This is a genomic window from Fusibacter paucivorans (genome assembly GCF_018390735.1).
Classification (GTDB): domain Bacteria; phylum Bacillota; class Clostridia; order Peptostreptococcales; family Acidaminobacteraceae; genus Fusibacter; species Fusibacter paucivorans.
On sequence record NZ_JAHBCL010000004.1, the window covers coordinates 1 to 57,671 of the forward strand.

General features: G+C 41.1%; 49 protein-coding genes, 1 rRNA gene and 5 other annotated features (1 of these 55 running past the window's edge). Of the genes, 9 read left to right on the forward strand and 41 right to left on the reverse strand.

Annotated features, from left to right (window positions below):
* From KHM83_RS02920 to KHM83_RS02945, 6 genes are all read right to left on the reverse strand, one after another.
* A 16S ribosomal RNA gene (locus KHM83_RS02920) occupies positions 1–215 on the reverse strand; the annotation flags it as partial.
* An 828-nt stretch (positions 216–1,043) separates the two neighbouring features.
* Positions 1,044–1,625 carry an indolepyruvate oxidoreductase subunit beta gene (locus KHM83_RS02925; protein WP_213235412.1) on the reverse strand — a complete coding sequence of 194 codons (582 nt, stop codon included), beginning with the start codon at positions 1,623–1,625 and terminating at the stop codon, positions 1,044–1,046.
* The gene (iorA, locus tag KHM83_RS02930; RefSeq protein WP_213235413.1) at positions 1,622–3,406 is read right to left on the reverse strand and encodes an indolepyruvate ferredoxin oxidoreductase subunit alpha; all 1,785 of its coding nucleotides are present in this window, start codon (positions 3,404–3,406) and stop codon (positions 1,622–1,624) included. The genes KHM83_RS02925 and iorA overlap by 4 nt, the downstream gene beginning before the upstream one ends.
* A gap of 281 nt (positions 3,407–3,687) precedes the next feature.
* Positions 3,688–4,794: a tetratricopeptide repeat protein gene (locus KHM83_RS02935; protein WP_213235414.1), complete on the reverse strand. Its 1,107-nt coding sequence runs from the start codon at positions 4,792–4,794 to the stop codon at positions 3,688–3,690.
* A 115-nt stretch (positions 4,795–4,909) separates the two neighbouring features.
* A complete protein-coding gene (locus KHM83_RS02940; RefSeq protein WP_213235415.1) occupies positions 4,910–5,731 on the reverse strand; it encodes an NAD(+)/NADH kinase in 822 nt (273 codons plus the stop codon).
* 2 nt (positions 5,732–5,733) lie between these two features.
* Positions 5,734–7,539, reverse strand: coding sequence for a B12-binding domain-containing radical SAM protein (locus KHM83_RS02945; protein ID WP_213235416.1), 1,806 nt, complete (start codon positions 7,537–7,539; stop codon positions 5,734–5,736).
* A gap of 68 nt (positions 7,540–7,607) precedes the next feature.
* Between KHM83_RS02945 and KHM83_RS02950 the strand changes: the two genes are divergently transcribed.
* The 5 genes from KHM83_RS02950 to ilvA all read left to right on the forward strand — a co-directional run bounded on the left by KHM83_RS02950 (position 7,608) and on the right by ilvA (position 12,376).
* Entirely contained in the window at positions 7,608–8,111 is a 504-nt protein-coding gene (locus tag KHM83_RS02950; protein WP_213235417.1) for a hypothetical protein, read from the forward strand.
* A 74-nt stretch (positions 8,112–8,185) separates the two neighbouring features.
* Positions 8,186–8,647, forward strand: coding sequence for a hypothetical protein (locus KHM83_RS02955; RefSeq protein WP_213235418.1), 462 nt, complete (start codon positions 8,186–8,188; stop codon positions 8,645–8,647).
* A gap of 130 nt (positions 8,648–8,777) precedes the next feature.
* Positions 8,778–9,461, forward strand: a complete 684-nt coding sequence (locus tag KHM83_RS02960) for a response regulator transcription factor (RefSeq protein ID WP_246542846.1) — start codon at positions 8,778–8,780, stop codon at positions 9,459–9,461.
* A 7-nt stretch (positions 9,462–9,468) separates the two neighbouring features.
* Positions 9,469–10,830, forward strand: a complete 1,362-nt coding sequence (locus KHM83_RS02965; RefSeq protein ID WP_213235420.1) for a HAMP domain-containing sensor histidine kinase — start codon at positions 9,469–9,471, stop codon at positions 10,828–10,830.
* Between the two features lie 57 nt (positions 10,831–10,887).
* Positions 10,888–11,110, forward strand: a binding site (T-box leader).
* 57 nt (positions 11,111–11,167) lie between these two features.
* Complete coding sequence (ilvA, locus tag KHM83_RS02970; RefSeq protein WP_246542847.1) at positions 11,168–12,376, forward strand: threonine ammonia-lyase; 1,209 nt, start codon at positions 11,168–11,170, stop codon at positions 12,374–12,376.
* Between the two features lie 190 nt (positions 12,377–12,566).
* Here ilvA and KHM83_RS02975 read toward each other — a convergent pair whose 3' ends face one another.
* The 8 genes from KHM83_RS02975 to KHM83_RS03010 all read right to left on the reverse strand — a co-directional run bounded on the left by KHM83_RS02975 (position 12,567) and on the right by KHM83_RS03010 (position 23,040).
* Positions 12,567–15,830 carry a PAS domain-containing hybrid sensor histidine kinase/response regulator gene (locus tag KHM83_RS02975; protein WP_213235421.1) on the reverse strand — a complete coding sequence of 1,088 codons (3,264 nt, stop codon included), beginning with the start codon at positions 15,828–15,830 and terminating at the stop codon, positions 12,567–12,569.
* A complete protein-coding gene (locus KHM83_RS02980) occupies positions 15,830–16,942 on the reverse strand; it encodes a response regulator (protein ID WP_213235422.1) in 1,113 nt (370 codons plus the stop codon). The genes KHM83_RS02975 and KHM83_RS02980 overlap by 1 nt, the downstream gene beginning before the upstream one ends.
* Positions 16,935–18,080 carry a response regulator gene (locus tag KHM83_RS02985; protein WP_213235423.1) on the reverse strand — a complete coding sequence of 382 codons (1,146 nt, stop codon included), beginning with the start codon at positions 18,078–18,080 and terminating at the stop codon, positions 16,935–16,937. Before KHM83_RS02985 ends, KHM83_RS02980 begins: the two co-directional genes overlap by 8 nt.
* A gap of 293 nt (positions 18,081–18,373) precedes the next feature.
* Entirely contained in the window at positions 18,374–18,706 is a 333-nt protein-coding gene (locus KHM83_RS02990) for an MGMT family protein (protein WP_213235424.1), read from the reverse strand.
* Positions 18,703–19,770, reverse strand: coding sequence for a 3-isopropylmalate dehydrogenase (leuB, locus tag KHM83_RS02995; protein ID WP_213235425.1), 1,068 nt, complete (start codon positions 19,768–19,770; stop codon positions 18,703–18,705). Before leuB ends, KHM83_RS02990 begins: the two co-directional genes overlap by 4 nt.
* Position 19,771: 1 nt before the next feature.
* On the reverse strand, positions 19,772–20,251 hold the full coding sequence (locus KHM83_RS03000) for a 3-isopropylmalate dehydratase small subunit (RefSeq protein ID WP_213235426.1): 480 nt from the start codon (positions 20,249–20,251) through the stop codon (positions 19,772–19,774).
* 9 nt (positions 20,252–20,260) lie between these two features.
* Complete coding sequence (gene leuC / locus KHM83_RS03005; protein WP_213235427.1) at positions 20,261–21,520, reverse strand: 3-isopropylmalate dehydratase large subunit; 1,260 nt, start codon at positions 21,518–21,520, stop codon at positions 20,261–20,263.
* 11 nt (positions 21,521–21,531) lie between these two features.
* Positions 21,532–23,040, reverse strand: a complete 1,509-nt coding sequence (locus tag KHM83_RS03010) for a 2-isopropylmalate synthase (protein ID WP_213235428.1) — start codon at positions 23,038–23,040, stop codon at positions 21,532–21,534.
* Between the two features lie 196 nt (positions 23,041–23,236).
* Positions 23,237–23,454: a binding site (T-box leader), on the reverse strand.
* Positions 23,455–23,669: 215 nt separating this feature from the next.
* Between KHM83_RS03010 and KHM83_RS03015 the strand changes: the two genes are divergently transcribed.
* Positions 23,670–24,041 carry a response regulator gene (locus KHM83_RS03015; protein WP_213235429.1) on the forward strand — a complete coding sequence of 124 codons (372 nt, stop codon included), beginning with the start codon at positions 23,670–23,672 and terminating at the stop codon, positions 24,039–24,041.
* A 262-nt stretch (positions 24,042–24,303) separates the two neighbouring features.
* Here the strand turns inward: KHM83_RS03015 and argS are convergent, their stop codons facing one another.
* Positions 24,304–26,001 (reverse strand): arginine--tRNA ligase, encoded by a 1,698-nt coding sequence (argS, locus tag KHM83_RS03020; protein WP_343213107.1) that lies wholly within the window; start codon positions 25,999–26,001, stop codon positions 24,304–24,306.
* 41 nt (positions 26,002–26,042) lie between these two features.
* Positions 26,043–26,250 (reverse strand) — a binding site (T-box leader).
* 184 nt (positions 26,251–26,434) lie between these two features.
* Here argS and KHM83_RS03025 point away from each other — a divergent pair.
* Positions 26,435–27,253, forward strand: a complete 819-nt coding sequence (locus KHM83_RS03025) for a rhomboid family intramembrane serine protease (protein ID WP_213235431.1) — start codon at positions 26,435–26,437, stop codon at positions 27,251–27,253.
* A gap of 59 nt (positions 27,254–27,312) precedes the next feature.
* Here KHM83_RS03025 and KHM83_RS03030 read toward each other — a convergent pair whose 3' ends face one another.
* From KHM83_RS03030 to KHM83_RS03060, 7 genes are all read right to left on the reverse strand, one after another.
* The gene (locus tag KHM83_RS03030) at positions 27,313–28,296 is read right to left on the reverse strand and encodes a GNAT family N-acetyltransferase (protein WP_213235432.1); all 984 of its coding nucleotides are present in this window, start codon (positions 28,294–28,296) and stop codon (positions 27,313–27,315) included.
* A 100-nt stretch (positions 28,297–28,396) separates the two neighbouring features.
* Positions 28,397–30,757, reverse strand: a complete 2,361-nt coding sequence (locus KHM83_RS03035) for an endonuclease MutS2 (protein ID WP_213235433.1) — start codon at positions 30,755–30,757, stop codon at positions 28,397–28,399.
* A 226-nt stretch (positions 30,758–30,983) separates the two neighbouring features.
* The gene (locus tag KHM83_RS03040; protein WP_213235434.1) at positions 30,984–31,526 is read right to left on the reverse strand and encodes a cell division protein ZapA; all 543 of its coding nucleotides are present in this window, start codon (positions 31,524–31,526) and stop codon (positions 30,984–30,986) included.
* 119 nt (positions 31,527–31,645) lie between these two features.
* On the reverse strand, positions 31,646–32,476 hold the full coding sequence (locus KHM83_RS03045) for a CvfB family protein (protein WP_213235435.1): 831 nt from the start codon (positions 32,474–32,476) through the stop codon (positions 31,646–31,648).
* A 177-nt stretch (positions 32,477–32,653) separates the two neighbouring features.
* A complete protein-coding gene (locus KHM83_RS03050; protein WP_213235436.1) occupies positions 32,654–32,857 on the reverse strand; it encodes a cold-shock protein in 204 nt (67 codons plus the stop codon).
* 216 nt (positions 32,858–33,073) lie between these two features.
* The gene (locus tag KHM83_RS03055) at positions 33,074–34,696 is read right to left on the reverse strand and encodes an ABC-F family ATP-binding cassette domain-containing protein (protein WP_213235437.1); all 1,623 of its coding nucleotides are present in this window, start codon (positions 34,694–34,696) and stop codon (positions 33,074–33,076) included.
* Between the two features lie 230 nt (positions 34,697–34,926).
* Positions 34,927–35,850, reverse strand: coding sequence for an exopolyphosphatase (locus tag KHM83_RS03060; RefSeq protein WP_213235438.1), 924 nt, complete (start codon positions 35,848–35,850; stop codon positions 34,927–34,929).
* A 193-nt stretch (positions 35,851–36,043) separates the two neighbouring features.
* Between KHM83_RS03060 and KHM83_RS03065 the strand changes: the two genes are divergently transcribed.
* The gene (locus tag KHM83_RS03065) at positions 36,044–37,429 is read left to right on the forward strand and encodes a sensor domain-containing diguanylate cyclase (protein WP_213235439.1); all 1,386 of its coding nucleotides are present in this window, start codon (positions 36,044–36,046) and stop codon (positions 37,427–37,429) included.
* 135 nt (positions 37,430–37,564) lie between these two features.
* Here KHM83_RS03065 and pheT read toward each other — a convergent pair whose 3' ends face one another.
* The 19 genes from pheT to KHM83_RS03160 form a co-directional block, all read right to left on the reverse strand.
* Complete coding sequence (gene pheT / locus KHM83_RS03070) at positions 37,565–39,958, reverse strand: phenylalanine--tRNA ligase subunit beta (protein WP_213235440.1); 2,394 nt, start codon at positions 39,956–39,958, stop codon at positions 37,565–37,567.
* Positions 39,959–39,974: 16 nt separating this feature from the next.
* Positions 39,975–40,994 (reverse strand): phenylalanine--tRNA ligase subunit alpha, encoded by a 1,020-nt coding sequence (pheS, locus tag KHM83_RS03075; RefSeq protein ID WP_213235441.1) that lies wholly within the window; start codon positions 40,992–40,994, stop codon positions 39,975–39,977.
* 138 nt (positions 40,995–41,132) lie between these two features.
* Positions 41,133–41,340, reverse strand: a binding site (T-box leader).
* 63 nt (positions 41,341–41,403) lie between these two features.
* A complete protein-coding gene (locus tag KHM83_RS19925) occupies positions 41,404–42,192 on the reverse strand; it encodes a TrmH family RNA methyltransferase (RefSeq protein ID WP_213235442.1) in 789 nt (262 codons plus the stop codon).
* 20 nt (positions 42,193–42,212) lie between these two features.
* Complete coding sequence (locus tag KHM83_RS03085; protein WP_343213108.1) at positions 42,213–42,881, reverse strand: potassium channel family protein; 669 nt, start codon at positions 42,879–42,881, stop codon at positions 42,213–42,215.
* 17 nt (positions 42,882–42,898) lie between these two features.
* Complete coding sequence (locus tag KHM83_RS03090) at positions 42,899–44,245, reverse strand: TrkH family potassium uptake protein (RefSeq protein WP_213235444.1); 1,347 nt, start codon at positions 44,243–44,245, stop codon at positions 42,899–42,901.
* Positions 44,246–44,446: 201 nt separating this feature from the next.
* A complete protein-coding gene (locus KHM83_RS03095; RefSeq protein ID WP_213235445.1) occupies positions 44,447–44,647 on the reverse strand; it encodes an ATP-binding protein in 201 nt (66 codons plus the stop codon).
* A gap of 67 nt (positions 44,648–44,714) precedes the next feature.
* Positions 44,715–45,299 (reverse strand): GNAT family N-acetyltransferase, encoded by a 585-nt coding sequence (locus tag KHM83_RS03100; protein WP_213235446.1) that lies wholly within the window; start codon positions 45,297–45,299, stop codon positions 44,715–44,717.
* A gap of 66 nt (positions 45,300–45,365) precedes the next feature.
* Positions 45,366–45,764, reverse strand: a complete 399-nt coding sequence (locus tag KHM83_RS03105; RefSeq protein WP_213235447.1) for a winged helix-turn-helix transcriptional regulator — start codon at positions 45,762–45,764, stop codon at positions 45,366–45,368.
* 311 nt (positions 45,765–46,075) lie between these two features.
* Positions 46,076–47,074: a phosphate acetyltransferase gene (gene pta, locus KHM83_RS03110; protein ID WP_213235448.1), complete on the reverse strand. Its 999-nt coding sequence runs from the start codon at positions 47,072–47,074 to the stop codon at positions 46,076–46,078.
* Between the two features lie 272 nt (positions 47,075–47,346).
* Positions 47,347–47,700, reverse strand: a complete 354-nt coding sequence (gene rplT / locus KHM83_RS03115; RefSeq protein ID WP_213235449.1) for a 50S ribosomal protein L20 — start codon at positions 47,698–47,700, stop codon at positions 47,347–47,349.
* Between the two features lie 27 nt (positions 47,701–47,727).
* Entirely contained in the window at positions 47,728–47,925 is a 198-nt protein-coding gene (gene rpmI / locus KHM83_RS03120) for a 50S ribosomal protein L35 (RefSeq protein ID WP_213235450.1), read from the reverse strand.
* A gap of 31 nt (positions 47,926–47,956) precedes the next feature.
* Positions 47,957–48,448, reverse strand: coding sequence for a translation initiation factor IF-3 (gene infC / locus KHM83_RS03125; protein ID WP_213235451.1), 492 nt, complete (start codon positions 48,446–48,448; stop codon positions 47,957–47,959).
* Between the two features lie 209 nt (positions 48,449–48,657).
* On the reverse strand, positions 48,658–50,589 hold the full coding sequence (gene thrS, locus KHM83_RS03130; protein ID WP_213235452.1) for a threonine--tRNA ligase: 1,932 nt from the start codon (positions 50,587–50,589) through the stop codon (positions 48,658–48,660).
* A gap of 197 nt (positions 50,590–50,786) precedes the next feature.
* Positions 50,787–51,027 (reverse strand) — a binding site (T-box leader).
* A 106-nt stretch (positions 51,028–51,133) separates the two neighbouring features.
* A complete protein-coding gene (locus tag KHM83_RS03135; protein ID WP_213235453.1) occupies positions 51,134–51,739 on the reverse strand; it encodes a DUF445 domain-containing protein in 606 nt (201 codons plus the stop codon).
* Positions 51,740–51,776: 37 nt separating this feature from the next.
* Positions 51,777–52,496: a DUF6873 family GME fold protein gene (locus KHM83_RS03140; protein WP_213235454.1), complete on the reverse strand. Its 720-nt coding sequence runs from the start codon at positions 52,494–52,496 to the stop codon at positions 51,777–51,779.
* The gene (gene hslO, locus KHM83_RS03145; RefSeq protein WP_213235455.1) at positions 52,496–53,374 is read right to left on the reverse strand and encodes an Hsp33 family molecular chaperone HslO; all 879 of its coding nucleotides are present in this window, start codon (positions 53,372–53,374) and stop codon (positions 52,496–52,498) included. Before hslO ends, KHM83_RS03140 begins: the two co-directional genes overlap by 1 nt.
* On the reverse strand, positions 53,371–54,123 hold the full coding sequence (locus KHM83_RS03150) for a class I SAM-dependent DNA methyltransferase (protein WP_213235456.1): 753 nt from the start codon (positions 54,121–54,123) through the stop codon (positions 53,371–53,373). Before KHM83_RS03150 ends, hslO begins: the two co-directional genes overlap by 4 nt.
* A 99-nt stretch (positions 54,124–54,222) precedes the next feature.
* Complete coding sequence (locus tag KHM83_RS03155) at positions 54,223–55,320, reverse strand: CPBP family glutamic-type intramembrane protease (RefSeq protein WP_213235457.1); 1,098 nt, start codon at positions 55,318–55,320, stop codon at positions 54,223–54,225.
* Entirely contained in the window at positions 55,320–56,471 is a 1,152-nt protein-coding gene (locus KHM83_RS03160; protein ID WP_213235458.1) for a M20 metallopeptidase family protein, read from the reverse strand. Before KHM83_RS03160 ends, KHM83_RS03155 begins: the two co-directional genes overlap by 1 nt.
* 314 nt (positions 56,472–56,785) lie before the next feature.
* Between KHM83_RS03160 and KHM83_RS03165 the strand changes: the two genes are divergently transcribed.
* Positions 56,786–57,671 carry the 5' portion of an aspartate-semialdehyde dehydrogenase gene (locus KHM83_RS03165; RefSeq protein WP_213235459.1) on the forward strand. 113 nt of this gene lie beyond the right edge of the window, so the window shows 886 of its 999 coding nt (coding positions 1–886); it begins with the start codon at positions 56,786–56,788; its stop codon lies off the right edge, out of view.

Genomic DNA, 57,671 nt, shown 5'->3' on the forward strand with positions numbered 1-57,671 from the left:
TGTATCATGCGATACTAATGGGTTATAGGGTATTAATCACCGTTTCCAGTGGCTATCCCTTTGTATGGGGCAGGTTACCCACGCGTTACTCACCCGTCCGCCGCTTTCCTTTACTTCACTCACCCGAAGGTTCATTCCATAAATTCTCGCTCGACTTGCATGTGTTAGGCACGCCGCCAGCGTTCATCCTGAGCCAGGATCAAACTCTTAATTAAAAGTTGTTCCATTTAACTCGTTCAGAGCTAACTTTTCGCTTGAATTACTTCAAACGTTTCCGTTGGTTTCTCTCGAAACCTTATCACTTTTTTCTGTTAAGTCGCTTCCTCTTTCGATTTCACAAACTCAAAGAATTGCGTGTTTTAATTCATTTGCGCTATTCAATTTTCAAGGTCCTTCGGAAGTTTTTCAATACAGTAACTTTTCACAGAAAAGTTATGAGTTTGAAAAACGGTTTTGACATTAGTCAAAATCCTTCCTTATTTCTCATTGTATTTCTTCACCGTCTCAAAGTCTTTTCACGAACGTTTTTCGGTATTCGCCGATCATCATTCCGATTGTCCTTTACACATCCTTAACACCCTTCAAACTCAGTGTTTACAATGTGCGACAGCTTCTAAATTATATCAAACCTCTCAACCCTTGTCAATAACTTTTAACTAGAATTTTATGTTTGATTATCGCTCGCTCACTTCGCATTCAGTGCCCCGCTCACAAGCGACTTGATTATAATAACATTATCGTTATGCTACGTCAACACGTTTTTCAAAAGAAATATTATTCAGATAATTCATGCATTAACTTAACCTCTCTTTAACATTGGATGTGAACGCTTCAACCATTCTATTCACCGTTGTGATCCAGCACATTTGTATATCTAATCGCCTGCTTTTATGTTTATTGCAACTTAAAAGGTGCCATTTTAACCCGGCACCTTTTCATTTCTATTATTAAAAACCACTGTCTTGATCGTTTTTACAGCAACGGTCTATTTCCAACTTTAATCATTAAATAGCATTCATTGCATTATTATTATGCGCCAATCGTTATACCGTTACCGCATCCATCCCTATTTTGAGTGCTTTTAAATTAATAGCGACCAAGTTGGGTTTCACACATGCTTCGATTGCTTCTTCCCAGTTTGTAATCATTTCTAATCCCAAAGTCTTAATCAATGCACCCACAATGATGACATTCATCGTTTTGATATTACCGACAGATGTTGCAAGTGTCTCAGCATTTATCGCAATCGTATTGACTTTTGCCTTAATATCTTCTACAACGCCAGTTGGATATGGCACTTTACCAGTCAAAATAGGTGCCGATGGTATAGCATACGTATTGATAATCGCTTTACCATTTGATGACAGATACGGAAGCCATCGTTCGGTTTCCATTGTCTCATACGAAACAAGCACATCAGCTTTCCCCAAACCAATAATTGGTGAAAAGACTTTCTCGCCAAATCGAACTTGTGTTGTTACACTGCCACCTCTTTGCGCCATACCGTGAACTTCACTCATTTTTACGTCATAGCCACCCTTAATTAATCCGTAGGAAAGTATTTTAGATGCCAGAATAATCCCTTGCCCCCCAACACCGCACATTAGTACATTATAGTTTTTCATGCTTTGCCTCCTACTTTTTCGATTGCTTCGAATGGGCACGACTGCATGCAAACGGTACAGCCGATGCACATATATTTATTAATAGATGCCTTTTTAGCCGTCTGGTCAAAACTAATGGCAGGACACCCCGTCTTGACACAAATTTGACATCCGCGGCATTTGTCTTCATTCACTTTGCACATTCGTTTTGATAAATCAAATTCTTTTAAATCTTCTTTTGAATATTGTTTTAGCGCACATGGCCATCTCGTAATAATAACGGATGGACCTTCGTAAGTAAATGCCTCTTCAAGTGCACTATCCACTTCATTTAAATGCAGTGGATTAATGGTTTGAACATGTTCAATACCAATGGCCTTCACCAGATTCGGTATATCGATCATCGGTGTATCGTCACCTTCTAGTGTATAGCCTGAACCAGGATTTTGTTGGTGCCCCGTCATGCCTGTAATGCGATTGTCTAAAATGACACTTACTGTATTACCCTTGTTGTATGCAACATTTATCAGCGAATTAATGCCCGTGTGAAAAAATGTCGAATCACCGATAACCGACACGACACGCTTCGATACCTGATTGCGTTCAAATGCTTTTGAAGCGCCATGCGCCATTGAAATAGAAGCGCCCATGCAGATACATGTATCAAGTGCATTTAACGGTTCTGCTGCACCAAGTGTATAACAGCCAATATCACCTGTAACCATAACATTCTTTTTCTTTGACAAAGCAAAATAGAAACCGCGATGAGGGCAGCCGGCACACAAAGTTGGCGGACGATCTGCTAAAAGTTCATCATTGCTTTCAAGTAATTTTTCGGTTGTTCCCAGCAGCTTATTCGCGATGATATCTGGATTAAGTTCTCCAATATTCGGGATTTTATCCTTGCCAATACAAGCAATGCCACGCGCTTTAATCTGCTCTTCAATAAACGGTTCTAACTCTTCAATAACATACAAGGTTTCAACCGAATCTGCAAACATCTTAATCTTTTCAAAAGGTAACGGATACGAAAAACCAATTTTCAAGTAAGATGCATCATTGCCAAAAACTTCTTTTGCATACTGATAAGCAATGCCGGACGTAATAATACCAATCTTTTTATTACCCCATTCAATTTTATTTAGCGGCGTTTCGTTCGCGTAGACTTCCAGAGCTTTCAAACGATCTTCAACAACAGGATGACGTTTACGTGCATTGGAAGGTGCTGCAATAAACTGTGCCGGCTTTTTCTCATACGGAACGATCGCAACTTCTTTTCGATCTTCTACAGATACCAGACTCTTCGAATGACAGACGCGTGTCGTCATGCGGAATAACACCGGTGTCTGAAAAGTTTCAGAAATATTATAGGCAACTTTGATAAAATCTTTTGCCTCCTGAGAATCACTTGGCTCAACACAGGCAATTTTTGCAAATTTTGCATAATAGCGATTGTCTTGTTCATTTTGAGAACTATGGCAGCCCGGATCATCTGCTGATACAATGACGAATCCGCCTGTAACACCTGTATAACCCAATGTGAACAATGGATCTGCTGCAACATTGACACCAACGTGTTTCATTGCAGCAAGTGTTCTTGCCCCAGCAATTGATGCACCAATCGCCACCTCCATTGCAACTTTTTCATTTGGCGCCCATTCTGCATGCAGCGCCGCCTTATATTGAACCATCGACTCTAGAATTTCTGTACTTGGTGTTCCCGGATATGCACTAGCCACTGTTACGCCAGCTTCATATGCTCCTCTGGCAACCGCCTCGTTACCCGTCATCAATGCTTTCATCGTTAACATCTCCTTACATTTACATTTTTTGTTGAACTCTTAAAATATTTTTGTAACCACCCATAGTTTACATCTTTTCGCACAATTTTTCAACATATTTTGTAAGTGTTCAACAAATTTTGTAACCGCAATTTTTATTGAATTAATGATTCCTTAAAGACGCTGTTTTCTACAAATTATTTAGATTGATCATCCCCCATAAAAAAAATCGAACGCCGACACGGTCATCCCATTATGACCGTGTGCATTCGATTTTAACAAACTGATTAGCATTGTCGCTTTTAGTCAATGTACTGTTGAATATGATGAAACCACATTTGAATTACCTCATCATCCGGTGCAAGCGCATGCGCTTCGTCTATGGCAATAAAAGCATCGTCATAGGCCTTCATATGATAATAAACCACACCTTTATTGCAAAGATATTCTGGATTTTTCGGTGAAAGCCTTAATGCTTCACGATAATGCGCAAGCGCCTGCTCATAATCGCCAATCGCAATTAGACAAATGCCCGCTTCATTCATAGCTTGAATAAAACCGCTGTTTAATACTAAAACCTTCAAAAAATATGAAAGTGCATCTTCATAGCGCTCCTGCATTTTCAGCGCTAATCCGATAAAGAAATTGAGCTGCCACCAGTCATCGTGAATAGCTTCGATACTTTTTAACAATTCAAGTCCTTCTTCAAATCTTCCGTTCAGGATGTATTCACGACCGCGTTCAAACGTTGTACGATCTTCGACTCGACCAAGCGCACTGACAATTTCTTCGCGCATATCATACGAAAGATCAGTCTTTAATGCTTCAAGCCACGCAGCTTCTGCCTGAGCATATTTTTCTTCATTATAATAGAAGAAACCCAACGCAAAATGAACCGGCCCAAAATCCGGCGCCAGTTCGACCGTGCGATCGTAACAATGTTTAATAAACGCTAAATATTGTCGATCTTGATTTTCTCGATACAAATCATCAAAGGCACGCCCCATATTGTAAAGTGCGTTGACATTATTTTCATCTGCTACCAGCACGGCGTTGAAATGTAAAATCGCTTCGAGATATGCGCCTTTAGATGCTAAAGAAAGCCCTGTTTCTACAACTTTCTGCCAAATTGACGCATCTAACGTTTCAAGCTGTCGGATGTACGCTGAAGCGTGTTTAAAAGTTGGATCTGCACCAATTACCGTGACAACCCCTCTAATAATAGCTTCTGCCGAAATAGTATCAATTTGATCTTCCCTAATTTGAGCAGCCATTTTATGAAGGTAGACAGGCATTGGCAAAGACGTTGGCCATTTTCCAATTTCATTTTTTAATTCAATAAATATGACTTCTTCTAAAAAGCGCTTCAAAAGCGCTGCGTTTTTTAAATTAACATTTCCTTGTTTCATATAACTCCTATTTCCTAAATTTTCTGTCACTCATCCAAGCAGTTATAAATTGCTTGAATATCAATTTGAATATGTTGCCTCTCAATTTTAATGCATCAACTGGTATGGTTTTGGTCTATTCAATGAAGCGCAATATATTTTTGTCAATAATCTTTCTTTTAAACAGATCAAAATAGTTAAACTCATCTGAGCGAATAACGCGTATTTCATCGCCTTTATCAATGCGTACTTCAATGGATTCGATATATTCATCTGAAAGCCGATTGCCGTCACAAGCAACAATCACTTTGCGCCTGTTCGCCTTTTCAATGGTTATTTGAAGTTTTGTATTTTCCGGTACAATCATTGTTGATTTAAGCGGTCGGTTAACACTATTGTCATTCGGCGTCATCGGTGTAATCTGATAAACGGGAATATCTGAATGCACAACAGCACCACCCGCCCATATTGCATAGCCGGTTGCCCCCATCGGCGTCGAGACAATTAAACCATCTCCGGTGAAATAATTAAAAGGTGATGAATCCAAGTATATTTTAGCTTCCATCAGTTTTGGTTCTTCATGCTTAATCAAAATCTCATTAAATGCCAAATCATTAAAATAGTCACCATGAATGGTCTTCACGCGCACTGATAATAATGGATAATGGTTCACACGATAATTTTTACTGTCAAGGACTTCGTAGATTTTTTCAAGATGATCCGGCATAATCGTCGTTAAAAAGCCTAGTGTTCCAGTATCAATGCCGACAAAGGGCTTCTTTAAATGTCTATATTTACGTATGGCGCTAAGCATGGTACCATCGCCACCAATCACGACAACAACGTCAGGATTATTATTTACAATTTCTTTATCATCATTTTTCAACAATTCGATCAGTCGATCGCGCACCTCTATTGAAAACGGTTTTACATTATGATGTATCAATATTCGCTTCATCGCTATTCACACTCCAGAATTTCGTTTACGGCATGGACTTTTGAATGCACCACGCTGCCCGTTGGAACAGCGTAGTCAAACAGTACAAGTGATAATTGCTCTAAAACTTTCGTGTAATTGGTATTGATTAGCGCTATTATATCATATTTGAAGGCGACAATATTCACCGTTTTTAGAATTTCTTTCCCTGAAAGTGCACGGTATTTCGGATTAATGCCGGCAATTGCTTCATTATGATGCAAATAAGCCAGTCGTTTCGCATTAAACCTCGGTAAATTCGGCTCATCAAAGAAAGGGCGCCGTCCCTTCATATTCGCACTGTTGTAGTCAAATTTCAAGAGATCCGCGATAAGCGCGCATGGCGCCTTATTCTCAATTGCAAAAGCATATAGCGCATCATATGATGCGGTCATCCCCAACGGTTGATCAAATAAACCTTTACGACGAAAATCATCTGCCAGTTTCAAATAGAACTGATGAGGTGAAATACCAAACCATTTCGTTAAATAGGTCATTGTTGTATTAAATCGGCCGGAATTGTGATAACGCTCTACGAGCATCTCTATCTCTTTTAACCGACACATCGTCTCAAATGACATCCACTGATTGGAAAGCACTTCGAAAGGGGCTTGTCGTCTTACTTTGTAGCCAAACATTTCCAGCTGTGTAGCAATATGTGTCCCCTTCAATACTTTTAAGAAGCCAAGTTGAAGCTGGTGGGCTCTTAGATTGTAAACGGTATCGAACGATTCATAAAAACTCGTTTCTGTTTCATAGGGCAAACCTGCGATCAAATCAACATGGATATGTGCCTTCTGAAGTGCAATGAGCGCCTTGACATTTTTAAGCAGTTTCTCTTGATTCATATTGCGTCTAATCGCCTTTAGTGTTTCTGGATTCGTCGTCTGAATCCCTACTTCAAATTGAACCAAGCCCTCTCGCATCTTTTCAATACATTCAAAATAATCTTCATCCAACAATTCTGCTGTTATTTCAAAATGGAAATTGGTAATCCCATTGTCATTCTCGCGTATATAATTTAAAATGCCAAGCGCATGTTTTTTATTGACATTGAACGTCCGATCAATAAATTTAACTTGCGGCACATTGGCTTTTAAAAAAATAGCCAAATCTTTATAGACCGATGTCAGTGATCGGAAGCGTACAGCGCCGCAAGCCGAAGACAGACAATAACTGCACTGGTATGGGCAGCCACGCGTACTTTCATAGTAGAGTATGCGATTTTCAAACGCTTTGAAGTCATCATAGGGAAATGGTATTTCATCAAGCGGATTGATGGGCGCCATCATTGCATTAATCTGAATTGCACCATCAGGCCCTCTGTATGCTAAGCCGTCAATATTTTTCAAGCATGCAATGGTCTTTGCTTTCCCAGTCGTATCCACAGCATGCGGCAGCGCTTCGTAGATACGCTGAAAAACACGTTCGCCTTCTCCCATTAATATGCCATCGACAAAAGCATATTCTCTTAAGTAGAATGATGGTGCATAACCGGGTTCTGGCCCACCTAAAAATATTGCCGTTTCAGGGTGCAATAAGTGATAATTTTCTAATAAGGTCAATGTCTGCTCAATATTCCAGATATAACAGGATACGAAAACAGCATCATAGCAACCTCTTTCAAGATGTACCAACACATCATCCAAATTATGATTAATGGTAAATTCCTTGAGAATCAACACTGCATCACTTCTGGTACCATGGTCCTTTACATAATGGTACATGCTGTGGATCGCAAGATTTGAATGGATAAATTTTGCATTTAATGTCATTAACAGTATTTTCATTTGCACTCCAATTTTATGATTTATTCAATTAAACTATGGTATACTCTAATTAGACAGGAGGGATGTTTATGGCAATGATGTCTTCAAGGTTAATTCGCCACGATATTTGTAAAGAAGAATTTCAACAGATGGGTGCCCAAGTCATCGATATACAGGGCATCATGTTTTTGGTCAAATTTAACGTCAACGGTTATAAAATATCATACGCATATCATTTAAACGAAGATAACACTTACATTTTAGAACGCATTAAACCCTATTTCCTGACTATCGGCTTTTACGAATACGAAGAAGATATTGTCGACGTAATCCGCACCGATATTGATCAGTTCAAAAACGCAATGAAATCTTCAAATTTCGATCAATTTATTGATATTGACAATCACTTAAGTAAATTGGTCCGGCTCTTTGAAGATCTGTATCTCTATTATAATATCAATAAAGAGGATTTAGCAACCTTAGATGATTCCGTCGACTGCATCCTCACCAATATTAAAGATATTATGTCAAAATCAACACGTGTCTATACGAAAAAGGATCCGGACGTTCTCAACAGTCACATTGAATTTTAAATTTATATGTTTTCTCCATATTTCCTCCATATTTCTTAGGTATGATGATATCAAATTAAAGGAGGTATTCAAACATGAAACTTAAAATCTTTTTAACCTTTTCATTACTCGTGGTTTTAACAATGGGCATTCTCTACGCGGCAACACCATATGAAATCGTAACTGATCTCACAGACCTTACGGCTGATCAATGTTATGAGCTCCGTACATCAGGCCTTACCTACGGCGAGATCGCCGAACAATATGGCGTCTATGATGAATTTTACGATGCCATGCAAACAGAACGCGAAGAACGTCTGGATGCACTTGTAGAAGCAGGCCGCATCACAGAAGAGGAAGCAGACACGATGCTCGAAAACTGTGATCCAAGTAACCCGCAATACTTAATGCAAGGCTACGGCATGGGACTTGGGCGCTCTGCAGATGCAAACGGCAATGGTTTCGGCGGTAGAGGCAACGGATTTGGCGCTGCAAACGGCGGTGCAGGTTTAGGCGGAGGCGGCTACTGCGGCGGCTTAGGCAGCTTCAACAAGTAATCACATTAATCGCCCTGTAGCTATAAAGCTATAGGGCTTTTTTTGAAAGTATGATGTTTCAAATGTAAAGTATTTTGCAGATAATTCTACTAAAAAATACGATGAGCTCAATTTATTGAAGGAGGACATTTTGAAAATTCTCGTCATTGAAGATGAACAAAATCTACTTGAAGTTATTCGCGATTACCTGCTTCGTGAATCGTATGAAGTCATAACTGCGTTAAATGGTGTTGATGCACTCAAGGCATTTGAGCAGGAAGCACCAGACTTCATCATCACTGATTTGATGCTCCCCGATATTTCAGGTGAAGAAATTACTGCTATTGTACGAAAAACGAAAACAATCCCCATTATTATGCTGACTGCCAAATCACAAACCGAAGATCGAATCAACGGTTTAACAGTCGGCGCAGATGATTACATAACCAAACCTTTTAGTCTTAGAGAGCTCATTCTCCGCGTTAAAAATCTCGAACAGCGTGTCTATGGCGCCGCTGCTGCTGCTGTATTGTCGTTCCCCGCATATCAGTTAAAAATAGATAAAGAAGCCAGAACCGTTTTCATTGGCGCAGAAGAAGTTTTACTTACAAAGTTCGAATTCGATTTACTCTTGCTGATGGCCAGCAGCCCCAATCGCACCTTTACACGTGAACAGCTCATTGAAGCAACTGCCGGTTATGATTATTTCGGCTATGACCGAACCATTGACACACACATAAAGAATCTTCGAAAAAAATTAGATCAAAACGAAGCAGGACATAAACCAATCAAAACCGTCTATGGCGTCGGCTATAAATTTAATGATCTTAAATGAGGTAACTATGAGCTTTTCTCAGTATCTAAAAAAAAATATGACACGGGTCATTATCGTTGTGCTGCTACTCGTTTTAGTGATTGTCAATATTGGCATTAAACTTTTTTTTAATCAATATCTGAATCAAAAAATTGAAGCAAACGATTCCATTGTTATTGAAACAATCCGAAGTCTTGCCGAAGCGAATGATTTGAATTATTCGAATTTTGAAGCACTGTCCATCACCAACAATGCATACATCATCGCATACAATAACGGCAATATTATTTTAGAAACCAACAATCCCAATAGCAATGCCAACAGCAGCGCTAACGGCAGAGGCATGATGGGACGATTTAAAGTCCTGTCCTCTTTAGACAAATCACAACTGACTTTTCGAGAATATCCCATAAGCGGTTCCGATCGCCTAACAACAGTTTCTATTGGAAGGTCTATGGAAATTCTTTCAGACAGTGATGAAGGCAATTTTTTATTTGCTATCAACGCTGTCGTCATTGTCGTTTTTCTATTAGCATTCCTGCTGCTCAGGATGCTGATGACACGTCTTTCAAAAGCCTTTTCCGAACCTGTTGATGCACTCGTTGACCAAGTTGACCAAATTGCAAATCATCATGCACTATCGCCATTGCCGGAAGGTCATTTTATAGAATTCAATAAATTATCGGAAACGCTGTTTGATCTCAATGAAAAATTAAGCTACCAGGAACAGCTCCGCAAACGCTTAACCTCTGATTTGGCGCATGAATTAAAAAACCCTCTCGCCATTCTCAGCTCTCATATTGAAGCATTTTTGGATGGTGTTTGGCAGCCTACGAATGAACGCCTTGAGAAATGTGGTGATGAAATCAAGCGACTGACCAATCTCATCAATGAGCTTTCTGAACTCACGGCACTTGAGGGTACGATGAACATCGAAAGGGCACCAACCAACTTATCAGAACTGCTTAAAAACGTTCTTGCCCAATATGATGCCGTCGTATTAGAAAAACAGTTAACGCTTTCTGATGAGATTCAATCATCTGTTACCGTCGCACTTGATCCCCGACGTATGGTTCAAGTCCTGATTAATTTAATGACAAATGCCGTAAAATACGCGCGTGAATCCGGAGGCGTCACTGTTAGACTCTTCACTGAAAACAACGTTGCAGTACTCGAAATCATTGATGACGGCATTGGCATCTCAGAAGCGGATTTACCGCACATCTTTGAACGCTTTTACCGAGCAGACACGCTTCGCGGCAAAACAACGGGCGGATTAGGCATCGGCCTCTCCATTGTTAAAGCAATCTGCGATGCACACGGCTTTACCATTCATGTCGACAGCGTACTAGACGTCGGTACAAAATTTACGATTGTTATGCCATTGTAGATACAAATTACTCGCTTGACTTTGTGAAGAATAAATGATAATATTCTTTTTAAATAATCAAATGCATCGATGGAGTTTTGTTAATATTTGCAACACATCCCAGAGAGTCGGGTTCGCTGAAAACCGATATGAGTCAATATTAACGCATCCCTCCTGAGCAGTGTACCTGAAATTTTATTAGGGTACAACGGTTAGTCTCGTTATTCGACTTAGGTTTGATGGAACCGAATAAGTGGTGTATACAATTAAGGTGGTACCGCGGGTTAATCTCGTCCTTACAATTAAGGACGGGATTTTTTTGTTCCATCTCCAATATCAAATGTGGAGGAAAAGTATAATGAATCAAGAAATCTTTGGCAAAATCGAAAAGGCACAGGATCGCCTAAAAGGCATCATTGCGCCCACACCACTTGTTTACAGCGACGTCTTTAGCCGCGAATGCAAAAACGAAGTCTTTATTAAGCCGGAAAATTTTCAGAAAACAGGTGCTTTCAAAATAAGAGGCGCTTATAACAAGATTGCATCTTTAACAGAAGAACAGCGACAAAAAGGCGTGATCTGCTCCTCAGCCGGGAATCATGCACAGGGTGTTGCCTTTGCTGCAAAAGAGCTGGGATGTAAAGCAACCATCGTCATGCCAATTACAACGCCACTCATTAAGGTCAATGCGACTCGCAATCTTGGTGCTGCGATTGTTCTCCATGGCGACTGCTATGACGACGCCTATGCAAAGGCCTGCGAACTGCAATCAGAATATGACTATACGTTTGTTCATCCTTTTAATGATGATGATGTCATTGCCGGTCAAGGCACCATCGGCATGGAGATTATGGCCGAACTGCCAGATGCAGAATACGTTCTCGTTCCCGTCGGTGGCGGCGGTCTCATCAGTGGTATTGCCGCTGCCATTAAACACATCAATCCAAATGTTAAAATAATCGGCGTTGAACCCGACGGCGCAATGGCCATGAAACAATCACTCGAATCTCGTGAACGCATCAAACTTTCGTCAGTACACACGATCGCAGATGGCGTCGCCGTAAAAGAAGTCGGCGATAAGTGTTTTGATTACAGCAAAGCATATGTCGACGGCGTCATTTCAGTCTCCGATTATGATATTATGGAAGCATTTTTATTACTTATTGAAAAACATAAAATGGTATCTGAAAATGCGGGTGCTCTAGCGCTTGCAGGCCTAAAAAAAATCCCGGCGGTCGGCAGAAAAGTTGTCTGCCTCGTATCTGGCGGCAATATTGACGTGGTCACTGTTTCATCAATGATCAACAAGGGCCTTAGCAGCCGTGGTAGAATATTCTGTTTTTCTGTCGAGCTACCAGACATACCGGGGCAACTCCTTGCTATTTCCAAAGTCCTTACTGAACTGAACGCCAATGTTATCAAACTCGATCACAATCAATTCATGAATCTCGATCGCTTTATGCACGTTCAGTTACAGGTTACTGTTGAAACCAACGGACATGACCATATCAATCAGATTACCAGTAAATTGGAATCTATCGGTTATACTGTGACACGCGTTTATTAAACCTTTTTCTATCGCTAGCGTTTACCAAATCATTAACTTTGTTGCTTTTTCTCGCTTAACCCCCCCTGAAATTATAACAAGCATTGTCTTATACTTGTTTTAGCTCAGAGGGGGTTACTATTTAAGCATGAATATGATAAAGAGTCATCATGGGCAATAAACATTTTTCGCATCAATCACTACAATAACATCAGCCCTGTTGCACCTCTTCAATACTCTCTAATAAATCTGTTAATGCATCAATATTAAAGTCATGGGCAAGTTTTATGATATGATCTTTTATTTCAGGATCGATGCCTTCACTTGGTTTCACCAATTGTACCAGCGCTTCCAAATCACCAAGTAAAATTTGCTCCTTCAATTGCGAAAGAAGTTCTGTTGACAAATTGACAGAAGATATGTTCAAAACTTGTTCTTTTACCATCGGCACATCGCTTGCTTCATAGTCAATGTGCACGTACGGCAAAGTCTCTGCCATCACTTTAAAGAGCGCATCATTTTTAAACGGTTTTCGAATAATGTCATCAAAACCATACAGCATGACATCTTGTGTATCTTGATCAAAAATACTTGCAGTCACCGCGCAGACCGGAATCTTCAAGTACATTTCATTCCGCAAAATCGTCATTAATTCAAAGCCATCCATTTCAGGCATCATTAAATCTAAAAATATAAAATCGACATCGTGCTGCTTTATTTGCGCTAACGCCTCAATACCATTACCTGCCGTAAGTATTTCAATATTTTCACGCGCTAAAATATCGCTAATCAATTTGATATTACTCGGTTTATCATCAACAATCAGTACATTAAACTGATGATCAATGGTCACCGTATATTCCCCCTCTATTGCAATGGTCGAAACGTTACTCAAAACATCATACTGCACAGGCAGCTCAAAATAAAATTCTGACCCTTCGCCAACAACGCTTTTAACCTGAATCGTCCCTCCCATTGCCTCAATAAACCGTTTAGTGATAGATAAGCCCAATCCCGTTCCTTCTTCTTTGTGTTTAATCTGTGTTGCTTGTTCAAACGGATCAAAAATCTTGCTAATATCTTCTTCTCGAATACCATGTGCCGTGTCCTTTACCGTAAATCTCAGCATACCGCTGTCGGCATCCGTTTTCGTTAATTCAGTGCTCACTAAGACACCGCCTTTCTTCGTGAATTTCACGGCGTTGCCAACGAGATTGAGAATAATTTGCCTTATTTTTTTCTTATCCATAATAATGGCTTTATCAAAACTACCTAGCTTTTCAACTTCAAAAGAAATATGCTTTTGTGCCACACGCAATTCAAACATGCGTTCTATTTCATCAACGATATAACCATAATCAATCGGCTCCATTTCAAATGACATCCGTCCTGATTCTATCTTAGATAATTCCAAAATGTCATTGATGAGCAGCAATAAATGTTCACCGCTCTGATAAATTGTTTTTATCTGATCACGCTGCTTATCATCTAAGCTTTTATCCTGTCCGAGGATTTGAGAAAAACCGATAATGGCATTTAACGGCGTTCTAATTTCATGAGACATATGTGCTAAAAATGCACTTTTCGCACGATTGGCACTCTCTGCTTCGACCTTTGCATCTTTATAGCGCCTTGTGCGCTCTTCAATTTCAACTTCCATTGAAGCCATGTGTTCACGTAATTTTTGCTGGACTTCCATTTCAAGTGTAATATCCCGGCCCGTAAAGACATAGGAGATAATATCGCCCTGTTCTGATTTAATTGCGATAATGGATAGATCGAGGTAAAAATAAGTACCGTCCTTGCGCATATTGCGCGTCGTTTCACGAAGCTGTCCCTGTTCCTTCGCTTCCTCAATCATCTGACCAAAGCTCTTATTGTTATAATCACCTACGCGAATTTCCGTAATCGCACCTGACATAAGCTCAGGTTTGCTGTATCCAGACAATTCAATAAAGGCACTGTTAACAAATATAATCATGCCTTTCTCGTCAATAATAATGATCGTATCCGCTGCATTTTCAACTGCCCACGAGAGTCTTTGCAATTCCATAAGGCGTTCTTTCTGCTTCGTAATATCTCGAATGACGCCAACCGCCCACCATTCATCGTTAACCATGACGGCATTAATGCGCAAATCTGCGACGAAAGTGCCACCATCTCTCTTTCTCGCGATCACTTCACGGTTATTACCCACAAAAGGCCCTGAACCGGATGTTTTAAAATGCGCCATTCCGCGATGTGCAGATTGAATATAATCATTGCCTGCAATGAGATCGTGAATATTGCTGCCAATGACTTCATCTTCTGAATACCCAAACATCTTAATCGCTGCATTGTTCCAAAACTGTATCTTGCCTACATTGTTAATCATTATAATTGAATCCGATACGGATTCCGTAACCGTCCTAAACTTGCCTTCAATATCACGTTTGGCCGCTTCTTCATTTCCTCGCTCTCTATGACGTTTATCTCCTAAATAAACCATTATTGATGTCAGCGTCAAAAAAACCATACCAAAAAAGCCAATGGTTTTAATACCTGTACTAAACATCGCACCAAATGACGATGCTACAATTAAATACCAAGATTCGTCCGATAAAACATCGATTTTTTCCGTCATAGTTTTATAAGATCCCTGAAACCACTTAAAGGTGTATAGACCTTTTTCCCCGACAATAGTCCCTTTATCCATCTGATGTATTTCGTCATTCAGCTTTTTGTCATATGTCTCAAGCATCGTATTTCGAGCGCTTTCAAACATAAATCCCCAGGCATTTGTTCCCTCCGGTCCAACAATCCAATAGTGTTCGTCATTAATTAAATAGATTTGATTGTCCGGACGGTTCAGTGTATTTTCATAGCGTGACAGAATACTAAACATATCGTAATTCAAAATAATATAACCCCTGAGTTCATCCTCTCGAAATATCGGTTTCACTATTCTGAGCACAGGCTGATAGGGCTTTTCAACAACACTGTTTTCAACATTTAAATCAACTTTCGAGAAATAGACTTGATCGTTATTCTCAAAATCAGCAGAAAGATAATAACGTTTGCTTTTGTTTGCGAGCTTGTCTTCTGACAGCACATGAAACAGCTCACCATCCTTTTGAATTTTAATGCGCTCCATGCCCGTTTCATCAAGAAATTTTACTTGATAATAAACATTCTTTGTCTTTGCGAACTTTAAAAAAACCGCTTCAAGCAACTGTTCATCTGCTGTCAGATCATCAATATAGAGTTCTGTATAGGCGGCGAGAAATAAGGCATCTGAAATTTGCCGTTCAAACACTTCTTGAATAAGCGACATTTCTTCATCAACCCACAAGGCTTGCTCTGAGGTTTGGCTTTGTATGGTTAAAATGATATAGAAACCCATGACAACGACGATCAAGGATAGATTAATCAGAATGGTTATGAGCATTTTCCTTTTTAAGTTTTGTTTTTCATCAGCAGTCAGTTTTTTTTCCATTAGCTTTTCCCACTTAATCTATTGTATTGTAAATCAAACCAATCGGCATGCTTAAAAAACAAATCCAGAAGCGTCGGATCAAAGTGCTTTGAACGGCCTTCCCGCATTATTTGAAGCGCTTCATCATGGATGTAAGCATGTTTGTAAATCCTTTTTGACCTCAATGCATCGTATACGTCGGCAATCGCCATAATTCTCGCTTCAATGGGAATAGCTGTTTCACTCAAACCGGCCATATAGCCGCTGCCATCCCATTTTTCATGATGATACCTTGCGATGCGGGCGCCCATTTGGAGAAATTTATTATCTGGCGAAACGGATGAAACGGCTTCTAGTTTTTCTGCACCGATCACCACATGTGTCTTAATGATTTCGAATTCATCAGCGGTTAACTTTCCCGGCTTCAACAAGATCGCATCACTGATCCCAATCTTTCCAATATCGTGCAGCGGACTGGCTATGTAAATATTGTGGACAAACGAATCATCAACCGTTAAATCATAACCGCTTTCCCTAAGCAGTTCACTTAATTTACGGCAATACTCACCAATGCGCTTGACGTGTTTTCCCGTATCGTCATCTCGTGATTCTGCAAGCTCTACCATTGCAAAAACAGTCGTTAGATGTGCGCTGGTAATTTCAAGCACTTTTTCATTCACCATTTTTTCAAGATTCTGATTTTCCATCTTCAAAAGCCGCCTTGCTTCTTTAAGCTTTAAGTGTGTATCAACTCTTGCCAGTACTTCCTCAAGCATAAACGGTTTTGTAATGTAATCGACGGCACCCGTTTTAAACCCCTTTAATTTATCCTCAATTGAAGATAATGCTGTTATCAATATAACGGGAATTTCATTTAATGCGTCATCTGCCTTCAGCCTTTCTGCAACTTCATAGCCGCTTAGCTCCGGCATATTAATATCAAGCAGTATAAGATCTACCGGTTTCATCGCCAATGACTTTAATGCGAGCTTGCCGCTGGTTGTCGTCCGTACGCGGTAAGATTCTCTTTTTAAGATCTCAGAGAGGACTTTTAAGTTTTGAGGATTGTCATCAACAATCAAAACTTCAAAATTTTCATTTTTACGTGATTGAATTATTCTAGAATTATACATGAGGCTCCTTTCGCCATACATATATCGGCTCATTGATTGCAATGTGTTTTTGATAACCACGGATGAGCAATCTTAAATTTTCTGTAATTTCTGTATTCGTCTTCAGAAGTTTTATACCCTCATCGGTCAGAACATCACGACTTAATATCATACCTGGTTTTAAGTCATTTATAGCTACTGCAATTTCTTTTTCATCTATTTTGCGTATTTCCACTTTTATCAATACGCGAATGAGCTCTTTGTGGTATCGTTCTGTCAATGTCATGATATGTTCAAAAACATTTGACTGCACTTTATTTTGAGAAGATAATACTAAATAATAAACGATAAGATCCAGCATATTCATCCCGATCATCTCTTGCGTCCAATTCTCTAACGGTTCTGCTAGCCGCTCACTGGCAATAGTGACATCATATTGATTGAAGATCGCAACGACGGGTTCCAATCGCGGTATTTTCGCGATTAAACTGACACTAAAAGCCAACGCATCCTTTTTCTCTTTTGGCGTGATGGCATGTTGATTGCCATTTAAATATTGCGACAGCCTTTCATCGGGGAAAATCACATAGCCGATCATTGATAAAAGTCCTGCAATTTCATAAACCCATCTGCTCGATAAGTTCAGTGCCTCTGTCATTTTTTTTATAATCCCTTGCAGTCTTGTGGCAAAATGAAAGACATCAGGTTTTGTCGTCGCTAAAATATCCGCCATAATTTGCACACTGCCAACAAAAGTCTTTGTCAACACCAGCTCTGTTTCACGTTTTGCTCTGAGTATCTCAATTTGTGTATTCACACGGGCTATGACTTCCTGCCACTGGAAAGGCTTTGTAATATAGTCAACGCCTCCGACATTAAAGCCTGTAACAATATTCTGCATTTGCGAAAAAGCTGAAATGAAAATGATCGGAATATCCCTCAATTTTTCATTTTCTTTAAAATGCTGACAAACTTCATAGCCGTTCATATCCGGCATATCTATATCCAGCAAAACCAGATCGGGCTTTTTGAGGACAGCTGACTTTAGCGCCATTTTGCCGCTTGTAAACGTGCGAATGCTATAGCCTTTGACATTCAGCATACTTACGAGCACCTTAAGATTCCCCATGTTATCATCAATAATCATTATATTATACATCGCTTCACCTTGCGAACAGCCACTTTGCGATTAGCCGCTTCATCTCCATTATTTACTCATTATATGCCCACATCATAAGGCCATTAAACAGAATCGCTCTTTCATACGGTCGCATAGCAGCTGCTTCAGTGACCATTTGATTATTGAATCGAATTGGTTTTATGCATCAAAAAAACCAAAACGCAAAAGCGTTTTGGCTTAATAATGATTTTATGATTTAAAGCTTCAAATTGAATACAATATATTCAATTTGAGCATAACATATATTTTGGAAGATGCCCTTACTGATCGTCTTATAATCCGTCGTTTTCCTCTAAAAACGCTTCAACCCAAAAATGACGCTGCATATTGATTTTACCGCTTACAGATACCTCGACCCCCTCTGCTGTCAACAATACAATTTGTTCCAGTCCACCGGCTTCATTTGGCAGCGCAATACTACCATCTTTTCGAATGACGCGATGCCACGGCAAATCATATTTGGCCGTCATGCTGTGTAGGATTCTAGAAACTTGCCTTGACGCTCTAGGATTACCGGCACATTCTGCAATGCTGCCGTATGTCATCACATACCCCGGTGGTATGCGTTTGATAATGTCGATTACCCGTTTGGTAAAATCATTCATATTGCATCACAAATGCGATTGCCCATTTCACTTGTCGTAATCAGGCGATCGCCCTCCTTACAAATGTCTTTAGTCCGATAACCTTCGCCCAGCACAACGTCAACAGCATTTTCAACTGCATCTGCAACGTCACTGCGATTAAAAGTAAAGCGCATCATCATCGCAATCGAGAGAATGGACGCAATTGGATTTGCAATACCCATACCGGCTATATCAGGTGCAGAGCCGTGAATAGGTTCATAAAGCCCTTTTTGGTCTGCATCCAGTGACGCACTGGCAAGGACACCGATAGACCCCGTAATCACGCTCATCTCATCTGATAATATATCGCCAAACATATTGGATGTCAAGATTACATCAAACTGCCTTGGATTAATCACGAGCTGCATTGCAGCATTGTCAACGTATAAATGGTCTAACTTAACTTCCGGATATTGTTTTGCAACCATTTCAACAGTTTTTCGCCATAATCTTGATGATGCCAAGACATTTGCTTTATCAACACTGGTCAGACGCTTATCGCGCTGCATTGCAATTTTAAATGCCGTATGGGCAATACGTTCAATTTCCGCTTCTGAGTACATCATTTTATCATAGGCAGATTTCTCATCTTCAGCCATACGATGTTCCCCAAAATAGATACCGCCCGTAAGTTCTCTAACGATGCATACATCTAGTTTTTCACCTATAATTTCTGATTTAAGCGGTGAATACGACTTGAGTGGTGTTAAAATCATACCGGGGCGTATATTGGCAAAGACCCCCAGCGCTTTTCTAATCTGTAAAAGTCCCGTCTCAGGTCTGATGCTTAGCGGAAGATCATTGTATTTATGATGACCGACAGCACCTAAAAAAATGGCGTCGCTTTTTTGGCAGAGGGCGATGGTTTCCTCTTCAAGCGGGATACCAACCGCATCAATAGCCGCACCGCCAATTCTACCGTAATTGAGTTCAATGCCAAATGCAAACTTTTCTGATGTTCTCTTTAGGATTTTGACAACTTCATCTGTAATTTCTGGTCCGATCCCGTCTCCGGGCAATACTGCGATTTTATATGTGTTCATTTCAAACTCCTTTTTCTTTTAGCTTTTCAATGAGACCATTATGATTGACGATCTCCAGCAGGAAATCTGGAAAAGGTTCAAACTGATAAGTTTTTTGCAGTGTTTTATTTTCGATGATCCCAGCTTTCAGGTCAACGCTGAGTTCATGTCCTGTTTGACATTCTTCAGCACATTCAGTCTGTTCAATAATCGGCAGACCAATATTAATCGCATTTCGAAAGAATATTCTCGCAAAGCTTTTGGCAATGACCGCTTCAATGCCAGCCGCCTTAATGGCAATTGGCGCATGTTCACGTGAAGAGCCACATCCAAAGTTTTCACCTGCCACCATAAAGTCGCCGCTTTTCACAGTCTCGGCAAAGGCTTCATCAATATCTTCCATACAATGCGATGCCAAATACGCCGGTTCTGAATGATTAAGGTATCGTGCCGGAATAATAACATCCGTATCTACGTTGTCAAAATATTTATATGCTTTCATGGTTGCCTCCTATTCTGCTTCCGGTGATGCGATATAACCTTTGATTGCCGTCATTGCGGCAACAGCTGGGCTTGCCAGGTATACTTCTGATGTCTTGTGGCCCATACGACCGACGAAATTTCTGTTTGTCGTCGCAACAGCGCGTTCGCCTTCTGCTAAAATACCCATGTAGCCGCCAAGGCATGGCCCGCACGTCGGCGTACTGACGACCGCCCCCGCCTCAATAAACGTTTCAATAAATCCAGCTTTCATCGCATCCATATATATTTTCTGTGTTGCCGGAATGATAATCATGCGAATATCCTGATGCACTTTATGTCCTTTTAGTATTTCCGCCGTTATTTTTAAATCGTCGAAGCGGCCGTTGGTACAAGAGCCGACGACGACCTGATCCACTTTTATCTCACCAAATTCACCAAAAGTCTTCGTATTTTCTGGCAAGTGCGGGAATGCCACTGTTGGCTTCAACGCAGAGAGATCAATGGTGATTTCTTCGTCATAAACCGCATCAGCGTCAGCTGCATAAACTTTCGGTGTACGTTTTGAATGCTGTGCAATGTATGCAATCGTTTTCGCATCAACTTCAAATATGCCATTTTTAGCACCTGCTTCTATGGCCATATTCGCCATGGTAAAACGATCGTCCATTGTTAAACTCTCAAGCCCCTCACCTGTAAACTCAAGCGATTTGTATCTTGCACCGTCAACACCAATCTGTCCAATTAAATGCAAGATAACATCTTTCCCTGAAACCCATTGATTTAATTGACCCGTCATATTAATTTTAATCGCTGACGGCACTCTGAACCAGCATTTGCCGGTGGCCATGCCAACACCCATATCTGTACTGCCAATACCTGTTGAAAAAGCACCAAGTGCGCCATAGGTACACGTGTGCGAATCGGCACCAATAACAACATCGCCTGCAACCACCAAGCCTTTTTCAGGCAAAAGTGCATGCTCAATGCCCATTTCGCCAATTTCAAAATAATTAGTGATCTCATTTTCTCTAGCGAAAAGACGCATGGTTTTACATTGCTGCGCCGCTTCAATATCTTTGTTTGGCGCAAAGTGATCCGGCACTAATGCAATTTTATTTTTGTCAAAGACCTTCTGTGCTTTAAGCGCTTCATAAGATTTAATCGCAACGGGCGCCGTAATATCATTGCCGAGGACGAGATCTAAATCTGCTTCAATAAAGTTGCCTACTTTCAGTTCAGCCGCCCCACAGTGTGCTGCTAAAATTTTTTGAGTCATTGTCATACCCATTAGGGCACCTCCTAACTTAATTCTGTCAACGCTTTGTTGACTGCTTCAACATAAGCGTGAATGCTGGATTCTATTACATCTGTACTAAGACCCTTACCGCGATATTTTTTGCCTTCTATTCCTAGGATCACAATGGTTTCACCTTGTGCATCCTTTCCTTCTGTCACTGCGTTGATGCGATATTCAACGAGTTTAATACTTTTTTCAACAGCTTTCTCAATGACTTTGAAAGAAGCGTCAACAGGACCGTCGCCAACTGCCGCATCCATAATTTCCTTGTCGCCGACAACCAATGAAAGCGTCGAAGTCGCTGGAATATGATTGCCACTTTGGATCATAAATGATTTCACTTTGACAATTTCCTGAATTTGCACACTCTCTTTTGCAATGATCGCTTCGATATCGCGATCGAAAATTTCTTTCTTCTTATCACAGAGTTCAATAAAAGCATGGAATGCGTGCTCCATTTCTTCTTTTGTCAAAACAAAACCAAGCGCTTGAACACGTTCGATAAAAGCGTGTCTACCGGAATGCTTCCCGAGAACGATCTTGCTCATATTAAGGCCGATCGACTCCGGTGTCATAATTTCATAAGTGGTTCGATCTTGAAGCATGCCATGCTGATGAATACCCGCTTCATGTGCAAAGGCATTATCACCGACAATTGCCTTGTTAGGCTGCACGCGAACACCCGTAATCGTTTGAAGCATTTTACTGGACTTTAAGATTTGCTTCGTGTGTATGCCTGTTTCACAGTTAAAGAAGTCTTTTCTGGTATCAATCGCCATCGCTATTTCTTCAAGCGCTGCATTCCCAGCACGTTCACCAATACCGTTAATGGTACATTCGATTTGTGTTGCACCACCGTTTATTGCAGCAAGTGAGTTGGCCACGGCAAATCCCAAATCATTATGACAGTGGACCGATATATCTACATCCTTAATATTTGGAACCTGTGACTTGATCGTTGAAATGAGCGCATAGTATTCATCCGGTGTCGTATAGCCGACTGTATCGGGTATATTAATTGTTCTAGCACCCTCTGCTATAACGGCAGTGAATATTTGAATAAGGAAATTTACATCACTGCGAACGGCATCTTCTGCTGAAAATTCAATATCATCAAAGAAGCGCTTTGCATAGCGAACCGCTTCAACGGCTTGTTTTAAAGCTTCTTCCCTCGTCAGTTTCAACTTATATTTTAAATGAATATCCGACGTCGCAATAAAGATATGAATTCTAGGTTTCTTGGCAAACTGCAACGCTTCCCAAGCCTTGTCAATATCCAATTTTGTCGTCCGTGCCAAAGACGCAACCGTTACATCGCCGACATTTCGAGATATTTCTTTTATGGCATTAAAATCACCTGGTGAAGCAATGGCAAACCCTGCCTCAATAATATCAACACCCAATTCTTCAAGCTGCTTTGCCAATCGCACCTTTTCTGTCAAATTCATCGTAAAACCAGGCGCCTGCTCGCCATCCCTCAATGTTGTATCAAAAATCTTAATTCTCTTCATCTCTGCCTCCGTCAAAATACCTTACTTCCCAATAAAATCATTTTTTTAACCAATCTAAATCATCACTGTTCTGTATCCTCAATGAGATACTTTATAAAAATTTAACCCCTGACGAAGCAGCGGTTAGAAAATGGATGCGTATTTCTTTAAGGCAAACACCGCGAGTTTATTGCAATAAAAAAACCGCATCCCAAAACAATGGGACGCAGTTATCATTGACTACGCGGTACCACCCAAATTACATGTCACATAAAACATGTCTCTTTGAAACTCGTAACGTGAGCAAACGTCAAACCCTACATTTTCGAATTTGAAGCTCAGGAGTGAGAGTCTAAAAATTTCTGTACTGGCTTCCACCACAATGCCAGCTCTCTAGGACATACGTCTTTAAACAGTCTCCGTCAAAGCGATTTAACAATATATTGATGTTGGAAATTACTATAACAACAAAATGACAAACTGTCAACAGCTTTTTTAAATTTTCTTCATTTCCTCATGAATATCTGCCTACAATTTGCCGTATTTAAATTTACCAACGCATAATTCGTGGTTTTTCGGGTAATTTATAATAAATTATGTTATATTTAAATAAGGAAATGTGAGACGCAAAGGGATATGGGGAGTTAATTATGAATATCTTACACTTTGAATACAGCGATTTTTTTAAACGTTTTGTTAAAGATCTCGTTGAAAATGCAGGTCATTCGTATTTACATACCAACCGTGGCGATATGCTTTTCAATTTGCTGGCACATCACGATATTGATCTGATCATTACCGGCATGGAGCTTTCTGATATGACGGGCGAACAATTGATTCAGTCATTGAGAACCTCCAAGTTTAAGCACATCCCCATTGTCATCATTACGTCAGCAACTGTTGAAAATATCAACAAGCGCTTGCGCGGCGTTAAATTTGACGATGTTATTCTCAAGGAGAATTTAACGTTTGACAGTTTTACAAAATGCATAGACCGCATTGAAGATGATTTAGCACGATAATTGAATAGCCAGACAGATATGTACAAACCAAAATGAAAAGAACCCCGCTTCCTGACGTATTTAAAATACAGTTTCAGACAGCTGGGTTCTATTTTTTAGAGCTTCTTGAAAGAGCGCTTACACTTACCATACGATGATTTATTGATCTTTACGAGATATTTCGATGTATAATGCTCAATAATATTCATATACTGATTGTCTTTATGCATCATTCTAATTATTTTATGCATCCTAGTGAAGTTTAGTGTTCACTCACTGTGGATTACATTTTTTCAGGTGCTTCAAGACAGACGAGCTCAAGTGCTGATTTTAAAACAGTCTGTGTACTTTTTACAAGTGCAAGTCTTGCCATTTTTAAAGCAGCATCTTCTACCAAAATAGCGTTGTCATGATAGAAGCGATTAAAGTTCTGTGCAATTTCAACAGCATATCGTGCGATGTGATGCGGCTCATAATTTTTATGCGCTAAAACAATGACTTCATTAAATTTTCCAAGTGATAGAATGAGCGTTTTCGAAGCATCATCCCCGAGCAAACTAAAATCAATGTCCTCAAACGCTTCGATATTGGCCTTTCTCAATACGCTGCAAGATCGTGCATGGGTATATTGGACATAAGGGCCGGTCTCGCCTTCAAACGATAATGTCTTATCCCATGAAAAGGAATAGTCTTTTTGTCTCGATGTAAACAGTTCCTGAAAGACGACAGCGCCAATGCCAACCTGTCTCGCTACTGTATCTTTGTCTGCAATATCCGGATTTTTTTCGTTGATAATTTCTAAGGTTTTTTCTGTGGCTTTATCCAGCACATCTTCTAAGAAAATAACATTTCCCCTTCTCGTTGAAAGAGCGCCTTCTTCCAGAGAAACCATTCCAAAATCTACATGTACACAATCTTTTGCCCAATTGTAGCCCATCAGTTCTACAATTTTAATCCATTGTTGGAAATGAAGCTTCTGGGCACTGCCGACAACATAGATGTTTTTATCAAAGTGATACGTATCCTGTCGGTACTTTGCAGCCGCCAAGTCACGCGTCATATACAGCGTCGAACCGTCTTTTTTAGTAATCAGTGCAGGCGGCATACCATAAGCTTCTAAATTGACAATTTCTGCCCCTTCGGATTTTTCGACAATATTTTTTGACCTCAGTTCATCGAGAATGGCCGGCATCTTATCAGAATAGAAACTTTCACCGGCATACGAGTCAAACGTAACGCCTAACTTGCCATAAACTCTATTAAAGGAAACCAAAGACATCTCTCTAAAGAGATTCCAAAGTGCCAATGCCTCTTCATCACCGTTTTCAAGCTTTGTAAACCAGCTGCGCGCCTCATCATTCAGCGATAAATCTGCTTCTGCTTCCTCGTGAAAACGAACGTAAAGTTTTAAAAGCTCTGGAATAGGTGCCGCTTCAATCGCTTCACGCGATCCCCACTTTTTATAGGCAACGATGAGCTTGCCAAATTGTGTTCCGTAATCGCCTAAGTGATTCACCGCTACAGTATCATAGCCAAGTGCTTTGTATATACGATGCAGCGATTCACCAATCATCGTACTTCGAATATGCCCCATATGAAACGGTTTTGCAATATTGACGGATGAATACTCAACGACGACTTTCTTGCCGGCTCCCAATGTCGACTTGCCGTATTGCGCACCTTCCTTTAAGATGTCAGTCATTACGGATTTTGCCAAATGCGCCGTTGACACTTTAAAATTGACAAATCCTGAAATTGCAGAAACGGATTCAATTTCATCTGCTTTTGGTAGGGCTGCTGCAATATCCTCTGCTATTTTCACAGGCGCTTTTCTCAGCGTCTTCGCCAGTTTAAAACACGGAAATGCATAGTCGCCCATTGCGGGATTTTTAGGGTATTCAACCAATCCCAATATTTCATCAAATGTCAATGTATCAACCTGTTTTGCAAGCAGATCGGCAATTAGTACCTTATAATCAATCATAATACCTCCTCAAAAAAATATAAAAGTCCCTTGGTATCCCAAGAGACGAATTGATCGCGGTGCCACTCTTATTAAGCAAAAAACATTTTGCTTCACTCAACGCCTTTAACGGAGCTACCCGTTCAACCTACTCATTTCTGCCGAAACCTCATGGGTACGTTTCAATCATATGTCATGCCAAGCTTCCACCCTCCCCGGCTCTCTATCAATCCATTATTGATCTACTTTCCCATTCATCGGTCGCACTGCTTAACACCCCGTCAACCAGTACATGCAATTATTTGTTGAGCATAGTTTAACACAAACGCTTCGCTCCTTGCAAGCTAAAATCTTGAGAACTGTTTTTAACAAATTTGTTAATTATCTTGTGATAAGATTTTTTTTGGATCATTTTACGCTATAATGAGCATAATACACGAAGGAGTTTACTATGGCAAATCTTAATTATTATAAAAATCGGGCAAAACAGCTTACATTAACAGAATGGCTCATCGGCATCAATGTCGTCATGTACGCCGTCACATTTTTAGTTGACGCAACCGTCGGCAATGCACTTTTGCACCTTGGCGCTAAAGTTAACTTTTTAGTTGCGGGCGGTCAATACTATCGTCTGATTACCTCAATGTTTTTGCATGCCGGCATCACACATCTCATTTTCAATATGATGGCACTCTATATTTTAGGCCGTGATATTGAACGTTTTTTTGGCAAGGGCAAATTTTTAGCCATTTACTTCGGTGCCGGTCTACTCGGCTCTGCGCTCAGTTATTTAACAGTGGACGCGATTTCCGTAGGCGCTTCCGGTGCCATCTTTGGCCTAATGGGGGCCAATCTCTATTTATACAAACGCAATCCTATGGTCTATAAACGCATTTATGGCACAGATTTACTGATTCTCATTGGAATCAATTTGCTCATCGGCTTTGTAAGGCCCAATATTGACATCGCTGGGCACATCGGCGGTTTAATAGGCGGATTCCTAATGGCAGAATCCTTGGGGCTTAAAAACGAAATTTGGCGACATGCAAAGGGAATACTCTTTCTGACGCTCTATGCCGTGATCACCTTTGGCATTATTGGCTTTGCAACTTTCCTCAACTTTCAGAGCGAAGTCTTCTATATGAATATGACTTATTACACCTATTTGCAGTCACATATGGATCGTGCACTAAGCTGGGCTGATAAAGGCCTTTCGAAGTTTCCGAACAGCAGCGAGCTGTTGCAGTTCAAGTCGACATACGGCCAATAAAAACACCTATCACATACAACTGATGCATCCTTTACTGCATTTGACAGGCGTTTATGCTTTCATGCCTTAAAAATCATATGACCATTTTCATCCATAATGATGTACTTTTCAAAGTGCATCATTATTTTTTTGACAGTACAGCCGGAACCGCTAATTTTTCGTCCTGAAAATGTCCCATCGTATACATTGACACTGCCGCATGACGGACTGCTCTGTTTCAACATGAAAAAATGTGTCTCAAGCTGTTCTGCCATTTTGATGACCATTTGTGCACCGCGTTCAAAGGCATCACTAACATCTTCCCCCGCTTGATTGATATAGCGACTCACTGCCGGCAAAAACTCTACCGGAGATCGCGGTGTAGATAATCCGCCTAGCTGTTCCGGACAGCATGGTACTTTCACCGCGTCAGCCATTAAGTCAGTCGTAGATGCCAGCACAGCGTTTGGAAGCGGTTCTGCACTGTATCGAACAGTATAGTCCAGCAGACAGGCGCTGGCAAGTACAATACCATTCGGCGACATCTGTCGATACCATCTTTCAAAATCATGTTTATCAAACCTGTAAGTTTTAAGATGCCCCTCACATGCTGTTTCTTTATATCCGGCAGCTGTAATACAGTGATGGGAAGCTTCATTTACCTTTTCAACATTTGCCCGAATGCCATGCAGTGTCGGATGATTGATGTACTGATAAAAAGTTAGAGCACGAATTGCTTCACTGGCATAGTGCTTTCGTCGATATGGTTTGGATACGCCATAGCCGATTTCTAGAATTGCTTCTTCCGCAGTCGTCAGAAAACCAATATCCCCGATAACTTCATTGCTATTTTTTAAGACAATCATCCACGGCAATACCTCATCTTTGCCTCCCAAAGCCATTAATGATAAGAAACCATTCGCTCTCGTTCGAATATCAGAAGCAAACCATTTTGTATTAGGCTTTAGTCCGGATTCTTCAAAAACCTTTTCATCACTCAGCACGGCTGCTTCCAGCAACGCCTGATTAAAAGGCATGAGTTTAAGACGTTCTGTTATAATCATTGTTTTCTCCAATACATCGCAAATCATCTATATCAACTGGGAAACAGTTCGACCGCCTTTGGCCTAAGCAAATTTCCCATCCCTGAAAGTATCCTTGATCTTATCGAAACTCTAAAACGGTTGCGCCATTACCGCCTTCATTGTAAGCAGCGTATTCAAAGTGTTTAATTTGGCGATGGCGTTTAAAGTGATCATGCAGCCCCTTGCGAAGCGCACCGGTTCCCTTTCCGTGAATAATACGCACTTGATGCAAATTAGCAAGAACCGCTTGATCAATGTATTGATCAATCAAGACGATTGCATCTTCAATGTTTTCGCCACGAACGTCAATTTCTGTTTTTATCGTTGCAGATGCCGCAGCAGCCTTTCGGACATTTTGATAGACTTTTTGATCCTGACGCTTTTTGCTCAGCGAAAGCAATCCCTTTAAATTGACATTCATCTTCATTAAGCCCACTTGAACAGACAACTCGCCTTTCTCATTCGGCAGCGTCAGTACGGTGCCATCTTGATTGATGGAAAGCACACGCACGGAATCACCGATCTGAACCGTCGTAGGCGCCATATCCGTTTCAATGTCTGGATCAATTGTCTGCTCGACCATATCGTCAAGTCTTTCGTTTAATTGTTTTCTCGCCGCTTCAAGTCCGCGTTTATCAACAGCCCGTTCAGCCTCTCGCAGCATCCGCATCGTCTTGTCCACTTCTTCTTTGGCATTCTTTAACAGTTGGCGTGCTTCATCCTTCGCACTGCTTAAAAGTTTGTCTCGCTGTGCGATCATCTTTGTCTCTTTATCTTCGAGATGCTTTTTAATTTTTTCAACATCAAGCCTTAGACGAATGGCTTCATCCTGCTCTGTTTCTGCAATCTTCCGGCTTTCTTCAATTTTTGCAATAATATCTTCAAATTCAATATTGTCTTGGTGAACATAGGTTCTGGCATTGTCAATCAACATCTGACTCAATCCAAGTTTTTTTGAAATTTCAAAAGCATTTGATTTGCCCGGAATACCGATTAGAAGTCTATAAGTCGGGCTTAATGAAGCAACATCGAATTCGACACTGGCATTTTCAATGCCGGGTGTATTAATCGCATAGGCTTTAAGCTCTGCGTAGTGCGTTGTCGCCATCGTTCTTACCTGCCACTTTTTCAGCTGATCTAAAATCGCCATCGCCAATGCAGCCCCCTCTGTTGGATCGGTTCCTGCACCGAGCTCATCAAAGAGCACGAGACTTTTAGGACTGACGTCAGCAAGAATACTGACAATATTCGTCATGTGTGATGAAAAGGTACTAAGACTTTGTTCAATGCTCTGCTCATCGCCAATATCGGCAAAAACTTGATCAAACACGGCAACTTTAGACCCGTAATCTACAGGAATATGGAGACCAGCTTGCGCCATAAGCGTCAGTAAGCCAACTGTTTTAAGTGTGACCGTCTTCCCGCCTGTATTCGGACCGGTAATCAGAAGTGTCGTAAAGTGTTCTCCGAGCCAGATGGTATTCGCAACGACTGTATCACTGGCTATTAGCGGATGTCTCGCGCGTTTTAATTTAAAAATACCGTCATCTGCAATTTCAGGTGCAACGGCATGTAATCGCTCTGCCAGTTTTGCTTTTGCAAAGATAAAATCCAGTTGCACCAGTATTTCAACATTCTGCACAATTGAAACGCCGTTTTCTGCGACCATCCCCGTTAAAATGCGCAAAATGCGTTCTATTTCCTTTTGCTCATCTATTTTCAGTGTCCGAAGTTGATTATTCAGTTCAACAACGGCGAGCGGTTCGATGTAAAATGTACTGCCCTTAGCCGATTGATCATGTACAATCCCCTTGATTTGCTGCTTATATTCGCTTTTTACGGGAATGACGAAACGATCCTGACGTATGGTGATTAGAGCTTCTTGTAAATACTTTTGATTTTGCTGTGATGTAATCAACGATTCAAGCTTTTGTCTAATGGCCGCATTTTTTTGTTCAATTTGCCGTCTGATTTTATGAAGCTCCGGTGATGCATGGTCTGATATTTCATTTTCATTGATAATGCAGTCACCAATTGCCTTTTCAAGTGATTGGGCGCTTATCAGCTGATTGGCAAGTCCAAACAGCTTCGGATAACGTTTCTCAGTCTCAGGTTGCTGCAACAGATACCTTTTCATCATTCTTGCTGTCCGCAGCCCATCCCCAATTTCAATAAGCTGCTTAGGTGTTAAGCAGCCGCCAATCTGCGATAGCTTAACGGCATCTCCGATTTCATAGATGGGACCAAACGGTGCATTGCCCTCATGCAGCAGCATCGCTGCCGCTTCTGAAGTTTCAAGCAATGCCAGTCGAACCGCTTCGACTTCTGCAACAGGTCGCAGCGCCATACAATGCGCTTTTCCCGGCTTGCTAGTAGCATGCTCTGTCAGCATTGCCAGCACTTTATCAAATTCCAACACGCGACGTGCTCTATCATTCATTGTTATTTCTCCTATTTTAATGCTAATCAATCCTTTAATTGTTATAACTTTTGCCGCCAGTAACCTTCACGCTCTGTATCTAAACTTGCATATGCGCTTTCGACAGTGCTGTTCGTATGTCGCCCAGTCTATTCATTCATAAATCATCGCCTTCATGTAATCCAATTGTTCAAGACAAAGCAAAAGATGCCATTGTCATATTACTCGACGAAGGCACCTCCTATTCTTACTTCGTTTCTTCTTCAAAATCAATCATGCGCATTGGTCCTTCTTTATGCGTAAACTCTCGCTCAAGCTGTTCTACTTCGTCGCGTGATTTTCTTAAATCATCTTCCTTTTTCTTTAGATCGTGATCCAGCTTCTCCATACGCTTTCTGAGCTGCGAAACACCGGTTTCATAAATATTGGAAGAATCGATCAATCTGGAAAATTCTTGTACCATTTTTTCATAAGCACTGCTTCGGCGCTCGAACTCTGTAACAACGGCGTCCAACTCATCTCGAGCACTTTTTAACTCATACTGAGGTGAATTAATGCGACGTTCCAGTTCTTCTTTTTCAATGAGTACCTTATGATATTCGTCTGCGATATTGAGTGCCGTCAAAACGCCAATCATCGACAGGCTCAGTTTGCGATTGCTATCAAACGTTTCGCGCATTTTGTCGTCGACGTAATTAGCGACGCGCTGCATATGCTCTCTAGAGTCTTCACTGACCAATGTGTATTCCCGATCCATGATCTTTACAATGACTTTATTTTTATCAGGCATCCTCTCACTCCTCAATTATTGTTCATTTCAATTAATTCCATTATACTAAAAATCGAAATAATTTACACTTTTTTTATCGTGCAGTATAAAAGAAAGTCTTTTCTACAGACGCTGTTCCATTATCGCAGCTTAATAGAAGCTTCATTCAATTCAATTTTTCCTTCTTTGTATAATTTTCCAATCGCACGTTTAAAAGCGCGTTTACTCATGTTAAGTTGAACTTTGATCACTTCTGGATCGCTATGATCACTAAGGTTTAATAGACCATTATTTTTTTCAAGCTCAGACAAGATCACAGCCTCATCATCATGGATTTGTTCAGATGCCTTTTGGCGAATACTGAGGTTAACTTTTCCATCCTCACGAATTTTGGTAATTCGCGCCTGGATGACCGCACCTTCTACGATTTCACGATAGCGTTCATGTTTCGGAACAAAACCATGGTACTGGTTCGATACAGCGATAAATGCCCCCATATCCGATTTGATATCATAGACGACCCCTTCGACGGTATCGCCCACTTTTGCATCCGGCATTGACGTCAATACGTCATAAATGCGCATCGTGGCCGACAGCGATTTTCGATCATCCAATAGGACTTTAACCAGTACGCGATCACCAATTTTCACCCCGCGTTTTGCCGCATCATTTGGCATGAAAGCATCTCTTTCAGACTGATTGTCAAGAAAAAAGCCTGACTTTACTTTACCGACGACTTTTAACCAACCAATTTCATCAACACATAATATGGGGCGTTTTAGCGATGCAACCATTTGATCCGACTTATTTTGATAGACGAATACCTCGATCGCCGTATCGACCGTCAGCGTTGTCTTTTTATCGCCTTCCAGCAGAATTTCTTTTTCACCGTTTGGCTCCTCGCTGATATAGGCGCCATATGCCGTCAGACGGTTAACATATGCCGTCTGCATATATCCCAATTTAAACATTTCTCTATACTCCGTTCGATTATGATAAAAGCGTATGTGCACCCACTGATTCATCCGCAGCAATCACTGCGCAATTCCTCTATGATATACCCCACACGCTACATTTGTCTTCATTTTTTTGGAGGAACCCCTCAATAGGGACAAAAAAAAGCCTCGGTTCAACCGAGGCCTCAGTGTTTATCTTACTGTTGTAACATTTTCCGCTTGAGGACCTTTCGGACCTTGAGCGATTTCAAAAGTAACAACTTCACCTTCTTCGAGTGATTTAAAACCCTCTTTGTTGATTTGTGAAAAGTGTACGAAAACATCTTTTCCGTCTTCACCAGTGATAAAACCAAAACCTTTTTCTGAGTTGAACCATTTTACTGTTCCGTTTAACATTTTTGTTCCTCCAAAACTTTAATTTCCTTAACCCCTAACGTAAAACTTATTAAACTTTTGGAAGTTTAAATTGCAAACTATTAGTCAAGCGATTCAAATTCCGAACGTTTTAACAAATTTTTCTCACAGGTACAATCAAGGTACGTTATCATTATACACGTTTATACACTTAAGTGCAAGCGTTTGTAACCATTTCAGAATGTATACATGACGCGGCTATTCACCCTTATAAAGCTTTGAAATGTTCGCTTGAATCGTTTCATTCTCAAGAAAATCATCAAAATCAATTTCTTTATCAAAGTTGCCGTTTGGCGTTAACTCAATGACGCGATTGGCAATTGTTTCAATAAACTTATGGTCATGCGATGAAAAGAGCAGCGTACCCTTAAAGGCAATCAAGCCATTATTAACCGCTTGGATCGACTCGAGATCCAAGTGATTTGTCGGATCGTCCAGTAAAATAACATTTGCCATCGAAAGCATGAGCTTTGAAAACATACAGCGCATTTTCTCTCCACCTGAAAGCACGTGGCACATTTTAAGCGGTTCATCACCAGAGAAAAGCATTTTCCCTAAGAACCCCCTGACAAAGGTATCATCTTTTTCAGTTGAATACTGGCGAAGCCAATCGACCAAATTCATCTCTACGCCTTCAAAATAATCAGTATTATCCTTTGGCATGTAGGATTGCGATGTGGTCACACCCCACTTGAATGTTCCAGAATCCGGTTCTATTTCACCCATTAGAATTCTAAAGAGCGTCGTCATCGCCAAATCATTTCGGCTCATGAAAACAATTTTATCACCTTTGTTGACAATAAATGAGACGTCATTAAGAATTTTGACACCATCAATCGTCTTGGTAATTCCCTCCACAGTGAGAATCTCTTTGCCCGCTTCACGTTCAGGTGTAAAGCCGACAAATGGATAACGCCTAGAAGACGGCTGAATATCGTCAACTGTGATCTTATCAAGCATTTTTTTTCTTGAAGTCGCCTGCTTCGCCTTTGAAGCATTTGAACTAAAACGCGCAATAAAGTCTTGCAGTTCTTTGATTTTTTCTTCTTTTTTCTTATTCTGCTCTTTCATCAGTCTGAGCATCAATTGACTGGATTCATACCAGAAATCATAGTTTCCGACGAATAGCTTTGCTTTGCCAAAGTCGATGTCCACCATATGGGTACAGACCTTATTCAAAAAGTGTCGGTCATGGGATACGACAATAACAGTGTTGTCATACGTGATTAAAAATTCCTCCAGCCAGCTAATCGCATGGAAATCCAAATGGTTCGTCGGTTCGTCCAAAAGCAGAATATCCGGTGTGCCGAAAAGTGATTGTGCCAAAAGCACTTTCACCTTATCACCTGATTGGACATCACCCATAAGCTTATGAAAGTTCTCCTGATCAACACCAAGGCCATTTAAAAGTTTTTCAACATTCGATTCTGCATCCCAACCATCAAGTTCTGCAAATTCACCTTCCAGTTCGGCAGCTCTCATGCCGTCTTCTTCTGTAAAATCTTCCTTAAGGTAAATGGCATCTTTTTCTTTCATAATGTCATATAGGCGTTTATGTCCCATAATAACAGTATCCATAACGGTGAACTCATCAAACTCAAAGTGATTTTGTTTTAATACGGCAACACGCTCTCCTGGCGTAATTGAAACTTCACCGTCTGTTGGTTCAATCTCCCCCGACAATATTTTTAAAAAAGTCGATTTACCGGCACCATTGGCACCAATAACACCGTAGCAGTTCCCCGGTGTGAATTTCAAATTTACTTCATCAAATAGTTTCCGATCACTGAATCTCAGTCCTAAATTAACAACTTGTATCAATCTGTTGCCACCTTTCGCTTTCTTTCCGATATTTGTACACTCAAACATAAATTATATCATGTTTTCATCTGTTTTCAACCTTCTTTTCCGGCAGCCTTCCACAGCTTTCGCAGTGATACACGCCAGATTATCAATTCTACTGATGTAATTGTCCTCAATCATTTGTTATCAACAAAAATAAAGGGTGTTTTACAATCATTTTACAGATTGCCTCACCCTTTATAATAACATTAATCTTTCAATTTTTCGACGATCTCTGACAGCAATGCCGCCGCTCGGTCATTTGGCACTTGGCAAGTCCCCGCGTTCATATGACCACCGCCCCCGTATGCGAGCATTGTCTCGCCAATATTGACTTTACTGCTTCGATTAAAGATAGATTTTCCCACTGTGAATACCGTATTTTGTTTCTTCAATCCCCAGATCACCTGTACGGATATATTCGTATCTGGGTACATTGCATACTTGACAAAACGATTTCCAGGATGGATTGTATCCTGATCTCTTAGGTCGACGACGAGTACATTGTCATACACCTTAGCATTATCTTCAATTTGTTTTTTAAACGGATCGACATGAGCCATATAGAGCTCAACACGTTCTTTTACATCAGGCAGTTCCAGAATTTCATCAATTGTATGATCTTTGCAATAAGCAATGAGATCCATCATAAGCTGATAGTTTGACACCCTAAAATTACGAAATCTACCGAGACCGGTTCTCGCATCCATGATGAAACTAAGGAGTTCCCATCCTTTTGGCGCGATGACATCTTCCATGTTAAACTGCGCAGAATCAGCTTTGTCGACAGCGAGGATCATTTCTTCTGAAATTGTTTTGAAACGATCCTTGCCGCCGTAGTAATCATATACAACACGCGCAGCGGAAGGCGCATTTGGATCAATGATGTGATTTTGCTTGCGTTCAGCATTTCTGACAGTCTCACTAAGATGATGGTCAAATGCTAAATAAACGCCGTCGACATAGGGCAGGTTTGTCGTAATATCCGTATTGGTAACTTCGATCAGACCATCCTGCATGTCCTTAGGATGAACAAATTTGATGTCATCAATCATATTCATCTCTTTTAATAATACCGCACAGACAAGCCCATCAAAGTCGCTTCTCGTAATTAATCTGTATTGACCTTCCATATTAACCTCCCAAAGTGTATAATCTAATTATATTATACGACTTTTTCATGAAAACCTAACACTTTTGCGCGAATTTATCATGAATTTATACATAGAAATGGCATTGATTACATTGTCGTTTTAATCTTATAAGATTTAGATCACCGTTTTGCGATGTTGTGAGGCGGTATTTCTCTGAATAACAAGAGGTATTATGAATTCACTAACTTCCTTCGAATCGCGTTTCGTCATTGATGAAATTAATCTGTATATCACCGTTATTGCCGGTGACCATACAATATCTTTTGCCAATAAACAACTCCTTAATTTTTCTGGCGTCCATTTTGAAAATATCAATCATTTGCCATATTGGGAATTGCCTTGGTGGCAAAACGGCATGGCGAATCAAAACCAGTTAATGTTTGCCGTCGAGCGCGCTTTTTTTGGCGAAACCGTTCGATTTGATGCCACCTACACGAAATATGATAACACACTGCATGAAATAGATTTTCTTTTAAAACCGCTTTATAAACGGGATGAAATCGTTAGCGTTATCGCAATGGGCTATAATATCTCCGATTTGGTAAAGACGCAAAAAGCACTGACAAGGCGCGAACGTCAACTTGATGCATTCTTTGAGTTTTCATCTGACGGCTACTTTTTCTTTCTTTTAGATCAGCCTATTGAAATAACTCGAACAGATGACGCCTTCATTCATGAGCTGATGTCGCACCAAAAACTGACATTTTTTAATCAACAGTTTGAAAAGATACTCAATCAGGAACTGTCCCATCAAACGGTCATTGAGACACTCTTTCCAAACGTTAAAGATCTTTCTGTATTTTGGCGCGATATGATTCTTAACGGCAAGGCACAGTTTGATACCACAATCCAGCTGGAAGAAACCTATTATGATGAAGAAGCATTAAATACCTTCATTTTAGATGAGCCTTATGACTGCCTTTATATTCGCGTGACGCTCGTCGCGATCTTTGATGATCAAGGTGCCTTTGAAGGCAACTATGCCGTCGTCAGAGAACGCACACAGGAAGTGCGCAATATTAAACGTTTAGAATTTCTTGCCAACAAAGATCCGCTTACCAAAATCAATAATCGCCGTAGTTTTTACGAGAAGGCCGTTGAAAAAATTGAAGTTTGTCAAAACGATCAAATGGATACGAGTGTCGTAATGATTGACATAGATTTTTTTAAACGCATCAACGATACTTTTGGTCATGACGCCGGCGATACCGTTCTCTATCACTTTGCTACCCTCATCGAATCCTTTGTTGGCGAACGCGGTATTGTCGCACGTTATGGCGGCGAAGAATTCGTGCTGTTGCTCATGTGTCCATTTGATGAAGCCAAAACGTTTATGGAAGCACTCCGAATAAAAATTTCCGAAATGATCGTTAGGCACGATGATGATCAGATTACACTTACAGCCAGTATTGGAATCAGAGGCAATACAAGACAGACCGATAATATTGACACCCTCACCGCAGAGGCAGATAAGGCGCTTTATTATGCAAAGAACCACGGTCGAAACCGCGTTGCCGTTTATGCGGACTTGCCTGAAGAAGCTAAGCACGAAAGATAGTTGCCCCAACAGAGAAAGGCCTCTTTTCGTCGATATCGAGCACCATAGGCCATCATACCTTTAAACAAATAAAACCCCCAGCCATTCAATCTCAATTGAAAGCCGGGGGTTTATTATTTGTATTTGTATGAATCATTAACGCAACTGTGCGTCCAGTTCAGAAGAAAGCACTTTTAGAACATTTTCAAAAATAACATTGACTTCATCATCGACAAGCGTACGATCTTCAGCTCTGAAAATCAGCGCATAGGCAACAGATTTGTAGCCGTCAGGAATTTGTTTCCCCTTATAGACATCAAACATCTTGACCGATTCTAAGAGACCACCTGCTGTCTCTTTGACAATTTTTTCAACTTCATAAGAAGTGATTTCATCTTTGACGAGAATTGCAATATCGCGTTCGACGGCAGGATGTTTTGGAATCGCTTTAAATTTGCGTTCTTCATTTGTAATCTGCAGTAAAATGTTAAAATCTAAATCTGCTAGATAAGCACGTGTATTGATATCGTAATTTTCACAGACAATTGGATGAACTTCACCGAGTGTTCCTAAAATATGATTGTCCCAAATAATATTAGCACATCTGCCACTGTGAAACGATGGATGATTGGTCTCTTTTTCAAAGAGGTAACCCGATACGCCAAGTCCTTCAAGAACATTTTCGACGATGCCTTTTAGTGTAAAGAAATCTTCATGTTCGCCATAACACCCAATGGTCAGCATCTTTTTCTCAATCGGCAGCTGTTTAACCGGCAGCTCTTTTGGCAGGAATATGGAACCCATTTCATAGATTCGCGCCTGTTCAATTTTACGATTACTGTTTCGTGCCAGCACTTCCAAGACATTTGGCATCAAAGTCGAACGCATACAGCTGTATTCTTCACCAAGTGGATTGATTAAGGTTACCTGGTTGCGTAGAATGCTGTCTTCAGACAAATTAATTTTATCCAAATCCTTCTTAGATACAAATGAATACGTTAAAATCTCATCGACACCACTGGCAATCAGTTCAAGCTTTGTAATGTCTTCAATGCGCTGGGCATTGGTTTTAGCTCCCCATGCATCAAAAGCCGGAAGCGTCTTCCCGATATTGTCATAACCGTAAATTCTGGCAACTTCCTCAACGAGATCAATTTCTTTTTCAAGGTCCAGTCGATAATACGGTATTGTTGCCGTCGGTAAGCCATCTTTCATGACCGTTTGGATTTCAAGCTTTTGAAGGATTTCAATCATTTCATCCAATGTTAAGTTGGTTCCATTGACGTTGTTAACCACTTCAGGTCTAAAAGCGATTTCAGTCGCTTCTCGTTTTTCAGGATAAACATCAATGATGCCGCCGACTACTTCACCCGCACCAAGCTGCTCAATCAGTTCGCAGACGCGATTGACGACAATTGGCGGCAGTGAAACGCTAACGCCTTTTTCATAACGTGATGAAGCTTCTGTTCTAAGCCCCAGTTCTTTTGACGACTTTCGAATATTTGACTTATCAAAAGTTGCGACTTCAATGAGAATATTTTTGGTCGCTGGAGATATCTCCGTATTCCCACCACCCATAATGCCGGCTATACCGACCGATTTATTGGGATCTGCAATCACGAGTACATCTTCATCCAGTTCTCGCGCTTTGTCATCCAATGTCGTAAGCACTTCTTTCGGCTCTGCTCTGCGAACGATTATTGTATGATCACTCACCGTATCGAGGTCAAATGCGTGTATTGGCTGACCATATTCCAGCATGACATAGTTGGTAATGTCAACAATATTATTGATCGGCCTCATGCCGGCATGCATCAATCGAAACTGCATCCAAATGGGCGATGGTTTAATTTCGATATTGCGTACAATCCTCGCCACATATCTAGGACAGAGATCAGGTGCCGTTACTTTAACGGTTGCATAATCATTGGCATCACCTGTTTCACCTTTGACGATACCTTTTGGATATTGTGTTTTTCGATCAAAACTCGCCGCCACTTCACGTGCCATCCCAATGACGCTTAAGCAATCCGGTCTGTTCGGTGTGATTTCAAATTCAATAACCGTTTCATCAATATTCAGCGCTTCCAGAATATTCATGCCAAGTGGGTACGGTTTATCCAATATAAAGATACCGTCATCAAATGCTTTTGGAATACAGGATTTTTCGTAGCCCATTTCTTCGAGCGAGCATAGCATCCCATTTGAAACCTCACCGCGAAGTTTTCCTTTTTTAATTTTAATACCATCTGCTATCACAGCACCGTGCTTTGCAACCGGCACATAGTCATTGACGCGAATATTCGTCGCACCAGTGACGATTTGCAGCACTTCATCGCCGGTATCCACCTGACAAATGGAAAGTTTGTCGGCATTGGCATGCTGCTTAATTTCTGTAATATGTCCAACGACAACATTTTCAAGTGCCGCAGCGCCCTTATGTGTGCCCTCATTATTCGACCCCGTCAAAATGAGCTTTTCTATTAGTGTCTTTTCATCAATATCATTTATATCAACATAGTCTTTCATCCAAAGAACAGGTACTTTCATCATTGCCTCCTACAGATTAAAATTGTTTGATGAAGCGAATATCGTTTTCAAAGAGTATTCGAATATCGTCAATTTCATATTTCATCATGACGATGCGATCAAGCCCCATACCAAAGGCAAATCCGCTGTAAACTTCAGGATCAATGCCGCATTCAGCCAGTACATTGGGATGTACCATGCCGCAGCCGAGTATTTCAATCCAACCGCTGCCGCTGCAGAAACGACACCCTTCGCCGCCGCATTTAAAGCATGAAACATCAACTTCTGCACTTGGCTCTGTAAACGGAAAATAATGCGGTCTAAACTTCGTTCGCGTTTGGGAGCCGAACAATCGCTTTGCAAACATATCCAGCGTTCCGTTCAAATCAGCCATCGTAATATTTTTATCGACGACAAGGCCTTCAATCTGGTGGAACATCGGCGAGTGCGTCGCATCGATTTCATCATTTCTAAAACATCTACCGGGTGCAATAATTTTAATCGGCGGTTTTTGCTGTTTCATCGTTCTCACTTGGATCGGAGAGGTCTGTGTCCTGAGCAAAATATCCTCTGTGATATAAAATGTATCTGACAAACTTCTGGAAGGGTGATCAATTGGTGCATTGAGTGCGTCAAAGTTATGATAGACTGTATCGACTTCCGGTCCCTCTGCTATTTTATAACCCATACCAATAAAAATGTCTTTAACTTCATCCAAAGCAACATTAAGCGGATGCTTATGTCCTCTCACGAGTTGTTTGGAAGGCATCGTCACATCAATCGATTCAGCTGCAAGCTTTTCTTTGATTTCTAATGCTTTTTTCTCTTCTTTATAATTCTCAAGCATGACTTCGATGGTTTCACGGACATCATTCACCATTTTCCCCATTGCCGGCCTGTCTTCCGGCGCAACGTCTTTCATGCCTTTTAAAATATTGGTTACCTCACCTTTCTTGCCGAGGTACTTGATGCGCATATCATCCAAAGCCTTCAAATTTCTAGCGACCTCGATATCCGATTTTGCGCGTTTTAATAATTGCTCTAATTCCGCTTTCACACGATCCCTCCTTAATTTATGTTTATTCGGATAAGCCTGCTGCGTATCTTTTCATCCGAATGTTTTTAATGATGTCATCATGCCAAATCCACAAAACAATTTCTGCAAAATATTTTTCATTAAAAAAACCTTCATCCCAAAAGGGACGAAGGTTATCCGCGGTACCACCCAAATTAATCACAACTGTGATTCACTCAAAACCTTAACGCGGTAAACGTCACTTCCTACTTCATTCAGAAATGCATCTCAGGAGTGAACTTCAAACATCTGTCAATGGCAATCTTCCAGCAACAATCGCCTCTCTTGGATTGACAAAATATTTTACTCTTTCCATCAAAGAATTTTTCAACTTTATTTTACAGTAGTAATATCATACCATAAAGCCATTATCAGGACAAGCCCCGGCAGACTATAAAATTGATTTGATTTTATAGATTAAGATGCCGGCTGCAATTGAGGCATTCAGCGACTCCGCTTTACCATAGATTGGAATTGAAATTCTGACATCTGCTTCTGCTTTGATCTTCTCTGAAACCCCACTGCCCTCATTGCCAATGACCAAGCAATTCTTTTCACGATAGGCGCGATTGTCATTGTAATCAAAATCCGATTGTAAGTCCGTTACAATCATTTTAAACTGTTTTTGCCGTAATGCGCTTATTGCCGCATCATCTGAATCCGCGTGAATAAGGCGTACATTTAAAATAGACCCTGCCGTACTTCGAAGCACTTTGCTGTTAAAGACATCCACACAGCCTCGATTTAAAACAATGGCATCAACGCCTGCCGCATCAGCAGTACGGATAATGGTCCCAAGATTGCCAGGATCCTGAATGCGATCTAGATAAACAACAAAGCGATCCGTCTCTTTCAATACATCAAGCGAAGCGTGATGCATTTGGAAGACGCCAACAATCCCTTGACTGTTTAATGTTTCCGCAATTACTTCAAAGAGTGATGCACCGAGTACTGTAATCTCTGCTGAAGCCAAAAGCTTCTCACGCATTGAGCCTTCCATCGATTCCCATATGTGTTCATGTACAAAGACACCATCACATTGCCAGCCGTTGGTGATCGCGTCTAAAACATACCGAAAACCTTCCAAAAGAAAGCGCTGATACCTTATCCGATACTTTTTCTGCTGAAGCGATTTTAAATATTTAAATTGCGTATTTTGTGCTGATGTAATACTGTTCACAACGACCTCTCATGCGGCGATTACGACATTTGCCGTTCAATTTTCTTTAAGTCTTCATTATTGCCAATGACAATCAGGATATCATCTTTTAACAGGATCTTATCGGGACCTGCATTGATATCAATTTCATCGCCGCGTCTCACTGCGATAACGGAAATTTGATACCTTCGCCGCATATCGATCTGTACTAAACTCTTGCCGATCCATTCACTGTTCATACTAATCTCCAAGATACTGTAATCAGGCGCCAAGTCAATAAAATCCAAGACATTGCCAGACACGAGGTTCTTCGCTATTTTAATCCCCATCTCTTTTTCTGGAAAGACAACACGATTCGCTCCGATTTTATAGAGGACTTTTGCATGTGATGAATTCTGTGCTTTTGCAACAATATGCTTAACACCAAGTTCTTTCACGAGCAAAGTCACTAAAATTGAAGACTGAATATCTGAGCCAATCGTAACGATGGCGACATCAAAATTACGTATGCCCAACGCTTTGATAGAATTCTCATCTGTTGCATCTGCCTGCACGGCATAAGTCACCTTTTCCGAAATGTTTTGGATAATTTCTTCATTACGGTCTACAACCATTACCTCACAACCAAGTTCTGCGAGTTTAATCGCGACGCTTTGGCCAAAGCGGCCACATCCTACGACGACAAATTGTTTTTTCATAAGGCCTCCAATGAACTTTATTGCACATTTTATCCGACGATAATCTTGCCTTCCGGATAACGAATGAGTTTCTTATAGTTATTGCGACGATTACTGATTGCGAGGACAATCGTCAATGGGCCAAGCCGCCCAAAGAACATCGCGCATGAAATGATAATTTTTCCTGCCAGCGTCAATTTTGATGTAATGCCAAGTGATAATCCAACGGTACCAAAAGCGCTTACGGCCTCGAATATAATTTCTTGAAATGTCATATGCACTTCTGTAATTGAAAGCAGCAGCACCACCATACTCACGAGAAAAACCGCAATAAAGACAATAGCAAGTGCCCGATTGATAATTTCTCGCGCAATTCTTCGATGTGCAAATTCTACATCGTCATCGCCTCTGACAACTGATAATACCTTTAGAATAATCATTCCAAAGGTCGTTGTTTTGATACCGCCTGCTGTTGATCCCGGCGAACCGCCAATAAACATAAAAATAATCGTGACCAAAAGCGTTGGCAATCGCAGACTTGCCATATCGAGCGTATTAAAGCCTGCCGTCCTCGGTGTTACCGCATGAAAGAGCGCCGCTAAAATTTTACCTTTAAACGAAAGACCGCCCAGTGTTGCAGGGTTATTAAATTCCAGGAACAGCACCATGAAAAATCCCAAGCCGATAAGGCTGACTGTCATAAAAAAGACTAGTTTTGAATGCAGCGAAAATTTTCGAAGGCGCTGCATTCTAAGGATATCAGTAATAACGGCAAATCCCAGGCCGCCGATAATAACAAGGGATACAATGACGAGATTGACCAGCGGATCTTCAACATATTGTGTCAGGCTGACACCATTTCCCATAATATCAAAACCGGCATTGCAAAATGCTGACACCGAATGAAAAATAGCATAAAAAAGCCCCTTTGCAGGTCCAAATTTCGGTATAAATCGTATACTGAGCAGCAATGCGCCAACACCTTCTATAAACAGCGTCGTCAAAATGACATACTTGGTTAACCGAATAACACCCGCAATCGAAAATTGATTAAGCGCTTCCTGCATAATCAACCGGTTCTTTAAGCCAATCTTTTTCCCAAGCAAGATCGCAACCGAAGTCGCCATGGTCATAAATCCGAGCCCACCGACCTGTATGAGCAGCAAAATAAAAAGCTGCCCCCAAAACGTCCAGTAAGTCCCCGTATCCACGACAACGAGCCCCGTTACACAAACAGCAGATGTCGATGTAAACAAAGCATCAATGAAACGAACGGAATGACTGCTATGAGAAGCAAACGGCAGCATCAGCAAAAAAGTACCAATGAGTATAATACCAGCAAAGCCCAAAACTAGCACTTGTACCGGCTTTAATTTTTTGCTTAAGCGCTTTTCCATATGTCCCCCTATAAAATGAATGATTCTTGACCACTGCCAAAAACCGTTTCATACGCCTATAATTTCTTTATGAGAATACCTGCCTATGAAACTTTTTGTGTCTTTATAAAACATACAAAACCATTATATTCGATTTATGCGCTCATGTCATTAATATCACATAAAAAAACGCGTTTTCCCGCAATGAGAAAACACGTCTTTTTATTGTAGTTCTACCATGGTTACAGCGCGCATTGGGCAATACCGCAAGCATTTGCCGCAACCGATGCATTCACTTTGATTTACTTCGGGTACACCATACATATTTGCTTTGACTGCATTCACCGGACAAACGCGTTTTACAGGACAAAACGGCGATCTGTCACAGCGATTGGCATCTATGACTGCAACTTTTTTAGCCATATTATCACCTCACTGTATACATTATACCCCCTCCCAGATGGGGCGTCAAATTCTTTTTTATTGCCTTTTAAACTTTTTGATAATAGGCTTTGATAAATCCGCCAAAAACATCATGGCTGTACGCAAAACCATATTGCTTGTAAAAATCAATGACTTCATCATTGCCATTCGAAATATAGACATACAGGTAAGCAACAGCTTCTAATTGTGTCAGCCAGCGCATTGCCTGATCACAGAGCGCAGCAGCAATATGCCGACCGCGATACGCCGGCATAACATATAGGTTATTCAGACAGCCTATTTTATTGGGCAGTATGAGCCAGTCAGGGTACATCCCTATTTTGTCAGCACCAGATAGCGCTGTTGCCCACGAGGGGATCATTGTTCTTGCTTCTTCCGTTTCGTTTTCAGCAGAAGAAAAGACATACCCAACGGGGATCTCACCATCATAGGCGACAATTAACTGTTTCTCATTCGAATGTTCAAAACTTGGTTTTAACCGATTTTCAAAATTCATGGCCTGTAAAACCTCAGCATGTATAATACCATTGTCTGCCTGATGTTTCATGAGGGCATTGCAAAGGTCACGACAACTTGATACATTCCCGTCTGTTATTTCCTTAAATACGATTTCACTGTTCATTTTAGCCATTCTCAATTCCTCCCTTTGCAGGCAGTATATCGAAAGACACCCTCCAAAATCAATAGGTTTATCAATTTATGAGTTACTAACAATTTTCATAGCGCCATTAAAATCACAGTTTTCACAGAGCGCCGGCAAGTTGTTTTCTGCTTTAACATAACCATTGGACCAATTGGCAATCGCTTGCAGCAGCGGCACGGCTGTCATACCGCGTTCTGTCAGTGCATATTCAACACGCGGCGGTATTTCATCATACTGCTGCCGTTTGACCATGCCGTTTCGCATCAAGTCCTTTAATGTGTTAGAAAGCACTGCATCCGATATATTCGCCATCTCTGTCCTAAGTTCACTGTAACGTAAAACTTCTTTTGAGGCGAGGACGCAGATCACCCGACTCCGCCATTTGCCGCCAAGGATTTCAAGACCGTTCTCAATAGGGCATCGAATTTCTTTTTTAATTTTTCGTTGATACATAGCTTCCTCTCATTCCAAAAAAATTATGCCGCAGCAGCTGTATTCTACTCGGGACATTTTCATTAAGCGGTACACCTTAATCGTCATTATACCGACCGCTGCACACAACTGCTCTTTTCGTTTATTGATCGTTCTGTTTGTCACTAGTTTATCATAACTTTTGTTAAAAATCATGATCAGACTCATCGAATAGAAATGGCAATATTATTGTGATATTCGTTAATACAAATTAAAAAGCGGCATGACCTTGGCCATACCGCTTTATTCCTTCATACGTTTTATGCAGCTGCTATTGCATTCAATAACACTTACTATTTTTGCATCTGCGCTTGAAGTGCTGTTAAGGCAACAGTTCCAACGATATCGTCTGCAAAACATCCTCTAGACAAATCATTGACAGGCATTGCCAATCCTTGGCAAAGCGGTCCATAAGCATTTGCTTTTGCGAGGCGCTGTACCAATTTGTAACCAATATTGCCTGCATCGAGATCAGGGAAGATAATGACGTTTGCTTTACCGGCAACTGCTGAATCCGGTGCTTTTTTCTGTGCAACAGAAGGAATGATAGAAGCATCAAATTGAAGTTCACCATCAAGACTCAGTTCAGGTGCCAATTCTTTCGCAATTTTAGTTGCTTCAACAACTTTATCAACATCAGCATGATTAGCCGAGCCTTTTGTTGAGAATGACAAGATCGATACTTTAGGCTCAGCTTTTACGATAGATTTAAAGGTTGCCGCCGAACTAATCGCGATATGTGCCAATTCTTCTGAGTTTGGATTCGGATTAAGCGCACAGTCGCCAAAAATAAAAATACCGTCTTCGCCGTATTCGCAATTTGGCACTTCCATAAAGAAAGCTGCTGAAACGAGTTTGGTACCCGGCGCTGTTTTTAAAATTTGAAGTGCCGGTCTTAGGACATTCGCTGTTGAATTCGCTGCACCTGCAACCATGCCGTTAGCGTAACCCATCTTTACGAGCATGACGCCAAAGAAAAGCTCACTTTTAAGTAAAATGCCCTTTGCTTCTTCAGGCGTCATACCTTTGCTCTTTCTTAAATCAGCTAGGGCCGCTGCCATTTGATTCATGTCTTCAAATGTTTCAGGATCAATAAATGATGCCCCACTGATGTCAAACGAACCGGCATTTGCCATAATTTCTTCTTTGTTTCCGACTAAAATGATTTTCGCAATCCCTTGTTTAAGGACTTTGTGTGTTGCTTCAATGGTTCTTGGATCGTAAGATTCCGGTAAAACGATTGTTTGCAGATCTTTTTTCGCTACTTCGATAACCTTATCTAAAAATGCCATCGTAATGCTCCTTTCACTTCTTGCAGTATTTATACGTTGAATCCTTTTGATCGTATGCCTGTAAAAATTTCATCTTTTATAATGCGTAGAAAATCCGAATAAAATGCAATCGTCACTTTTTACAATATGGCCGTCAAATGCCCCAACGTCTATATTATATGTTAATATTTTTTTGTATACAAGGCGCCAAATCAAAAATATTATGTTTTTTTGTCATTTTCATTAAAAAAATACCCGTAAAAAAAGAACCCATTGGGTTCTTTTCAAGATCCTTATAAATTCGATTTTGCAAGTGCAACGAGTTTTGCAAAGTCTTCTGGATTATGAATTGCCATTTCAGAAAGCACTTTTCTGTTGATATCAACATCTGCTTTTTTAAGGCCATTCATGAATTTAGAATAACTTAAACCGTTGATTCTCGATGCAGCGTTAATACGTGCAATCCAAAGTTTTCTAAAATCTCTTTTTCTTCTTTTTCTGCCAATGTATGATGATCGTAATGCTCTCATAACTGCCGGATTAGCAGCCTTGAAAACCAAGCTCTTTTGACCGTAGAAGCCTTTCGCTAACTTTAATACTTTTTTATGCTTTTTCTTAGCGTTCATCGCTCTTTTTACTCTAGCCATGGGTTTAAACCTCCTCTTAACATTTTTCTATAAATAAGGCAATAACGTTTTGACACGTTTCATATCTGATTCACTGACCAACGTCGCCTGTCTCAAACCTCTTCTTCTCTTAGAAGATTTCTTTGTTAAGATATGGCTTGTAAATGCTTTGCTTCTTTTTAACTTTCCGCTGCCTGTCTTTTTTACTCTTTTGGCAGCGCCGCGATGTGTTTTCATTTTAGGCATTGCGATGTCCTCCTTCCAAAATTATAAGCATTTATTTTTTAGGTGCATAAGTTGCAACTAAGCTTCGGCCTTCCATTTTTGCCGTACCTTCCATAACACCGTATTCCTCGATTTCTGCGGAGAAACGTTTTAAGACTTCGTATCCAAGCTGAGTGTATCCCATTTCACGACCTCGAAATCTAAGAGATACCTTCACTTTATCGCCTTTTTCAAGGAACTTGGCAGCACTTTTCGCTTTTGTCTCCAAATCGTGCTTTTCGATATTAAGGCCTAAACGGACTTCTTTCACAGTAGCACTCTTTTGTTTTTTGCGCGCTTCCTTATCCCGCTTTTGCTGTTCATAACGATGTTTTCCAAAGTCCATGATCTTACAAACAGGCGGTTTAGCATTAGGTGCTATCTTAACGAGGTCGAGCTTTCGCTCTAACGCCAGCATGTAGGCGTCTTTTGCAGTCATGATGCCCAACTGTTCACCATCGTCGCCGATAACTCTTACTTCACGGTCACGAATTTCTTCATTCATTTCAGCTGTTTTGATAAGATACACCCCCTAGGTTAATATAAAAATAAAACGGCAGATAGAATATCTGCCGTTAGTACACAATGTTTTTCAAAAAAACGTCATGAGCACTATGAACCATATGAACAGAAGTTATATGGTGAGAAGCAGACTTCTACTTAATATTTATGACCTTGAACATAATATCACGTATGTCATGTCCTTGTCAAGCGCTATTCCGCTTTTTCAAATAAAGTTTTTAATGAACGTTCTTTGACTTCTTTTAAAAGGACTTCCATGAAGGCATCAACTTCCAAGCTGCCGAGTTCGCCAATATCTCTTGATCTAACCGATACTGTTTTGCTCTCTGCTTCCTTGTCGCCAATGACGAGCATGTAAGGATTTTTTTCGAGCTGTGCTTCTCGAATTTTATAGCCGATTTTTTCGGCACGCGAATCAATTTCATAGCGCAGTCCAGCCGCTTGAAGCTTTGCTGCAACTTCTTCTGCAAACGGAAGATGGCGGTCGGCAATCGGCAAGAGTTTTACTTGTACCGGTGCAAGCCAAGCCGGGAATTTACCGGCGAATTCTTCAATGAGAATACCAAGGAAGCGTTCGATACTGCCAAAGGCCACGCGGTGAATAACGATTGGCTGATGTTTTTCACCGTCTTTGCCGATATAGGAAAGCTCAAAACGCTGCGGCAGCTGCATATCGAGCTGAATCGTACCGCACTGCCACGTTCTGCCAATGCTGTCGCGTAAATGGAAGTCGATTTTCGGTCCATAGAATGCACCATCGCCTTCATTGAGCTTGTAATCGAGTTCAAGCGCTTCAAGTGCACCTTGCAATGAACTTTCAGCCAGTGCCCACTCTTCATCCGTTCCCATTGAGTTTTCAGGTCTCGTCGAAAGCTCTACGTGGTAACTAAAACCAAATGTTTTATAAACGCCGTCAATGAGTTTAACAACATTCATGATTTCATCTTTAATCTGTTCCGGCAGCATGAAAATATGCGCATCATCCTGTGTAAAGGCTCTTACACGCATCAGACCATGCAGCGCACCTGAGAGTTCATGTCTGTGCACGCGGCCGATTTCGCCGACGCGCATTGGAAAATCTTTATAAGAGCGAAGATCCGTCTTGTAGACGAGCATCCCTCCTGGACAGTTCATTGGTTTGATGGCATAATCTTCATCATCAATTTTCAGTGTATACATATTCTCTTGATAGTGGAACCAGTGTCCTGATGTTTCCCATAGTTTTCGATTCAGGATGATCGGCGTTTCCACTTCGACGTAATCCGCCTTTTCATGAACTTCACGCCAGTATTCTAAAAGTTTGTTTTTAACCACCATGCCCTTTGGCAGGAAAAATGGAAAGCCAGGGCCTTCTTCCAACAGTGCAAAGAGTTTCAGTTCTTTGCCAAGTTTTCTGTGGTCACGTTTTTTCGCTTCTTCCAGCATATTGAGATAAGCTTCTAATTGCGACGCCTTCGGGAACGATGTTCCATATATACGCTGCAGCATCTTATTCTTTTCATCACCGCGCCAGTAGGCACCTGCGAGATTGAGCAACTTAAACGCTTTTATTTCCTTCGTCGACATGACGTGGCATCCGGCGCAAAGATCGACAAATTCACCCTGCTGATAGAATGAAATAATCGAATCTTCCGGCAGGTCATTGATAAGCTCTACTTTATAGTCTTCATGCTTTTCAGCCATGAATTTTAGTGCTTCTGCTCTAGGCAGTTCAAAGCGTTCCAGTTTCAAATCCTCTTTAACGATTTTTTTCATTTCCGCTTCGATTTTTTCAAGATCCTCCGGTACCAATTTGTGATCCATGTCGATGTCGTAATAGAAACCGTTGTCAATCGCCGGACCAATGGCAAGTTTTGCATCCTTGTAAAGGCGTTTAATGGCCTGCGCCATGATATGCGAGCTCGTATGTCTAAAGGCGTGTGCACCTGCTTCATCTTCAAATTTCAATATATTTAAGGCACAATCTTCATTTAAAACGTAGCTCAAGTCCACGGTATTACCATTGACCTCACCGACAACTGCTTCTTTTGCCAATCTTCCTGAAATTTGCTTCGCGACATCATAAACGGTTGTACCGCGCTCAACCTCCTTGATTGAACCATCTTTAAGCGTAATCTTAATCATGTTTTTACCTCCTTTTTCATTTTATCTGAATAATCAGCACACGTGTCCTTCATTATCTGTGCTCATCAACAGCGATCATTGTTTGTCATTGCACTCTTTCGATAGGATTTCTACCGTTTTGCACGAGACAGCCTGCAACACCATACGCGCGCTGTCAATCTCACGTCTAAAAACAAAAAAACCCATCTCTAGCTTATGCTAGGGACGAGTTTAAACGCGGTTCCACCCTAATTATCAAACATCACTTTGATTAAGATCGAAGCGACATCATTTGATATCTTTAAAACCTTAACGCGGTTAACGCCTGCATTTCGAGAAACTACTGAGCAGGAGCTAGAAGTTAGTTTTCGTCAGTCAGTGTTTTAAAGTGTTTTTCAGCCAATGAACACTTCTCTCTAAAAAGCTTAACGGACTACTCTTCTTCATTATCGCCAAATATGCATTTCGTTCTAAATTTGAAATTAGCATACCGCGATTCAGCCTATTTGTCAAGCAGGGATGGACAATCTTAAACTAATTTTCACAATTAAGAAAATTACTTCAATCACTTAAAGAACAGGATGACAATCGTCCCCTGCAAGAGCCCAATGAGAAAGCCAATAAGTCCACCGAGTACTTCAATATGCTTTAATTCATTTTGTGCGATCTTAATGGTCATTTCCTCTATCTTTTCAAAGTCATAGGCATTGATGCGGTCTTCCACGATTTCCTTGATATCAATTGCCTCCAAGGCCTTATGCGCAAGTTTTTCAGTAAGTTCTATCATGATGGCTTCGCCATTTTCGTCTATCATCGTTTCAACATTTGAAATAATCATGCCTTTAAACATTGACGGTATCATCGCAGGCATTTTTTCATTAGCCACCGTTACGATTTTTACTTTAATCATTTTAATCACTTCAGCACGATCAATGCCCTCAATGAGTTTATCAATGATCTCCTCCATTGAAACGAGTTCGTCCGCAACAACCTCGCCGATTGATCGTGCAATTTCAGTCTTTCGCTTTGGAATAAGCCCCTGAAATTTAAATGGCAAACCAGGAATGCTTATTGGATTAATAGGTCTAAACAATAATTTAATGGCGATGACATTCGTCATCCAACCAATGACGGCACCAATAGCCGCTAAAAAAAGCAACATGCTCCACATAGCCTTTACCTCTTATCAATCTTTCTTCTATACGCTGTCATTTGTACTGTCCCCGAATGGGATCGGGCAAATAGACAATGCCGCCACAGTCCTCTAGCGGTGTTGGGTTCAGCGAATACCAAGTATAACCATATGTTTTTAAAAAACAATGTATGGCGCTAAAATCAGGATGTTTTTCAATGCAGCCGTTAAAGAGAAGCTGACGGTTAAAAGCCCCTGCACAACCGCCGATAAAGCCGTAGTCATAGCCGCTGAGTCCAACATATCCCTTTCGGATCAGCAGCACATCGAGTCCCTGCGCAGTCATTACCCGTTTTAGATTTTCATCTTCTGTTATAACAGCAGACTGCCCAAGCACAATGGTGCTGCACTGAACATAGCCTTGTTTAACCGCAACATGCTGCAAGTGCTGATCAACTATATGGGCTGCAACTGCTTCATCTGGATTTTTACAGTATACTTTGCCATCAACTTCAACGATATGATAGCCAATATCTGCCGGGTAAGGCGAACAGGGATTTTTAGCGCCAATCTTCATGTTTCCAGCATAAATACCTTCTGCAACATCCGCTATTTGTGTCCATAACATCGGTGAACAAAAAAGCGTTTCGCCAATCCGGCACAAGTGCATATCAGGATGTGATCCCAAATGCATATGCCCTTCAAAAGTCATCGGCATTTTTAAATAGACATGCGTATCACCAAAGAGCCTTTTTAATTGATCAACAACTTCCCCTTGCGCAATCCACAGTCCCATTAGTTTAACGATGCAATCATTGATGTCAGTTCATCGCGCGAAAACATGTATTTTCGATTGCAAAAGTGACAGACGAGTTCGGCTTGACCGTCTTCATCCAAAATGGTCTGCAATTCTGACTGTCCAATACTTAAAAGTGCACCATGCATTTTATCAACACTGCAGTCGCATTGGTACTGAATCGGATAGGTTTCCAGCGCTTCCATGCCGAGCCCCGCTAAAATCTGACTGGCGATCGCTTGAATGGACATGCCCATTTCAAATAAATCTGTCACCGATTTCACGCCTGCCAAATTGGCTTCAAGCTGTGAAACAGTCTCTTCTGATGCACCTGGAAGCAACTGAACAATAAAACCGCCGGCCTGCTGCACAAAGCCTTTGGAATTTAGCAGCACGCCAAGTCCTACCGCAGAGGGCATCTGTTCAGATGCGTAGAAATAGTTGGCAATATCTTCAGCAATTTCACCGGAGATAAGTTCGGTACGGCCAATGAATGGTTCTTTCATCCCGATGTCTCTAATGACGACAACTTCGCCGCTTCTACCAAGCGCCCCGCCGACGTCGAGTTTGCCAACGTCATTGATATGCGTTTCGGCAAGCGGATTAGAAATATAACCCTTTACATTACCATGACTATCCGCAACGGCGACAATAAGTTTCACTTCACCAGTTCCCTTAATTTGCAGGGTTATTTTCTCGTCATCAATTTTACTCATCATGCCCATCATGACGGCACCTGTCAGCGTTCGCCCTAATGCCGCACACGAAATCGGCGAGAGGTCATGTGTCGCACGTGCCTCTTCAACGAGTGTTGTGGTATTGGCAATATAAATCCTAACTTCTCTCGCACTTGATACCGCTGTCATTAATTGACTCATACAATCTCCTCTTTTCTCTTGCATATAAAACAGATGCGTTCAGATGCCGCATGAATTGGCTGGAACGTATCGCCGTCGACGATCTCTTGAACATCAAAATAGGGCATTAACTGTGTTTGAACGACCTCGTTTTCATAAGCGTATTGTTCATGATATTCTTCAATTCTTCGATAATTTCCGGAATCTTCTACAAATAGGGTTAATATAAACACTAGCCGTCTCTGCTCTTCGTCATAACTGTTTTCCCAAATATAGGCGCTGTTTTCAAAAGTCTCTGCAAAGGTCGCATCGCCAATCACTTTCGAAAATTTATAATGTGTACTGAGATCAAAAATAAAGACGCCGCCGCTTTTAAGATGCGCATGCACCTTCTGAAACACTTGCGTCAACTCCCCTTCATCCTTTAAATAATTTAAACCGTCACAGGGTGCAATGACGGCATCGTATCGTTTATTCAGCTGCATTTCGAGCATATTCTGCTGAAAGAATTTCATTCTCACATTGGCTTCATTTGTTTTTTCACGTGCCATTGTCAGCATTTCATCAGAGAGATCAAGGCCATCCATTACAAGCCCCTTTTTAGAGAGCAATATGCTGATTGCCGCAGTGCCGCACCCAATTTCAAGGCCCGTGCGAACTTGGGTGCCATAATGTTTCATAAAAGCGTAGAATTTTTCTGCCCAGAGCTCATATGCGACATCATACTGCATGATGTCATAGACCGCTGCAAAACCAGCGTATGCTTTCATAGACTGTACTCCATTTCAAAGTATTTTAATATCAGATGCCAAAGGCTTTGCCAATCGCATTATAACACGATACATTGGGCTTACCATTTACAAACTGAATTAGCCGTAAGCATAATAGATAATATATCCATAAAGGGTCAATGTCAATACCAGCGGTATCCATTCAAGGTGCGACATATGGAATCCCTTGCTGCGCCAGATCGGCGACGGCACAACCGCACCTAGTCGTTTTAATTGCGCCGCATCACTGACTCTCAGGTCATCAACTTCATGCCCCACTTCTAATAAGTAAAGTTTTTCTGCTTCACTTTTTACAATACGATAGTGTCGACCATTTAAAACAACTTCGTTGTCAACTTCGAATTTTGGAAAATCCCGCTTTAAACTTTTTAGTAGGTAGTAAAGGCCAACACTTGTCAAAAGTGCCAGCACCGTATAAAAAAAGATAACGCCAACCAGCATCGCCGTCGAATCAAAAAGCACTTCCTGTGATGCCGCGACATCCGTTTCGGGCAAGAACGTATTAACCAGATATCCCATTGTCACGGCAATGCCGTTATTCATTGTATGTGCCAACACGCCTGCAAAAATACTGTCCGTAATCTGCACCATATATGCAAAGACAATCCCTAAAATAATGGGACCCAGCAAGTTTTGGGGATTAAAGTGAAAAATACCGAACAAAAGACCACTAAAGATGGCGCCCCACTTGGTACCATAGGCCGTTTCGTATGCATTTAGCACCACACCGCGAAAAAGGCTTTCTTCGCAGATTCCTGCTGTAACGGCAATAATAAACATGAGCATGACGTATTCGTTGCTGCTGCTCGCTGTCGGCAGCCCCAATTCAAAAGCTTCGCTTAGATTTTCAATGATCCAAATAACGAGTAAATTCGCCACTGCAATTATCGGCAAAAGCATCACGGCAACGCCGACGATCTTTACGACAGCTTTAATCGGCAGCCGTTTGATACGAAAAACTTTTTTAACTGATTTGCCCGAAAAAACACTGTAGAGCAGCACTGGCGCAAGTATAATGCCGTATTCTGTTATGAGCAGCCCCGACAAGACACTTCTCGTCTGAACATATGCGCCAAGCGTCAAGAAGACGCCAGCCAAGATAATAAAGAGTGTATTGGCTTCAAGTACGGTATAATCTGAAGGTTTTCTGATCGGTTCTGTCGGTTCAATCATCATTAGTCGAGACTCCCTCTATACTTTAACACTTCGATGTAGGTTCGGAGACCATGCTGCAATGCTTCATGATTAAAATTAAATCGCGCATTGTGAAGCGGATAAATATGGCCGGACGCCTCATTATAGGTCCCGATAAAAAAGAAAAGTCCCGGTACCGCTTCCTGATAAAAAGAAAAATCTTCGCTGATCATCTGCGGTTCCAGAAAGACAAACGCCTCTGCACCAAAATGTGCGACAAAAGCATCATACAGATTCTGGTCATTGATCACCGGCGGGTACATATCTCTAAACATCGTTTCAATTTTAATATCATAAGCCTTTTCAATGCCGTCGAGATAGGCCCTAATACGAGACTTAATGTGACCGTGTACCCCTTTGTCAAATGCCCTTATCGTTCCCTCCAGCCTTGCATGTCCCGCAATAACATTGCGCCTTTCACCAGCAGAAAGCTTACCAACAGTGAGTACAGCAGGCTGAATAGGGCTAATATTACGGGCAATGATTGCTTGAAACGCACTGATGCATTCCCCGGCGACGACAATCGCATCAATGCCATCCTGCGGCATAGCACCATGTGCGCTCTTTGCATGGATATCCACATCAAACTCACCCGTCATGGCCATCATCGGTCCACAGGCAATGCCGATTTTTCCTTCGGGCACTGCGGGATACAGGTGAATGCCATAAATCTCATCTACATGGTATTGTTTTAAATAGCCTGCTTTAACAATTTCCTCGGCGCCTCCCGGCCCCTCTTCAGCAGGCTGAAAGATAAGGACGATATCATCTTTCAAATGAGACCGATGATCGCTCAGATAGCTCGCCAGTCCCAACAGCATTGCCATATGACCATCGTGGCCACAGGCGTGCATATACCCCTCATGCTGTGAATGAACCGAGTGAGAGCTCTTTTCGGTTACAGAAAGGCCATCAATATCCGCACGAAAGGCAATTGTCTTTTTCGCGTTTGTGCCTTTGACAAATCCAATGACACCTGTTCCGAGAACACTTTCATATGGAATATTTAGAGCTTCAAGTGTTTCCTTTATGTAGGCAGATGTTTTGTATTCCTCAAACCCCGCTTCCGGCATTTGATGCAGTGAATTGCGATAAGCTGTCAACCGGTCAGCATATTTTTCATTTAATGTCATATAACGCTCCTCTGTAACACAGTCGTTGTTTTTAGGGACTTAACCGAATAATACCGTTAAAGCAAAAGCCTTAATGGTCATACAGTCTGTCAGCCCCATATAAAATTATTTATGAGCCAAGATTTATATTTATACGATTTTAAATTCATCATAATTATTGACGGAAACTATTGGTAGTGTTAGTATATAAATAATTATTTGGCAGGTCGGAAAAAATATACGAATATGCTGAATTTTCAAGCATTTGATCGTCTTTTACCATTGTCATTATATTTTATAATATATACTGTCAGTATTCAAGTAGGGGGTAAACTATGAAAAAAATTAATTTAGCCGTCGTCGGCGCATCGGGGATGGTTGGCAGAACTTTTTTAAAAGTTCTAGAAGACCGCGATTTCCCGTTTGACAATCTCTATTGTTTTGCATCTAAACGTTCTGCTGGCCAAAAAGTAACTTGCAAGGGCAAAGAGTATACGATAGAAGAATTAACACCAGAATCGTTTGATCGCGATATTGATATCGCCCTATTTTCTGCCGGTGGCGACACCAGTAAAACTTTTGCACCGATTGCTGCTTCCAAAGGTGTTATCGTCGTTGACAACTCCAGTGCATGGCGTATGGACACAACGGTGCCGCTCGTCGTACCAGAAGTTAATCCGGAAGCACTTGCAGACCACAACAACATCATTGCCAATCCAAACTGTTCGACCATTCAGGCAGTGGTTGCACTGAAGCCGCTATACGATGCTTATGGCATCAAGCGAATCGTCTATTCTACTTATCAAGCCGTTTCCGGTTCAGGTGTTAAAGGCTACAAAGATCTTGAGGAGGGTCTCAAGGGCAACGATCTCATGGCATGCTATCCGCATCCAATCGCAGGCAACTGCCTGCCGCATATAGACGTATTCCTAGAAAACGGCTATACCAAAGAAGAAATGAAAATGGTTAATGAAACACGCAAGATCTTAAACGATCAAAGTCTTAAAATAACGGCAACAACCGTTCGCGTTCCAGTCTTCTACAGCCACAGCGAATCCGTCAATGTCGAATTCGAAAAAGACTTTAAAGATATTGCAGAGATAAAAACATTGCTCGCCAATGCAAATGGTGTTATTTTGCAGGATGATCCGGAAAACAATGTCTACCCGCTTGCCAAAGAGGCAACTGGTACAGATCCGGTTTATGTCGGTCGCATTCGCA

Bases quoted from the DNA above. Each gene is read 5' to 3' on its own strand.
- KHM83_RS03105 (WP_213235447.1), bottom strand. From the start codon at position 45,764: ATGTATCAACGAAAAATTAAAAAAGAAATTCGATGCCCTATTGAGAAC.
- KHM83_RS03100 (WP_213235446.1), bottom strand. From the start codon at position 45,299: ATGGCTAAAATGAACAGTGAAATCGTATTTAAGGAAATAACAGACGGG.
- KHM83_RS02955 (WP_213235418.1), top strand. From the start codon at position 8,186: ATGAAACTTAAAATCTTTTTAACCTTTTCATTACTCGTGGTTTTAACA.
- leuB (WP_213235425.1), bottom strand. From the start codon at position 19,770: ATGAACACATATAAAATCGCAGTATTGCCCGGAGACGGGATCGGACCA.
- KHM83_RS02980 (WP_213235422.1), bottom strand. From the start codon at position 16,942: ATGTATAATTCTAGAATAATTCAATCACGTAAAAATGAAAATTTTGAA.
- KHM83_RS02965 (WP_213235420.1), top strand. From the start codon at position 9,469: ATGAGCTTTTCTCAGTATCTAAAAAAAAATATGACACGGGTCATTATC.
- thrS (WP_213235452.1), bottom strand. From the start codon at position 50,589: ATGATTAAGATTACGCTTAAAGATGGTTCAATCAAGGAGGTTGAGCGC.
- KHM83_RS03065 (WP_213235439.1), top strand. From the start codon at position 36,044: ATGAATTCACTAACTTCCTTCGAATCGCGTTTCGTCATTGATGAAATT.
- KHM83_RS03030 (WP_213235432.1), bottom strand. From the start codon at position 28,296: ATGATTATAACAGAACGTCTTAAACTCATGCCTTTTAATCAGGCGTTG.
- KHM83_RS03045 (WP_213235435.1), bottom strand. From the start codon at position 32,476: ATGTTTAAATTGGGATATATGCAGACGGCATATGTTAACCGTCTGACG.
- KHM83_RS03060 (WP_213235438.1), bottom strand. From the start codon at position 35,850: ATGGAAGGTCAATACAGATTAATTACGAGAAGCGACTTTGATGGGCTT.
- KHM83_RS03095 (WP_213235445.1), bottom strand. From the start codon at position 44,647: ATGGCTAAAAAAGTTGCAGTCATAGATGCCAATCGCTGTGACAGATCG.
- KHM83_RS03160 (WP_213235458.1), bottom strand. From the start codon at position 56,471: ATGACATTAAATGAAAAATATGCTGACCGGTTGACAGCTTATCGCAAT.
- KHM83_RS03155 (WP_213235457.1), bottom strand. From the start codon at position 55,320: ATGATGATTGAACCGACAGAACCGATCAGAAAACCTTCAGATTATACC.
- pheT (WP_213235440.1), bottom strand. From the start codon at position 39,958: ATGAAAGTACCTGTTCTTTGGATGAAAGACTATGTTGATATAAATGAT.
- ilvA (WP_246542847.1), top strand. From the start codon at position 11,168: ATGAATCAAGAAATCTTTGGCAAAATCGAAAAGGCACAGGATCGCCTA.
- KHM83_RS02925 (WP_213235412.1), bottom strand. From the start codon at position 1,625: ATGAAAAACTATAATGTACTAATGTGCGGTGTTGGGGGGCAAGGGATT.
- KHM83_RS03000 (WP_213235426.1), bottom strand. From the start codon at position 20,251: ATGAAAGCATATAAATATTTTGACAACGTAGATACGGATGTTATTATT.
- KHM83_RS02985 (WP_213235423.1), bottom strand. From the start codon at position 18,080: ATGTATAATATAATGATTATTGATGATAACATGGGGAATCTTAAGGTG.
- KHM83_RS03010 (WP_213235428.1), bottom strand. From the start codon at position 23,040: ATGAAGAGAATTAAGATTTTTGATACAACATTGAGGGATGGCGAGCAG.
- KHM83_RS02945 (WP_213235416.1), bottom strand. From the start codon at position 7,539: ATGAAAATACTGTTAATGACATTAAATGCAAAATTTATCCATTCAAAT.
- KHM83_RS03050 (WP_213235436.1), bottom strand. From the start codon at position 32,857: ATGTTAAACGGAACAGTAAAATGGTTCAACTCAGAAAAAGGTTTTGGT.
- pta (WP_213235448.1), bottom strand. From the start codon at position 47,074: ATGGCATTTTTAGATAAGGTTATCGAAGTAGCGAAAAAAGATCTGCAA.
- KHM83_RS03040 (WP_213235434.1), bottom strand. From the start codon at position 31,526: ATGCCTGATAAAAATAAAGTCATTGTAAAGATCATGGATCGGGAATAC.
- KHM83_RS02975 (WP_213235421.1), bottom strand. From the start codon at position 15,830: ATGGAAAAAAAACTGACTGCTGATGAAAAACAAAACTTAAAAAGGAAA.
- KHM83_RS03135 (WP_213235453.1), bottom strand. From the start codon at position 51,739: ATGTGGAGCATGTTGCTTTTTTTAGCGGCTATTGGTGCCGTCATTGGT.
- iorA (WP_213235413.1), bottom strand. From the start codon at position 3,406: ATGAAAGCATTGATGACGGGTAACGAGGCGGTTGCCAGAGGAGCATAT.
- KHM83_RS02990 (WP_213235424.1), bottom strand. From the start codon at position 18,706: ATGAATGATTTTACCAAACGGGTAATCGACATTATCAAACGCATACCA.
- infC (WP_213235451.1), bottom strand. From the start codon at position 48,448: ATGAATGAAGAAATTCGTGACCGTGAAGTAAGAGTTATCGGCGACGAT.
- KHM83_RS03150 (WP_213235456.1), bottom strand. From the start codon at position 54,123: ATGAAAGCATACGCTGGTTTTGCAGCGGTCTATGACATCATGCAGTAT.
- rplT (WP_213235449.1), bottom strand. From the start codon at position 47,700: ATGGCTAGAGTAAAAAGAGCGATGAACGCTAAGAAAAAGCATAAAAAA.
- hslO (WP_213235455.1), bottom strand. From the start codon at position 53,374: ATGAGTCAATTAATGACAGCGGTATCAAGTGCGAGAGAAGTTAGGATT.
- leuC (WP_213235427.1), bottom strand. From the start codon at position 21,520: ATGGGTATGACAATGACTCAAAAAATTTTAGCAGCACACTGTGGGGCG.
- KHM83_RS03025 (WP_213235431.1), top strand. From the start codon at position 26,435: ATGGCAAATCTTAATTATTATAAAAATCGGGCAAAACAGCTTACATTA.
- KHM83_RS02935 (WP_213235414.1), bottom strand. From the start codon at position 4,794: ATGAAACAAGGAAATGTTAATTTAAAAAACGCAGCGCTTTTGAAGCGC.
- KHM83_RS03090 (WP_213235444.1), bottom strand. From the start codon at position 44,245: ATGGAAAAGCGCTTAAGCAAAAAATTAAAGCCGGTACAAGTGCTAGTT.
- KHM83_RS02940 (WP_213235415.1), bottom strand. From the start codon at position 5,731: ATGAAGCGAATATTGATACATCATAATGTAAAACCGTTTTCAATAGAG.
- KHM83_RS03035 (WP_213235433.1), bottom strand. From the start codon at position 30,757: ATGAATGATAGAGCACGTCGCGTGTTGGAATTTGATAAAGTGCTGGCA.
- KHM83_RS03140 (WP_213235454.1), bottom strand. From the start codon at position 52,496: ATGGGACTGTGGATTGCGCAAGGGGAAGTTGTTGATCAATTAAAAAGG.
- KHM83_RS03015 (WP_213235429.1), top strand. From the start codon at position 23,670: ATGAATATCTTACACTTTGAATACAGCGATTTTTTTAAACGTTTTGTT.
- rpmI (WP_213235450.1), bottom strand. From the start codon at position 47,925: ATGCCTAAAATGAAAACACATCGCGGCGCTGCCAAAAGAGTAAAAAAG.
- KHM83_RS02950 (WP_213235417.1), top strand. From the start codon at position 7,608: ATGGCAATGATGTCTTCAAGGTTAATTCGCCACGATATTTGTAAAGAA.